Consider the following 53,407-nt stretch of genomic DNA (forward strand, 5'->3'; position numbering starts at 1 on the left):
ATCATTATTTGTTTGTTCTTCTGCGTTAGTCATCATTGATCCACTGCCGGTTGCTAACCACCCCGGGTCAACCATTAGGGTCTTCGCAATTTCAACTGTATGACGAGATCTACTAGCCTTACCAGATGTCAGCTTCCAAATGCTAGGTTGGGACATGCCAACAGCCTCAGCGAGTGAAGCCTGAGTAAACCCACGTTCTTTCATGGCTAGTTTTAGCCGTTCTGCAAATGTCATTTTGTTCATAATTGCACAATTTATAGCTTAGGCTATACATCGTCAAATAACCAAAGGTTTACTTTTAAAATATCTTTAGCTATTATTTTGCGTATTCCAAAAGCTGAGGTTATTTATGACAAATAAATTGATCGAAAAGGCTATTGGCATGGTTGGCAGCCAGAAAGCACTGGCTGACATATGTAACGTTAAACAACCTTCAGTTTGGGCTTGGTTACATGGACATAGAAAACCATCTGCCACAAATGCCATTCGCATTGAGCGTGCAACAAATGGAGTAATTCCAGCACATCAATTACGACCTGATTTATCTGAACTATTTGGCGAGTCTGCCGCCTGATTTATTGCTCTTTAACAATCTACCCTCACGACAAGCTATTGATGAACCCTAGCAAATCGAAATAGCGCCGAGTAGGAACTCAGGCAATCGGGAAATGCAGGAACAATATCACACCCCGTAAAGGCGTACTCATCAAGAAGCTCGGTCGTATTAATCATCATCTATCTCAGGATAGTTGATATTTTTGTTTATTTATTAAACGAAATTTCACTTTAGGAATTTTACGTATGAAAGAGACAATAGAAAAAGTGTCAATCAGTTATGACGGGGAAATGGAAATGTTGATTGTTTCCCCGATAAAGATGTCAACGGCTGCGGAGATACTCTCTCGCCCTAGTATTCGCGAAATGTATACGACCCTTGGCATCGAGTTCCTTCCCATGAATCCTGCAAAAATCGATGAAGATGATTGTACTCTCGGGATACACACGAATAGGAATCACGCCCTCGCTTTCCATCTCATGAATGCCTTTTTCATTGAAATGTTTCCATCGCTCGAAAGTCGCGGGTAATTTTTGTGAATCAGTGAAGATATTTAAGAACTCATTGTACTGCGATTCGTCTTTGTAGCAGAAAAAAGCAACAGCTTCTTTTTGATCGGACATGTCGAACCTCCTTCGGTTCTTAGTTGTGGAAAACCAAGAATAAATCGAATGATGGTTCGGCACCAGTGAGACGAGATAAAAAGAAAAACCCCGGTTGCGGTCACAATCAAGGAATAAGAAAAATGAGCATGATTTTAATGGCTAAGGCCATGCAGATAAAAGTCGGAAGTACTGCAAGAAAAATGGTACTTATCAAGTTAGCTGATAATGCCAATGACAAAGGCGAGTGCTTTCCTTCTTACCAACATATCGCTGATCAGTCTGAAATGTCTCGTACTACAGCGATTAATCAAATTAAAGCCCTTTGCAAAATGGGGCTTGTAACAAAAATATACAGAAGCGGGGAAAAAGGGAATTCATCCAATTTTTATAGGTTGAATTTAGATGGTGTAAAAATTACACCCCCTAGTGAAAATTCTGCACCAGAGGTGGTGAAAAAATTACACCACCCTAGTGTAACTGTTACACCACCCCCTAGTATAAAAATTACACCCAGAACCAGTCACTCTTTTGAACCAGTCAGTGAACCTATAAAAACAATAGCGAAAGTCGCTAAAGCTCCTCGTGGGGAAAATAAATATTCGTTCAGGGGTGAGGTAATAAAACTCAGTCAAAAAGACTATGACAACTGGAAAAAGATTTACCCTCACATCGATCTGGACACTCAACTGCAACGTCTGGATATTGAATTTCAGGCTGAGATGCCGAAGAACTGGTTTATCACAGCCAGCCAGAAACTGAATTACCAGAATAGCCAACAATCCAGTCGCCATAAGCTCCATGCAAGTAACCGTATTACTCAACCTGTTCGTACAGAACAGTTTATATCGGAGGACTTTTGATGAGCATGAAAACACTGGCCCGTTTTCACCGGATGGTGCCGAAGCATATCAAGCCCAAATTCACGAATCCTGAAGAACTGATGGCATGGCATCGTGAACAGGGTGAGATTGATTCAAAGCGTATTGCGGAGGAAAACCGAGTTAACCGATTGAACAGAATCATGGGGCGTTCTGGTATCAGCCCGTTACATCAAAATTGTACGTTTGATAACTACGTCGCAACCACGCCAGAGCAGCAAAAAGCATTGGCAAAAGCACATCACTATGCTGAGAGTTTTGGTAATTCATTTGGCGGGTTTATTTTCAGTGGCAACCCCGGTACAGGGAAAAACCATCTCGCCGCCGCTATTGGTAATTACATCATCCAGAACGGAAAAAGTATCCTGATCGCCACACTACCTGACCTAATGATGCGGGTACGTGAAACCTACCAGAAAGACGCAAAAACCAATGAGTCAGCATTGGTCGATGATCTGTGTGCCGTTGATTTACTGGTGCTTGATGATGTCGGTGTGCAGCGTAATAACCTGAATGAAGATTTAATTATATTTCAGGTGGTAGATCGCCGTCTGGCGAATAAAAAACCTGTTGGCGTGCTGACGAATTTAGATTTTGAGCAACTGGCTGTAGTTTTGGGTGAGCGAGTTATTGATCGCCTCAGAATGGGAACCCCAACTGTAATTAATTTCAACTGGCAAAGTTACCGTCGCCAAATTAAATAACCCCACCAGAAGGACTTTTGAGATGAAAAAAGCAAAAAAAGGAGCAAGGAACGCACTAATTCGAATATCAATAGCCACTTTCATTTTAGTTCCCCTCTCTTTAATTGCGTTTCTCACTTTACCTTTTAATCAATTAAACAAGATTTCAAATCAGTTATTCAATAGAGTTTATAGATTTGTGATAACTAATTATTTCGAAAGGGTAAGTAATGAAAATAAAAACAAGTAAATACTCATCAGTTGTTGCCTCCTGCATCACTTCCAGTGACTTAATGGATATTGAACTTAAAGCGTTCTACCCGAAAATTGATAGTACCCCAGATAAAGCGGTTGTAGTCAGGAGAATAAAAAAAACATCTAAAGGATATAGCGTTTATTACGAGCAATTAGGTAGATCTGATGGATTTTGGAGCTGCGCCCCACTTTATAAATTCATCAAAATGTACCCATACGAATCTGGGCTTAAATCATAAATTAATAAGGATTTTTGAAATGAAAATCAAAACAAGTGAACTGACGGGTAAGGCGTTGGACTGGGCGGTTGGAGTTGCTGATGGATTTGATATTAACTCTTTAATTGGGATGCCACAGCTTACCCCTGAATATTCTACTGATTGGAGTGAATGCGGGCCATTGATTGAGAAATTTAGCATTGAATTGGTTAATGAATTACTAGATTGCGTGCTCTTTTGGTCTGCTAACTGCAATTATGTATCTGATGATTATCTGGACGGTCAAACTCCACAAATCGCCATCTGCCGCGCTGTAGTGGCTGCTCAGTTGGGTGCCGAGGTTGAGGTTCCTGATGAGCTGGTGGAGGGGGTATGACAGACGAACTCAAGCCGTGTCCGTTTTGTGGCTCCGATGTTGAATTTTATGTAGAAAAAAACAGGGATCACCATCACGTATTCATTCTGTGTAAATCATGTCCGATTTTTTATTATCAAGACGCCGGCACTCTTGAAATCAATTTCGCAACGTGCGAAATGACTAAGGTCTGGAACCAGAGGGCAAATGACGATGACAGATAACATTATCACTCTTAAATTTGGCGATGATAGCAAACCCAGCATTAGCACCTCAGTTACTCCTAAAACACCTGAACAATCCCGTTGTAAACACCCATCAATAACAGTTGACGAACAATATCGTGTTATCACATGCAATCAGTGCGGCTGCAATGTCGATGCGTTCGATTACATGCTGGAACGTGCGCGTGGGGGTGAGCTAGTTGTACGGGAGATTGAGAAGCTATACCAACGGCGGGATGAACTGAGAGCAGCCTGTGACAATTTACTGAAAGAAGAAAAAAACACAAAAGTGAGGCTCAGAGGCGCAAAAACACAATTGCAATTCTTGGAAAACGATATCAAGAAAACTCAGGAGGCAAAATGAAATACCAAATCACAGCCACCATCACTAAAGCCGGTGGTTTACCTGTTAACTGGGTCAGGAACTCCAATAAGAAACTCACCAAGAAAGAATGTGTGAATATGGTCTCACCGAGGCGCAGGAATTTGAACGGAGATATCGGCGTGGAGAAAGTGGAGCTGAGTAATTTTGTTTGTCGGAGGGTGGAAGCATGAGCGTAGAAATAAAACCGTGTCCGTTTTGTGGCAGTGATAATTTAGGCGATGATCATCGTTTTGATTTTGATGATAAGAATTATATAGCGTGGGTTGATTGTTATAGTTGTGATGCCAGTGGTCCTAAGATTGGATGGTTCGATGATGTCGGCGAGGCTCATACGGAAGCAATCAAGCTATGGAATAAAAGAGAGGGGTAGATGGAAAAGCAGGTCTTTCTGCTTAGAAATGCGCACATACTCAAAAACCTGATAACCACTCTCAATAACTTACCCCTCAACGACGAATTCCCCATTCAAGTCACCCTATCAGACTCAGGCCGAACACTACCGCAGAACGACAAGTTCCATGCGTTATGTGGTGACGTCTCTCAACAGGGTATTGAGTGGGCTGGTAGTACGTGGAACACACCGGAATGGAAATGTATTTTCGTCTCTGGTCACGCCAAAGCCACCGGAAAAGAGGGGCAGTTAATCGCAGGGCTGGAAGGTGAACTGGTGCCGCTGGCAAGGGAAAGCACCGCCAGAATGAGTGTAAGACGCATGAGCAGCTTAATTGATTATTCACAGGCATGGGCTGTATATCAGGGCGTAAAACTCACAGAGAAACGCTACACGCTGAACTATTACGGTCACAGGGTTTAACTCAAGTGGAGGCAGGAGCAGTGAAATATCCAGAAATTAACGATTCCATTAGCTTCATGCGATTGCGGGTTTTTATTGGCGGTCTTGTGATTGCTTTCGCTGGATTAATAGGTAGTAAAAAATCCGTCAATTGGGCGCAAAAGGTCATTGTCTATGGTGAATGGTTTTGCCGCTTAGAAAAGGGTGATATGGCAGCTAAAAACTGGATGGGAAGAAGAAGGAAGCAGTGAAATACATCACATTCACACTCTTTTGGATAACAGTAACCATGATTATGGGACTGGCGTTAGGGGGATAGGGTGAAATTAACCAAAAAGCAGCGAGTTGTTATTAAGGAAAAATTCGGTGGTCGGTGTTCGTACTGTGGACATGAATTACCAGAGCGGGGCTGGCACGCTGATCATGCAGAACCCATTATGAGGTACGGCAATGATCAATGTCACTATCCAGAAAATGACACTATTGAAAATATGATGCCAGCCTGTCGCAGCTGCAATATTTATAAACACAGTGCAGATATCGAAACATTCAGACGAGTGATCACCAGACAATTACAAAATTCAATTAACAGAACGCAATGCCTGAGAACAGGCCAGCGGCTCGGCATATTGAAGCTGGATGCTGCGCCAATTGTATTCTGGTTTGAAAAATACACGGAGAATGTAGGTAATGAAAAAACAGGTACGGCGAAAATGTGAAATCTGTCGGGTGTGGTTCCATCCAAAATATGACCATGTATGGTGGTGCAGCCCGGAACATGGCGCAGAATTAGGAATGCGACTGCAAGATAAGAAATACGAAAAAGCCAGACAGAAACTAGAACGAGAACGACGACAAAAAGAAGTAGCAGCCCGCGATAAACTCAAAGCCAGACACCTAGTAGTAAAGCCCCGCAGTTACTGGATACAACAAGCCCAACGAGCCGTAAATACCTATATCAGAGAGCGAGACCGCGATTTACCGTGCGTCTCTTGTGGCACGTTTGTGTCTTCTCAATGGGATGCGGGCCATTACCGGACAACACCGGCAGCACCACAATTGAGATTTGATGAACGGAATATTCATCGTCAGTGCATTGTCTGTAATCAGCATAAATCCGGGAATATCGTTCCGTATCGGGTTGAGTTAATTCGGCGCATCGGTCAGGCAGCGGTGGATGCCATCGAATCCAGTCATGATCGGCACCGATGGACGATTGAGGAGTGCAAGGTCATCAAGGAGGAGTACAGACAGAAGCTCAAGGAACTGCGGGTGCGGGAGGTAGCATAATGCGTGATATTCAATTAGTCATGGAACGCTGGGGGGCGTGGGCCAGTGAAGGTAACAGTGCGGTTGATTGGGCGCCCATTGCCGCCGGATTCAAGGGACTGACCCCCAGTACCCGCAAGACCCGTGTACAATGCTGTGATGATGATGGGTTCGCTATTGATGCCGCCGTTCTGCGGTTGAAAAAGCATAATCCGTATTCCTACCAGTTGATCGTATTGCACTACATTAAGGCCTCACCATTAAGGGCAATGGGGACTAAATTAGGCATTTCCCACAACGAAGTGGCAAAACGGTTACAGGCTGCCGAGGGGTTTATTGAAGGAGTGCTGGCCGTTTCTGATGTGGTTCTGGAACTGGACAAATGTGTACAAAAAGAAATCGTTAATAGAGTTGCGTAATTACAAAAGTCGGTATATTGTGATAAGAGTGATAGCAATGTCACACAGCTTATCGAATTAAAAAAGCCTCGCACTCGCGGGGCTTTTTCATATCTGGAACTTTGGCGTAGAGGGTTCGCGCGGATGCCTGAAGAGCATCAGGACTCGGTTCGATTCCGAGAGGTTCCACCAAATTATATCGAAGGTCGCTCAGGTGGCCTTTTTTTTGTGATTACTAATAACAGATTATTTAACTCGGAGAGTATTCCCATGAGTAACCTCGTGAATAAGACGATTTTAAAAGAAGATGGAATTACACTTTGTAAGCCATCGATTTATGAACTGAATATCATATCTGACGGTAGTGGAGGTAAGGAAATACAGGTGTCACATATGGGAAATAAAATAGTGACATTTAAATTATCTACAGAGCAATGCTTATCTTTTTCCGAAATATTATCCAGATAAAACTATACGATATCATAACTAACTCAATAGGTTAGGGAATACCTAACAATTGATCCCAAGGCTGCGCATGGCGTGGCCTTTTTGTTTTCTGGCTGCACCAAGAGAGAGAGGGAGGCGGAACGGTGAAATACATGGGGAGTAAATCCCGTATCGCGAAACATATTGCCCCCTTCATTCTGGAGCACTTAACGACAGATGCTGTTTATGTTGAGCCATTTGCAGGCGGGATGAACATGGTGAGTTATATCAACACCAAACATGCTGGCCCGGTTATTGCTGCGGATAAACATGAATACCTGATGGAAATGTGGAGCGCCTTGTTATCTGGCTGGCAACCCCCGGAGCAAATATCACGAGAGCAGTATTACGCGATAAAGAATAACAAAACCGACATTCCTCACTTAACTGGATGGGCCGGGTTTAATTGTAGTTATTCGGGTAAGTGGTTCGACGGGTACGCGGGAGTCACGCAGATCAAATCCGGAGGTTTTCGTGATTATCAATCAGAGGCTGTCAGCAATATTCAGCGACAGATACGTGATCTGGCTGGCGTGCAATTATTATGCAGTGATTACAAAGCGCTGAATATACCCGATGGTGCAGTCGTCTATTGCGATCCGCCTTATGCGAATACTCGGCAATATCGCGACACCTTTAATACGGCTGAGTTCTGGGATTGGGTTCGTGAATTATCGAATCGCTGCACTGTGTTTGTGAGTGAATATACAGCACCCGATGATTTTAACTGCATGTGGTCGCGTGAGGTCGTTAGTGGTATCTCAGGAACAAAAACAACATCAATTGAATCGCTGTTTATGATAAGAACATGACAATTAAAAAAATCACCCTGGACTATCCTGAGTCCAAGAGCACGGATACCACTCAAAAAAATATAGACCCGCTCAAACAATTGTTCCCGGAAGTTTTCTCTGAGGGGAAGACTGACTTTGATACTTTGAAGGCGGTGCCTGGTGAGGCGATTGACGATAGCGACGAACGCTACAGCTTCACATGGCAGGGTAAGACTCGTGCACGTCAAATTGCGCAAACGCCTTCGACAGGAACCTTACGCCCTTGTAAAGCAGACAGTGTGAACTGGGATACCACAGAGAACCTGTTTATTGAGGGTGACAACCTTGAAGTGCTTAAGTTATTGCAAAAGTCCTATCATAAGAAAGTGAAGATGATTTATATCGATCCGCCCTATAACACAGGTAAGGATTTTATTTATAAAGATAGCTTCCATGACAATTGGCTAAATATGATGTACCCCAGATTGAAATTAGCCAGAAATTTATTATCCGATGATGGAATTATATTTATATCGATAGATGATCATGAAGTGGTTAACTTGTCTTATTTGTGCAATGAAATATTCGGTGAAGATAATTTCGTTGAAAGATTTATCTGGAAGAGTGGAAGAACCTCAGCATCAATTTTTACCCGAGAACACGAATATATCTTGGCCTATGCAAAAGACATATCTCAGTTACCCCATATTGTTTATAAGGGAGATGATAACTCAGTTTCTGATCGCGCAATAAAAAGGGTTAGCGTCAAAAATCCGGCGTCAGAAATAACCTTCCCTGCCGGGATTAAGTTCTTGGGTGAAAATAAAACGTTTCCCCCTGTCTTTGGAAACAAAGAAGTCGTTGAAGTGACTGCCGGTATATTTGAATGTAAGAACGGATTTTTAGCCCGCGAAGTCACGCTAAAAGCGGGTTGGACAATGAAGAGCCAAATCGAAAACTGGCTGTCAGGAAATGACACTTTTGACTCTAAAGGACAGCAGGTTATTGAGTTCTTCTTCAAGCCTAATGGTGTTCTTCAGTATGTTAAAAAGCGCGGCACCGAACATCCAAAAACAATAATAACCGGTTTTACCACGAAGCAAGGAAGTAAAGAGGTTGAAGCCCTTCTCGGTTCATCTGTTTTTGATTACCCAAAGCCGACAGGATTAATTGAACACTTAATGAAGGTCACGAATAGCGAAGATATCATTCTTGATTTTTTTGCGGGAAGTGGTTCTACAGGCCATGCGGTGTTAAAACAAAACAAGAAAGATGGCGGCAGAAGAAAGTTTATATTGGTTCAATTGCCTGAGCCTGTCTCAAAAAATGCGGGCGCAACAGCGTATTGTACCAAGGAGTCAATACCCGAACTGATTTCCAGAATTTCCCTAAAAAGAATAAAAAAAGCCATTGCAGAAGAAGATAAAACTCAAGGTGTTAGGTTTTTCAAATTAGACCAGACAAATACTCACTACAACTCACCGGGGTAACCCTCGTTCACCCCACGGACGCCCATTGTTCAATGGGGTGGATTATGAAGATGAAAGAAAATCCTGATTTGTGGGCCGAACTGCTGAACGGCCTTAAAAACTCGTGGCCGCAGATATCCGGCTCTGCTTTAGCCATCGTCATTTGCTATGGGCGTCTGGTGTATGACGGCGTAGACCGTAAAAACAAATGGATAGAAGGCATTCTGTGCGGGGCGTTGTCATGGGGGATTTCGAGCGGCTTAGAGCTGTTCGGTATACCCAGTAATGCCGCCCCTTTTGTCGGTGGGCTGGTGGGCTTTATTGGCGTTGAGAAGATACGCGAGTTTGCTATCCGCACCATCAATAAACGGTTGGGAGATAAACAGTGACCAGAGGTATTCGCAATAACAATCCCGGCAATATTGATCACAACCCAAAGAATAAGTGGCAGGGTCAGTTGCCTCATGATGAAAAGATTGAAAAGCGGTTCTGCCGGTTCGAATCACCAGAGTATGGCATTCGGGCACTGATGAAGCTGCTGTGCAATTACCACAAGAACGGCTACCAGAGTGTGTACCGGATGATAGACCGCTGGGCACCAAATGTGGAAAACAACACCTTAGCCTATATCAAGGGAGTTGCCGGGGCACTGAACGTCGATCCGCATCACGTTCTCGACATTGATAAACCGATGCTGATTGCGCTGGCTAAGTCGATCATTCAGCACGAGAACGGCAAGCAACCGTATACCGATGAAATATTCGAAAAAGCATTCAACTTACTCTGAGTTATGAGCCTCTGAAATCGGAGGCTCCTCCACATATGCGTACTGACGTGCGCGCAACCCAATCATGAGCTTATAGAAATAGAGCCTGAGAAATATCGCCAGGTGGCGACCTCTCATGGGCGATATTTCTACGTCAGCAGGCTCTTATTTCTATAGGAATACGCAATATGCATACAATTACAGTCCCTTTTTATAACGATGAACTTTATGTTGTGGAATACAACAATGAACCTTATGTGCCAATGAGACCTATTGTCGAAGGTATGGGTTTAACGTGGCAATCACAGTTAGAAAAGTTAAAACAACGATTTAAGTCAACTGTAACGGAAATCGTTATAGTTGCCGCAGATGGCAAAAAGAGAGAAATGCAGTGTCTCGCCCTCCGCAAACTGGCTGGCTGGTTAGCCACTATCAGTCCTAACAAGGTTAAGCCTGAAATTAGGGATAACGTGATCCGTTATCAGGAAGAGTGTGATGACGTTCTTTATGAATACTGGACAAAGGGGGCAGTGGTTAATCCTCGCAAGCGTAGTGTGATGGAAGAACTGAATCAAGCCTGTGCTGACTTAAAAAGAGACAAGCAAATAGCCAGTATGTTTGGTACTGGCCTTAACGCATGGAAGCACGTCAGGGTTGAACATGAAAGCAAGATAAGAGGATTGGTCGGACAGGCCGCTGACTTCGTTCTGGATCTTGTTCTGGCTGAAATAGGTAAGGGTAAAACAACACGAACCGAATAAGGTGAATGCTATGAAATTCACGCTAACCCACTACACGATCATTGTTCTGATTGGCGTTGCAGCCGTAGCTATAATCGAAAGTTTTTACTACCTTTCTGAGTACGAGAAACAAAAGAAAGTCAACGGCGATCAAGCAACCGAAATCCAGCAACTGACCGACGCCATCAACTACCAGAACACGCATATTGAAATGCTGCATGAACTGGACAAGACTCACACACAGGAACTCGCCCATGCCAAGACTGAAATTAACACTCTTCGGGCTGATGTTGCCGCTGGTCGTCGCAAGCTGCGCATCAAGGCCGCCTGTCCTGTGCCTGAAACCACTTCCTCCGGCAGCGTGGTCAATGGAACCCCCGTCGAACTCACTGGAGAAACTGGATCAACTGTTCTCGATATCCGAGAAGGCATCATCAACGACCGGGCAAAACTGAAATATTTGCAGGATTATGTGAATACTGAGTGTGGGAGAAAAGACTAATGACGAATCAACTTAAACCGTGTCCGTTTTGTAACAGTGGGAACACAGAAATGAACTCACATTCAGATGATATATGGTTTTTTGTGCAATGTACTGAATGTAATGCGGACGGGCCAGAGGAAGATACGGCAGCGAACGCAGAAATTGCGTGGAACCGGAGGGCAAACGATGAGGGATATTAATGTAGAAAAACTAAATGACCATGAGATTCAGGATTTAAAGCGTCAGATAGAGAAAGAATTATCATCCCGAGAAAAAGGCAAAAAAATACCCACATATTATGTGAACTCTGTAATTCACAGCACTGAATATTTTATTCGTATTGAAAATGCAATGAAGCGCGTTACTGAGTTTCAAACCGATATTGATGAATGGTTAAAAGAAGAACCGGAAAATATTGAGCGTGTTAACAGATGTGCAGGTGTTTGCATTATCAAGTTTGCAGTCAGCGAGATGACAGAGGCTCACTTTAATATCCTAAAAGGCCGATGTTATTTTGACGATGAAAGGTATGAATAACGGAGAGCAAATAATTCTGGGGTTGCAGGACTATATCAAAACACAACACAAATGATTGAGGTCATCATGAAATTTGAAGAATTAACACTAGAATCACAACAAGCAGCGCGGGAAGCTCTGTTGAATGTAATTAGTATAGAAATGGAATCTCGTGGCTATATTGACAACGACAGGGCGAAATACATCGCCCGAAATATTAGAGATAGCTTTATTGCTCTTGAAACAGAAGACCCAAAACGAGGAAATGGTGATGATGAAGATGAAGTTGAAGATTAGTCTTCATCCAAACCATACCATTTTCTGGTTCCATTTGATTTAGTGACAAGAATAGCTGGATTAGTTTTTACTTTTTTTGCTGTATCAAGAGCTAAATCACGAATTTCTTCTGTGGATTTATCACTATTGATTGAATACTCCGCATCTGGCAAATAATAGATCTTGCCGGTTTTGGTGGTAATCGTGCGTTCAAATCCAGCATTTCCCATTTTTTCATGTAATTTATCGTAATCCTTAGAGTTTGCATTATGTAACTCAACGCGAACTGTAAAATTTGGCATTCTTCTTATTCCTTATTTTGACTATGGAATAGCCAACTTATCACTTTCCCTTAATTACGGTAAGTGAGGAACCACCTCGCCTGATGTGGTTAAAAGCAGGCAATGATTTCAGTATTAGCAACCTATCAAAACACAGTGTCAGTGAGCCTCTGAGTGATCAGGGGCTTTTTTGTATCTAACGCGCACTCACCGCGCACATCAATAAAACGCAGCCTTACAGAAAGTCGAACCTGAGAAAACCGTTAATGGGTATTTCTGCGGGCGGCTTTTCTGTGTGAGCAGGTTCGATTTTCTATAAGGAAAATACCCGATGAGTACAGCATTAACTTTCAAAGAAAAAGAAGTGATCCCTTTTGATAATGGCGATGGGAAGATTTGGTTTACCGGAGAACACCTGGCTGAATTGCTGGGTTACAAGGATAGTAAGAAAGTTGCCAACCTTTATAGTAGACATAAAGATGAATTTACTGAGAGCATGAGTATCATTGCCAAAGTGAGGACCTCGGAAGAATCAATAGGTTACGAGCATCTCATGTCTGATATTAGACTGTACTCTCTTCGTGGCGCATATCTAATTGGTATGTTTTCTCGGACAAAAGTAGCAAAAGAACTACGTATCTGGTTGCTAGATCTTGCAGAGAAAGAATCAAACATTGATATCGGTACGCTTGATGTTACTGCTATGGCTCAGCTTACTGGACAAAAGATGCATGACTTAATAGCTGCTTTTGATAAAGCTTCTTTCCAACATCGAGGCCAAAAGGGTAGCGGTTTGATGGCTCAGCGCAAAAGGGATATTAAACGCATTAAGGATGCCACAAAATTAGCCTTGGAGCTTACCCAGTTTTCTATTCCTGATCTTGGTGACTTCCCCGACGAGGGGGAACCCGTATGAACCCTGAACAATTTATCGAAAAGAACGTACAGGCCGAGTTAATTAAGCTCGGCTTTTCTTCATCTATCGCAGGGATGGCAAGTGACCGGGCAGTTGAACATTATCGCCGTTCTGGATCAGCCAGCAGAAAGGGCAAGCTGTTTGATGATTGCTTGAATCTAGCCAAGGCATGGGCGAGCAAGTATTCGACTGAGAAGTCCAAAAAGAAATGATTATACAAAATTCTGCAAAGCATCCAGAAACGGGTGCTTGATAGAGGTTTGTGGAGGTTTTGGGCTGATGTAGTCTCGCCAAAATAAGGGGCTATATCAACCGAACCAGTTTTTTATGCTGAATAGAGAGGTAAATATGCTTGAGCACCAGATACCACCACATAAGCGCCCCCCTGGATTAATGTTAAGTGCAGCACTAAGGGAAGAAAGAAAAGCCAAGATGCTACTGGGTATTGTAAAACTAAAACGATACCACGGACTCAACAATGAAGAATGGGAGCAGGTTATGAAAATGGCTTGCGAATTATTGAAGTAAGGAATCATTGGGTTGGTCCGGGGAATGAATCTACGTATTTGATAGTAAAATCTGGGAATGCGTTGACGAACTGAATCTTGTAATCAGGGGATGCAGTCACCATTCGCCATTTGCCCGGAGAATTCGCAGAGTTGGTGACAACTTTGACTTTCAGATCGGGGAATGAGTTAACAACCTTCACCTTATAGTCTGCACCGGAATTGACCACTTTGATGTTTCCGTAAATTTTAGCAACATCAACTTTGGTTTTAGCGTAAGCGCCAAACGGAAGTAATAATGCGGCGACTAACAGGACTGCTAATTTTTTCATATGAACTCCTGTGCTTGGCAAATTCGTCATTTCGATAATAGGACTGTTTAATTCAGTTTATCCGATATGCTGGAGAGTACAAATGGCTACACTGAATGATCTTATCAACCAATTAGCAAAGATACGAAAGCAAATCCCCTTTGCAACGGCTCAGGCGCTTACCGAAGTCGCACGTAAGATAGAAAAAGCCCAGAAAGTGGCATTCGAACGCAAGCTGGAAAGCCCGACCCCTTTCACGGTTAAAGCGGTCAGAAGCAAAGGCGCACGTAAGAACGATCTAACCGCAAAAGTTTTCGTATTGCCAACGGCTGCTAGTTATCTGGAACCGTTTGAGGTTGGGGGTGTTCATAAACTGAATGGCGCTGCTTTACTCAACCCCAAGAACGTCAAACTGAACAAGTATGGCAACTTACCCCGCAACAAGCTGAAACAGCTGAAAGGCAAAGACGATACCTTCATTGGTGAAGTCTCAACGCGATACGGAAGTGATGTTAATGGCGTATGGCAGCGTAAGAAAGCCAAGAAGGTGAAAAAGAACAAGCAGCGGTTAAAACGCTCACCTAATGGAACACGCAGACCGAGAGAGAAACAAAGCCCCCCAGAATTGCTTATTCGGTTCGGTGATGCGCTACCTGTTGAGCCTGTACTCGGCTATCAGGAACGGGCGCAACAAATGGCTCAATCGCTGATGCCTGCTGCTATCAGTCAGGCACTGGATGAGGCGATACGGACAGCTAAATAAAAACTGGGATCGCGGTCCCGCCTGAACAAGAAGAGAGATCATGAAAAATGAACTAATCCCAACTGTAATACTGCCTACATCGGCAGAGGTTGGAAATATCATCAATCAATTGAAATCAGAATTCAGTAAATTTGATGCTGATACTCTTTCGGCATCGCTAATGGTTCAAACATTGCACAAGAGATTATGTACAGCAATCAAATGCAGTGTTGAGGTCAAAATCACAGCGGATATCATTGATAGCAAGGCTAATACAATTTCGGCTGGTCAGGACATTAGCACCGTTATGGAGAAGTTAATTCTGAAACGAGCACGCGGTTCTGAAAAATATCCGGTCACCTGGATTATCCAACTGGGTGAAAAGGATGTTTTATTCAGCCGAGTAGTAAACGGGTGCATTGATGAAGGTTATGCACCCGTTAACAGACAAAAGGCTAATGTTTATGCGTCAGCTATTCTGAATGATCTTGAACCACCAAGACATCTTCAGAAGTCCGATAAACCGACTGTGCAAACTCAATCTGAATAAGATTATCACCTCGCGGTTTTACCCTGTAGAAGTCCAGCCCACCAAATGAAACACGGGTGTCGCGAGGCAAATCTTTAATCTGGTCTAATAGTTCCCAAAGTTCGATTGTGTGGCTATAGATAACCTCTTTACTCGGCATTCATTCACTCCTGTTTATGTAATGGAAAAAGAGAATATACAGCCATTAGCGGGATAAAAAATCGACATGGGCGACAACCAGCACCTACAGTACCTAAAGGGGTGATATGAAAAAGACTCAAATGCAAATCATGCAAGAAGCTATCAATAAGCTGAACGCTATGAGCGATGATGACTTCTTGTCTGCTCTTATTAAAGCAGGAGTTGCCGACGCTGGCGATGCAGCGCCTTCTATCGACGAAAGTGAAGGAGGCAAAAGAGGGCGGTAACGCGAGGTAACAGAGAGGGTAACGCCGTGTAATTTTTTGGGTCCTTCCTAAGCCTTTGATATTTCAGGGGCATTGCGCGCCGCGTTTTTTCACTAGTTATGAACTTTTGAAATTTGGGTAACAGGTAACACTGAGGTAACAGATGAACCAGTCAGAATTTGCCAAATTGCATGGGGTCAGCCGCAAGACCGTTACCCAGTGGAAAGCCCGTGGCTGGCTGGTTATGGCGGGTGACGATATCAATGTTGAAGCATCAAATGCCAATATCGAACGTTACCGGAAAACTGTTACCCGGAGTGAAAAAAAGCCCAAAGGTAACAAGCAAGGTAACAGTCAGGGTAACAAACCGGGTAACACATTAGGTAACACGCCTAAACCCGATACTCCGGCCCAAGTTGTCGAGCGCATCCTCACCGAGCGCGGGGCAACAATGTCACTGGATGAAGCCAAGACTATGAAAGAAAACTATCTGGCGCTGCTAACCCAGCATGAATATGACCTGAAATCCGGTAAGGTGTTGCCGTGGCAGGACATGATCGATGCGGTCAGGCAGGAGTATTCGCGGATGCGCACTCGGTTAATTGCCATCGCTCCTGAACATGGTCCCCGATTACGGGCGATGGCTGGCACGGACACGGACACAGAATTTGTAGTGGCGCTGCAAGAAATCATCTACGAGGCAATGGAGGAATTGAGCCTTGATCACAGTGAACAAGGGGGATAATACGGCATGGCAAAACTTTACCCTTGCGCTGAATCAATGCCGGTCTGATATTCACCCCCCAGAACCTTTATCCTTAAGTGAGTGGGCCAATAAATACGCGGTACTGTCCAGAGAAAACAGCGCTCAAACGGGTAAATTCCGGTCGTTTAAATATCAGGATGGCATCATGGATGCGATTACCGATCCGTCAGTTACCCAAGTGTCCGTAATGAAATCCGCCCGCGTAGGTTACACTAAGATACTGGATCATGTGATTGGTTATTACCTGTCGCATGACCCGTCACCAATACTGGTCGTTCAACCCCGGGTGGAAGATGCAGAAGGCTACAGTAAAACCGAAATTGCGCCAATGTTGCGCGATACCCCGGTATTGAAAGATATAGCCGGCGAAGCCAAAGCGAAAGATTCCAGCCAGACTATCCTGAATAAGACCTTTTCCAACGGGGCGGGCCTGACACTGGTCGGGGCGAACTCGCCCGGCGGATTCCGTCGTATCACCTGTCGCATCATCCTGTTTGATGAAGTGGACGGTTACCCTTCGGGCGGCGCAGGGGCGGAAGGTGACCAGATAGCATTGGGTATCAAACGCTCTGAGACATTCTGGAACCGTAAGATCGTGTTGGGGTCAACTCCTACTGTCAAAGAGACCAGCCGGATAGAAAAAGCCTTTAAGGACAGTGACCAGCGTTACTACTACGTGCCCTGTCCGCACTGTAATGAATATCAGGTGCTGGAATGGGGCGGGCCTGATACCCCCTACGGCATTAAGTGGGAAAAAGACGAATACGGCAACGGATTACCAGAGACCGCCTATTACGTCTGCCGTCATCACGGCTGTGTGATTCAGGCCAGCGATAAGCCCGGCCTGATTAAGCGGGGCGAATGGCGGCCCAGTCAGCCGTTTCGGGGGCATGCCGGATTCCATCTCTGGGCCGGTTACAGCCTGTTTCCGAATGCGGCATGGAAATATCTGGTGGCGGAATGGCTCCGGGTGAAAGATGACCCCCTGATGCGCCAGACCTTTATTAACCTCGTCCTCGGTGAGCCTTATGAAGACCGGGGTGAAAAGGCACTCAGTGAACGTAAACTGCTGGAACGCTGCGAAGTCTGGGCGGCCGAAGTGCCGGACGGGGTTGCCGTTCTGACGGCGGGTATTGATACCCAAGATGATCGCTTTGAAATTGAGGTGGTCGGCTGGGGGCGAAGTGAAGAAAGCTGGTCGATTGCCCATGATGTGATTGAAGGGGATTTAGAAACGGATGAGCCGTGGCTGCGTCTGGATGCTTATCTTAAACAAATATGGCGTCGGGCTGATGGTCGTGGTTTTGCGATTACAGCAGCCTGTATGGATTCCGGCGGTCATCATACACAAAAAGTGTATCACTTTTGCCGTGCCCGTTTAGCTCGTCGTCTCTGGGCGATCAAAGGGGAATCCGCTCGCGGCGGTAAACGTTCACCTGTATGGCCAACCAAGCGTATTACTTCACGCTCTAAATCCAGTTTTAAACCGATTATTATCGGCGTGAATGCCGCTAAAGACACTATCCGTGGTCGGTTACACATTGAGCCGCCAGAGAATACAGATCCGGCCCCCTCTTACATGCATTTCCCCATTGATCGTGATTTGCATTATTTCAGCCAGTTATTGGCCGAGCGGTCGGTGATTAAAGACTCAGGGGGTCAGCGATATCGCGTTTGGGAGCAAATTCCCGGTCGCGCCAACGAAGCGCTGGACTGCCGCGTCTACAGCTACGCCGCGTTATGCGGCCTGATGTACATGGGACTGAAGCTTAATTTGCTGGCAGACAACATTGTCGGTAATCCTGATCGGTTAATCGCCCCCCCGGCCCAACCGGAAATAAAAACCAATCTGCGTTTCCCCGGAGCAATCATTCCTGAATCAACGGAGGATAAGCCCAAACGGAAGCGTATGTCACAGCTTCTGCCCTAAGGAGAACAAATGCGAAGAACCAGTCTGCTTACCGGCATGAGCCGTGAACAGCTCCACGCCGCACTCAATGCCGCTCAACTAGCCTATATCGAACTGTCAACCGGAACGAAAGGCGTCTCATTTTCGTATACACAAGGGGATGGGACCCGCACTGTGTCGTATCAACAAACCAGCCTGGGCGATTTATTGGCGCTTATTCAGGCAATACAGACCGAACTGGGGATCACGACAAGACGACCAATCAGGGTGAGGTACTAATGAGCGTTAAAATCTTGGGACCCAATGGCGAGCCGTTACCGCCCTCAAATGCGAAATTGAAATTTAACGCATTATCGGGAAGCGGGCGCATTCCTTATGATGCCGCAGACTCATCCAGCGACCAGCTGGCAAACTGGCAGCCGGCGCTGTGGTCACCGGATAATGAAATTAACATCTATCGTGACCGTATCGTGTCACGCATGCGCGATTTGGCGCGTAATGACGGCTGGGCGTCCGGCACCATCACCCGCGTATTGGATAGTGCCATCGGTGCGAACTACCGACCGATATTTAAACCGGATTACCGGATGCTGAAATTACTCACCGGTAACAATGCGTTTGATGCGACCTGGGCCAATGAATACGGCAAAGTGATTGAAGCCCACTGGCGTTCGTGGGCGAATGATCCGGGGCGTTACTGTGATGTCGAACGCAAACAGACAGTGTCCCAAATGCTGCGCCTTGGCTTTCGTCACAAGTTACTTGACGGCGATGCTTTGGCGGTACTGCAATACCGGACTGACCGGTTAGGCAAAGGCCGCGGACGTTATGCGACCACCATCCAGATAGTGGATCCCGACCGCCTCAGTAATCCACAGGAACGTTTCGATTTAGAATATGTTCGCGGTGGCGTCGAGATAGACAGTGATGGCACCCCGGTTGCTTACTATATCCGGGAAGCCCATATCGGCGATTGGTACAGCGGCAAAAAAACCATGACGTGGGATCGCATTCCCCGTGAAACCGCGTGGGGCCGTCCGCATGTGGTGCATGACTTTGACCATGAGCGCGGCGCACAACATCGCGGGATTGGCATCTTGGCGCCTGTAGTTCAGCGGCTGAAAATGCTGATTAAATATGACGAATCAGAACTTGAGGCGGCGATCCTGAATGCGATTTTCGGGGCGTATATTGAGTCACCCTATGATTCACAGATGGTGGCGTCAGCCCTCGGTGACAACGGCGATTTCAGTGGTGACGAACTCAGCGCGTATCAAACACAGCGTGCGGAATATTATGAAGACAAGCGCCTTAACTTACAAAATGGCGCCCGTATTCCTCATTTATTCCCGAATGAGAAAATTGTCACGATTTCGGCCACGCGCCCAACCAGTAATTTCGACGGATTTGAAAGCGCAGTACTGCGAAATATCGCCGCCGCGACCGGACTTTCCACGCAACAGGTCACGCAGGACTGGTCAGATGTGAACTATTCCTCTGCCCGTGCTGCGATGCTGGAAGCGTGGAAGACTCTGACGCGCCGTCGTGATGATTTTGCTATCGGATTTGCTCAACCTATTGCCTCTGCGTTTGTGGAAGAAATCCATAACATTGAGGATTTACCCTTACCCAGTAATGCCCCTGACTTTCTGGATGCGAAAGCGGCTTATTGCCGTGCGCGCTGGATGGGACCCGGTCGCGGCTGGTTAGACCCGGTGGCGGAGAAGAAAGGCGCTATTCTGGGGATGAATGCAGGTCTTTCAACCCTTGAGATGGAGGCGGCAGAAAATGCCGGTGAAGACTGGGAAGAAATGCTGGATGAGCGTGCGCGTGAAATTGAAGCCTTTAAAGAGCGCGGTATTCCACTGCCTGAATGGGCTGAACCGGCACCGCAACAGCAAACCAACAGAGGATCAGGGGAATGGGAATGATGAACTTGCCCCACTTAGCCCAGCGGTTGTTTAATGTGCCGCTGGCAATCCATCCGCGCAAAGCCGAAGTCGTGATGGCAGCACTAACCGACCGCTTCGGCATTACCCGGATTCATGCCGGGATGGACTGGGATGATGAGGATGACTCCTTTACCCGGCGCGGGCGTGATACAGGCTATGACGTTTTAGAGGGAACTGCTGTCATTCCGGTGCAGGGAACGCTGGTGCAAAAACTCGGTTCCTTGCGTCCTTACAGTGGCATGACCGGTTATGACGGCATTCGGCAGGTGTTTCTGAGGGCACTGAATGACCCGGAGGTCAAAGGCATTTGTCTTGATATCGATTCCCCCGGCGGTGAAGTGGCCGGTTGCTTTGATTTGGTGGACCTGATTTACCAGTCACGGGGGGAGAAACCCATTCACGCTATTCTGAGTGAGAATGCCTATTCTGCCGCCTATGCAATTGCCAGTGCCGCCGACAAAATCACTGTGCCGCGCACCGGTGGCGTCGGTTCAGTGGGCGTGATTGTTATTCACTGTGACTGGTCGCAGCGCATTAAAGAGGACGGTCTGAAAGTGACTATCATCACTTACGGGGATCGTAAGGCAGAAAGCAACCCTTGTGTGCCGCTGAGCAATGAAGCGAAAGCCACTGTCCAACACGATGTTGATGAAATGGGGCGTCTTTTTGTACGCACTGTTTCCCGTAACCGCGGACTCTCGGAAGAGAAAATCCGCAATACACAAGCTGCCTGTTATCTGGCAGATGAGGGCGTACAGATTGGGTTAGCGGATGAAGTCGCTTCCCCGGATGTCGCATTTCAAACACTGATGAAAGAGTCTGGAGTGATTTAACGATGTATAAATTTGCACATTTGTTAGGGATCAAAGCCCGTGCCACTGATGAGCATGAGGAAGACGAAAACGCCCGTGAAGCAAAAAGCCGTCGTGCCGAAGAAGAGGAGCACGACGAAAACGCGGAAGACGATAAAGATCGTGAAGACGCCGAAAAACAGGACGACGAAAAGGAAAACAAAAAAGCGAAAAAAGCCAAGAAGGCGAAGTCAGAAGACGATGACGACGATCCGGATGCGGAAGACGATAAAGATGATGCTGACGCTGATGAAAATGAGGACGTCAAAAAAGGCCGCCGTGCCGAACGTAAACGTTGTGCCAAAATCTTTGGCAGCAAACATGCTGCGGGTCGTTCTGATATAGCGGCGCATTTAGCCTTTAACACCCGCTTGTCCGCGCATGAAGCGATTAACACGTTGTCAGTCATGGGCGCAGTCACCCCGCCATCTGCCAAATCCAGGCCGTCATTGGATGAACGGATGCGCAACGAAAAACAGGTACGGTTAGGCCCGGATGCACAGGTTCCGGTGGCAGGCAGTGCCGAAGCTGCGGTAGCCACGGCGACCGCGTTGTATAACCGAGTAAAAGGTAAGCAATAATGGAAAATATAGGCCCTAACCCTTTCGCCCCCGGCATGACGTCGAGCATGTTTATTCCTGATCAGCTCATTGCCGGCCAGTTACAGTTAGTCACCGATAGCGTGACGATGGCCCAATTCGGCCTATTGAAGCGCGGTTCCGTACTCGGCATGAACAAGTCCGGGGAATATGTGTTGAGTGTGAAAACCGCGACAGACGGCAGTGAGAAACCCGCCGCTATTCTGGTCGATGCGGTGGATACCACCGTCAGCAGCCAGACCGCGGGCGTGTACCTGATGGGGGAATTTAACGCGCACCGGATTATCTTTGATAAAAGCTGGACGTTAGCCGAACTCAAAACTGCCCTGCGCCCCTTCAGTATTTTCCTGAAAGACAGTACGCCGGGATTTTAATTCCGACCACCTTTTTCTGATTACATCTGATGCCGTTATCTGGCAGGGCTGCGCTCGTTTTCATTTTCAGGCTGGCGGTAATGCTGCTGGCTTTACTATCTATAGAGAAACTGCATGAAAATTTATGATACTAACGTGCTGGTTGGTTTAGTGCCTAACCTGATCACCAGCCAAAACTGGTTGCTGGACCGCTTCTTCCCCAACGTTATCACCGAAGACAAGGAAGAAGTGTCCATTGACGTAGATATCGGCAAACGCCGTATGTCGCCGTTCGTCTCACCGTTGGTCGAAGGTCAACTGGTCGAAAGCCGTACCTACCAGACCAATACTTTTAAACCAGCTTATATCAAGGACAAGCGCGCGCCCGACTTACTTAAACCGGTCCGTCGTCAGATTGGGGAACGTATCGGTGGCGAATTCAGCGCGGGCGAGCGTGAAATGTTAAACCTGCAGTTTGAGATGACCGACCAAATTGATTTAATTAACCGTCGTCTGGAGTGGATGGCCGCTAACGCGATGGTTTTTGCCAAAATCACCGTTGCAGGCGTGGGTTATCAAACGAAAGTGATTGATTTTGGCCGCTCTTCCGATCTCACTGTCACACTCAGTGGCAGTGACAAATGGCCACTGAAGGTGGACGCGGGGAAAACCAACACCAAACCCTCCGAAGACATTGAGGATTGGGGGCTGCGTATCCTCAAAACCACCGGCTCTGCGCCCACGGATATCGTTTTCACTAGTAAATCGTGGCAGGCCTTTTGTCGTGACACCTCGATTGAGAAAGGGGCGATAGTACTTCCCTTACTGAATCCGGCAGATCGGCAGGTGGATATTGCCCCTCGCGTAGCAACCGGTGCGGTTCATAAGGGGCGCTGGGGGAATTACGACCTGTGGTTGTATAACGACTGGTTTATTGACCCTGTCGATAATGTTGAAAAACCGATGATACCGGACGGTGCTGTACTGATGTCAGGCGCGGACTTGATGGGAACGCGCGTCTTTGGTGCGATTATGGACCCTGCGTTCAGTTATGGCCCGATGGCCTACGCGCCGAAATCGTGGTTGCAGGAAGATCCGGCTCAGCGTTTCCTGATGATGCAATCCGCGCCGCTGGTTATTCCAAGCCGGGTGAACGCGGCATTGTGCGCGATGGTGGTGTGACATGACGAAAAAAACACAGGAACCGGGCGGATTACCGCCCGAATTGCAGGTCGGGCCAGCAGATGATGTTACCCCACAAGGCATTCAACCCACTTTACCCGGTAAGCGGCGTGCTGATGAGGAAGCCGCCCCTGAGCTGGTTGTTGTCAAAGGAAATACAGTGCGTCATAACGGTGTTGACTACCCTGAAAATACCGTGATTGAGGTCTTCGGTGACGATGCGGAACGCCTGATTCAGTTGGGCGTTATCCTGCGACTGGATGACCTGAGAGCGCAGTTATTATCCAGCAACCCAGTGACCGTTCAGCGGGGGGATCATGCCGATTGACTGGGATAAACATTTACTGGCCCCGCTGCATAAGCAGTTTGCAGAGCAGGTGAACTGGCGGCCTAAGTATGGTGAGCCTTACGACATCATGGGCGTGTTTGATCGCGCCTATACCCAGCAGGTGGGATCCCTTGACGGGGACAGCGACATTAATACCACTAAACCCCTGTTAGGCGTCCGTGATGCCGTATTCAAAGTGCCCCCCAAACAGGGCGACAAAGTCTTTGTGTATCGCGCCAATACCGAATTTATTGTGAGCGATGTGCAACCGGACAGTCACGGCGGCACGCACTTACAACTCAATAAGGTAAAATCATGAACGCATCAACCGTGCGTAACCTGGTGGTTCAGGCCCTGACAGGAAAGACGGATGCGCAATCCCGCGTCTATTCCCCGCGTGACTGGTCAACACGGGGTGATGATTATCCGTGCATACTGGTACAAACTACGTTTGATCATAAAAAGTCACATGGCCGTAATGCGCCGCAGTTTGACACCATTACAACGGTCAGAGTCACCGGACGCCTCGAGGCGTTTGACAGTGAGTGGGGAAATGGCGCAGAGCAGGCAGAACTCGCACTGGAGACCCTGCGGGCGCAAATCGAGCGTGCCGTGATAAACAGTTATGCGCTCACAAAGGAAATACAGCAATTTGCGGAGATCCGGTCACAGATTGATATTGATGCCAGCGGGGAAGGACATTTAGCTCAGCTTCTGATGGACATCGACATTGAATACTATCAGGGGCCGGAGGATTTTTACCCGATTGAAACAAACCCGCTGGAGGGCATTGATGTGACGATTGCGATGCCGGAATACACCCCCGAACCCCATATCCGTATTAATCTGGAGTAACCCTATGTTTGTCAAACCCGTTGCCGGGCGCAGTGTACGCGATCCGGCCAAAGGTACTCATCTGCCTGAAGGTTGCACAGAAGTCCCCAACACGCTGTTTTGGCACCGTCGTGTAAGGGATGGCGACGTTGAACTCTGTCAGCCAGTAGCTGAAACCAAACTTACTAAAAAGGCGCAGGAGACTGAATAATGGCTATCCCTTTTTCCCGCATTCCCAATAACCTCAGAACCCCGCTGTTTTTCGTGGAATTTGATAATTCAATGGCAAACAGTGCCACGGCAACCCAGCGCTCGCTGATCCTCGGTCAGATGCTGGATAAGGCTATTGCTGCCCCCGATATTCCGGTGCGCATTTCTTCCGCTGAACAGGCGGCTTCCCAGTTCGGTCACGGTTCCCTGCTGCATGGCATGACCGCGGCGTATCTGGCGAATGATCCCGCGGCGGAATTGTGGGCGCTGCCCCTGAAAGACAGTGATAACCTGCTGACCGCTAAAGGATCGGTGGAGATGGTATCCCTGCCGGCCCGCGCGGGCGTGATTTCCCTGTATATTGGCGGACAGCGTGTGCAGGTGACCGTCATGGCGACCGATAAATTGACGCAGGTTGCGGAGTCACTGGCGGCAGCCATTAACCGCAAGATTGCGCTGCCTGTCACGGCAACAGCGACCAATCACACCGTCACGTTGACCGCGAAAAACAAAGGCGCTCACGGCAATGGCATTGATATCAGCCTCAATTACCGGGGACAAGCCGGGGGCGAAGAAACCCCGGCAGGCATGGACTTACGTATCATTCAGATGACAGGGGGCGCAGGTGCACCCGAGCTGAAAAATGGCCTGGCTAATCTCAGTGACCGGGCATTTGATTTTATCGTCAATCCGTACACCGATACCGCTTCATTGGATGAACTCAAGGCCTTTTTATCCGATACCGGCGGGCGCTGGTCATGGGAACAGCAATTGTACGGTCATGCATTCAGTGTGGTCAGTGGCATTTACGGAGAGCTGGCAGATATTGGCGAGCGCCGGAACAATCAACATGAAACCCTGTTGGGGTTGACGAAATCCCCGACACCTGACTACATTTGGGCGGCGGCCATCACCGGGGCGGCGGCACCGAGTCTGAGAAATGATCCGGGCAGGCCGCTGCAAACCTTGCCTGTCGCGGGCGTTTTATCCCCGGATGCTGAGAACCAGCTCGGCCTGATTGATCGCAATAACCTGTTGCACAGTGGCATTTCCACGTTTACGGTGGCCGATGACGGCACGGTACAGATAGAGAACCTGATCAGTACCTACCAGAAAAACCCGTACGGTGATAATGACGACAGCTACCTTCAGATAGAAACGCTGTTTTTGCTGATGTACGTCTCGCGGTATATCCGCACCCAAATCACCTCAAAATTAGGGCGAATGAAACTGGCGAAAGACGGCACCCGCTTTGCGCCCGGCTCGGCCATTGTTACCCCTAATATTGTCCGGGCAGAACTGATCGCCCAATACCGGACACTGGAATTCAACGGTTATGTGCAGGATTCTAAGGCTTTTGCCGCAGGCTTAAGGGTCGAGGTTAACGCCCATAATCCTAACCGGCTGGATGTCCTCTGGACTGGCACGCTGATCAATCAGTTGCGTGTCTTTGCGCTCTTGAACCAGTTCCGTCTGCAACCGACGTCATAAGGAAACCTCATGGGAAATACAACTCGAAGGCTGGCGGGGACAGCCTATCTCACGGTGGATGGTGTATCCATTATGGTAGTGGGGGACTTTACCTACGGCCCCTCGGCCGTCACCCGCGAGACCTTAACCGGGATGGACTACGTGCACGGGTACAAAGAAAAACCCAGTCCGTGCTTCATTTCCTGCCGGGTACGTGACAGCGGCGGCACGACCGTGGCGGATTTTAACAATCAGACCAACGTCACCATTGTGGCCGAACTGGCGAACGGCAAGACCATTATTGGTGAAGGCATGTGGACCGTAAACACGCAGGAAGTGCGCAGCGAAGATGCGGAGTTCGAAGTCCGTTGGGAAGGCATTTCGGTAACAGAAAACTAAGAGGCAATCATGGAAAAAACAAAAGTTATCACACTGAGCAAGCCGATTGAAAGTAACGGCGGCAAAGAAATTTACCAAGAAATTCATTTGCGCGAACCCTGCCTGATTGAGGTTGAGCAGTTTTATGAGGCACAAGCGAAGAACCCTAACAGCTCTCTGCCTGCTATGCGACTGCTGATTGCGTTGGTATCAAACATACCCGAATCGATCTTAAAAAAGATGGCTATTACCGACTTTAACGTTTGCCGGGAATTTTTGACGAATTTTTTAGTTTATACCCCCTCCGGGGATGGCAGCAATTAGCGGCTGATGTCACTTATTTTTACCGCTGGGGGCCACAAGACGCGTGGCTCCTGAGTCGGTCGCGGCTAAATTGGTGGGGTGAGCAGGCAGAACGGATCAATCAAGCGAGGTCGGGTAATGGGTAATGCATTTGACTTTGAGTTACACGCGGATGATAACGCCACAAAAGCACTGGCAGAGATTGAAGCCAGAATTAAGCAACTGAACCCTTTGCTGGATTCGACACGTGAAGCATTGCGGTTCGGCGGCAATGAAACACAGGAAAATGTAGGGGGACTAAGTAATCAGCTACGTGATATGTCGAAGTTTGCCAAAGATAACGTTCAGCACATCGGCGCTATCATTCCTCCGTTGAAAAATGTCGGCGAACTCACCGCAAAATATGGCAGTCTTGCCAAAAAATACGGGGGGATCGTCGGTGGCGTGGGTGCCATCGGTTACGGTATCGCCAAAATGGGGCAAAAGCTGAACGAACAAAGCAAGGAAGCCTATGATCTGGATGTTATGGCAAAAAATAACAATATGACCGTCGAAGAGTTTTCCCGATTGTCGGGTGCGATGGTGATATTAGGCACAGATGCAGACAAAGCAAAAGAGTCTGTTGATGGGCTGTATAAAATCTTTAACGATCCGCTACAGGCAAGGAACAGTGCAACATTAGCACAGCTTAATAGCATGGGCGTGTCCATTGTTCGTAAGGAAGACGGTACAGCGGATATCTCGAAGACCATGGAAGAGCTGGCGAAAGTGTTTCCGACCTATTCTTCTGCAAAACAGAAAACCATTGCTGATTTTCTGGGATTAGATGCGAATACCTTATCGTTATTGCGTGAAGGGGCCAAATACAAGCAGTTATTAGCCAAGTCCGATAAATTAGGATTAACGGTCCCTAATGGATTAAACCAGCAACTCACCGATTTAAATGGCACAATAAATGAACTCAATGCCTCATGGGAAGGGCTTAAGCAACGTGTCAGTAATGCTACTACAAACTTTTTAACCTCAGATGGCTCTGTTGACGATGGTCTTAAAGGGGTCAGTGACATATTAACTTATGGTCCAGACAACTTTGCGATCATGCGCACCCTAGGGGCAACAAGAGGGAATGAATCAGACCAGTTGCGATGGGGTTATAACACGCCGGAATTTTATAAAACACTCAGTACGTATGAAAAAACGATGCTGGATTTTGGCCTGATGACCGATGGATACCGGAAAAAATACCAAAAATGGCATGAAAAAAAGGGGACTGAAAAAACGAAACCTCCCATTGTGCCTGAAAATCAAAAACATTATCAGGATATTTATCAAATACCGAATGATCCAAATCGGGTAAAAAACTCAGGCACCCCCCCGCGAGGCATTCGCAATAACAACCCCGGCAATTTAATTGCTGCACCAAATACCACAGGAGAAGATTTCGGTAATAATCACAAATATGTGAAGTTTGGTACAGCACATGATGGGTTATCCGCGATGGCGCGACAAATAATGCTGGATGCAGAGAGAGGGCGGAATGACATTACCTCTCTATTATATAAATATGCGGGACCAGAAGGTGGTAATGATACGCCTGCCTATATTGAATGGGTTTCTAAGGGAACAGGCTATGGGCGCAATCAGCCTTTGGATATGTATAACCCTGAAATCCTGAAAAATGTCATGAAAAAGATGATTGAATTTGAAAATGCATCAAATCCTTACAGTGACGAGCAAATCAAAGCGGCTATTAATGACGCTATTCACAGTGATCGCTGGAAAGGTAAGCGAAACCCTCAAATACTCAGAGAGCAGCGTCTGCAATACGGCTCTGGTGAGCAAGAGCAGCAATTCCCTTCACTCTACAGCAAGAAAAAGGATGTTGAATCTGAGGCAGAAATAGCAAAAGGTATGGCGAAAGCGTTTCAGGAGGCTATGGGGGATAAACCGTTTCAGGTTGAGATCGTCTTGGTAAATGATAAGACCGGAGAACGGCAAAAGTTCCAGTCGAATTCTGCCGGAAAAGTCACAACTTCTATGCAGTACCCTTGAAAATGACTTATATTTTATTCAGTAATGGTGGTTTTAGCATTCTATGAATGAGATATGAGGTAGGTGGGTAACGATGACTATATGGAATACTTTTTGGCTTCTTCTTGTGATCTTTGTTGTTTCACTAATGGTCGCTAAATCATCAAAACCAACTTGGTATAGAACAATAGCTACTGCTATAGCTTCATTAATTGGCGGAGGTATAGGTTTTGCTCTGATTGGCTCCGCATTTTTTTACTTTGTATTTAGTTCTGATTGTGACAGGAAGATTGGTGAATTCTATGAAAGTAAAGGCTCACTTTGTTATGGCGCAAGAGAAATCAATACTCTGACAGGGAAAGGCGACAAGGATGATGCAGTTATTATGAAATATGCCATTTTGGATAAAGATAAGGCGCTTGTCTATCCTCATAAAATGGAAACTCATATTATTTATGCCGAGGATGGAGAACTGAAATTTTCGCCATATGATAACTATAAACTCGTCCAGAAATTACATGAGGAATATGAAAAACCTGTCACGTCAAATGTAGATTATGAATGCCGTGGTAGTGCCTCTAAGCGATATTTCTATGTGTTAACCGCACCCCAAAAACAAAATAATGGTGGTGCTTACGCCCTTTGTTATAAAGGGGTGGATTATACTCAGACTTTGGCAGAGCAATCAGGTAAAAAAGGTTTAGCAGGGGATGGTCTTCGGATTACGTCCACATGGAAACTAAATGATTATGAAATTATGTATGTCGCGCTATACAACGAAAATACCGGTGCCGCAGTTATAGAGATGGTTGCCATAGATGCTGCCGGGAAAATACGATCGTCATCAAACCTGATTGATAAAGACAGGGATATGCCAAATTCAGATCCTGATGGCTCATTCAATATTGTTGGTATTGCCAAATCAAAAAATCAATTCAATAGGATATATTTTAATCTCATAGACGCGACTAACGTCACTCTCTATCAATTTGAAGCCCTTCCCAGCATCATATCTACAAGGGCGACAGCTAAATTCTTCGCTCATGGAGCTGGATTCTGGGTTGGGAACTCAGGGAACGTATCAGTAAGTCAATCGTATGTTTCCCCAGAAACAGGGCGTTATGAGGTAAATGTATTGTTGAACAAGAATGGAAAGGAAATTTGCAGACTGGATGATAGCAAAAATTACCTTCTTTCCGATCAGCAGTGCATAAAATAGCCCCTTATGGGGCTTATTTTTTTGACATTTTTTCTAATGTTTCCAGCAGAGCAGCCTTGAACTTATCAGCCTCAAGCTGAGCCATCTAAAAAATAACTAACCCGCCCCGTGAAGTGAACCCCAAATCCTAGCCGCCTCGTGCGGTTTTTTTATGTCCAAATTTAAGAGGAGCATGTATGGCCTTTATTAAAGATGCCATTTCCTCATTGCTGGGTGGCGGCAATGACTCATCATGGAAATGGTCAGAACATTTACACCCTGCCTCGTTTCGTGGTGTGCCGTTTGCGGTGGTATCCGGTGAAAGTGTCTTTGGCCGCCGTCAGGCTGTACATGAATACCCGTACCGTGATACTGCCTGGCTGGAAGATTTGGGCCGGGCGACCCGGAGGATAACGATCCGGGGGTTTATCATTCAGAACAGTGCGGTTTATGACGCCCCGGATGTCATCACACAGCGAAAGAATCTGGTGGCGGCCTGTGAAACCGGATCTGCGGGGACATTGGTGCATCCGACACTGGGTGAACTGACCGTCAGTGTGACAGAAAGTGGCCTGCGTATGACTGAGAGCGCGGAATCGGGCCGGGTGTTTGAGTTCACGTTAACGGTGATTGAGTCCGGCCTGAAAGTCTTTGCGGTCACCAACAGCACCAAATCCGCCACTGAGGTAAAGAAAAACTGGCTGAAAGTCTACACGACCACACTGGCGAAATATGTCTCAATGGTGAGGGGGGAAATCCGCTCGGTGGTACAGGGGATGCGGATCATCAAACAAACCGCCAATCAATGGGTGGGGATGGTGACCCGTTCGGTGGATGAGGTGACCAACCTCAGCGATATGCTGAAAACCACTTTCGGCAGTGAGCGTTATGGCCGTTATCAGCGCGGGACAATTGGCGGTACGGTATCAGGGGCAACCGGAATTCGGTCACGGGATGATAAATCGCGTAATGAGGCTGAGATAGTGAAGAAAACCACCGCTGAGGTGGTGATGGGCCGTAAAGCCATTGCCCGCAGCCTTGAAGCCCTGAATATTGCCCCGACCGTGGAAGTCTTTAGCGAGGCAGCCGGTGATGCGGTGATGGCGATTATCCAGTCGGCAGGCAGTACTGATGAGAAAGCCGCTATCTTTGAGCATCTTGCTGCCTTTCAGAATACCCGCTACCAGCAAGGCACGGTTGACCGGCATGTGACTGAAATGACCGTTCTGTTACTGGTGGTGTTGTCGGCGGGTGCAATGGCACAGGTCGCCAGTGAGTTTACCCCGGCAAACAATCAGGAAGCCCATGATTTACAGAAAAGGGTATGTCATGCGCTGGATACGGCCTTAGTGATGGCCGGTGATTTAAGTATGGATGAGATTTATCAGTCCCTGATGGCATTACGGGATGAGTTTATAACCAGTGCAGTACTGAAAGGCGCAGAAGCCGGACGGTTAGCCCAGTTCAGTCTGCCCGCGGTGTTACCGGCACTGACGGTAGCTAACCGGATTTATCAGGATGCCGGACGCAGTAATGAACTGATACAGGCGACTAATCCCCGTCATCCGGCGTTTATGCCTACCCGATTTAAGGCGCTGAGACAATGAAAAAAAACGATGAACTGTCATTAGTGATTGCCGGCAAGGCTATTTATGGCTGGGACAGTGTCCGTGTAACACGGGGCATTGAACGGTTGCCGTCTGATTTTGAACTGATGTTGATGGACTATTATCCCGGCAGCGATCAGAAGCAACAGGTGGAAGTGGGTCAGTCCTGTCAGGTATTACTGGGGAATGATCCAGTGATGACGGGATATATTGATATCTGGAATTCGTCCATTAACAAAAGCACTCACCAGATACGGGTGACCGGACGCGGTAAATGTCAGGATTTGGTTGATTGTTCGGCAAAATGGCCGAACAACGTGATTACCTCGGCGACGGCATTACAAATTGCTCAAAAACTGGCGCAATGGTACGGCATTGAAGTGAAATCGGATGTGACTGATATGAAAGCCGTACCGCAATTCACCCTGAACTGGGGGGAGTCTTCACAGGAAATCATTGACCGCATTACTCGCTGGTCTGCCCTGCTGTATTACGACACACCAGACGGCAATTTATTTCTGACCCGTGTCAGTGACAAAGTGGCTGCCAGTGGTGTAGCGCAGGGGAAAAACATTGAGCAGGCAGATTACCAGTCCGCCATGAATGAGCGGTTCTCAGAGTACATCGGCCTGTCGATGAATGTCAGCGGGTTAAGTGAACTGTCGGCAGGAAAAGGTTATGACGTGGTGACGATTGCGACAGCCAAAGATCCGGAAGCGGAAAAGATGCGCTACCGCAATTACGTCACTATTATCGAAAGTACTTTGCATACCTGGGGAAAACAGCAAGACGCGATTAACTGGGAAATGAACCGACGTTATGGCCGCTCTAAAGTACTCAAAGTCTTGGTTGATAGCTGGCGGGATGTCAGCGGGACACTGTGGACGCCCAATACCCTGATCCCGATCCATTTACCGGTATTCGGGCTGGAATCCGAACAATGGCTGTTATCTGAAGTGTCTTATGTTCGTAATAAAGATGACGGCACACGGGCAGAACTGACCCTGATGCCGCCGGCAGCGTTTGCCGTACAACCGTATGAATTTTACGATGCAATCATGGAAATGCGTGACGGAGGTTATTCACATGATGGAAGCCATTAGAAATTTAAATCGCCGCGCAATGATGATGCTCGGTTTAGGCAGGGTAACTACCTGTAATGATAAAGGGGTTATCCAGCAAGTACAGTATCAAACCGCGATGGAAGTTCGGGACAACACGCACCGGATCGCCGAGTTTGGTTTTTCATCCGGGTTACCTGCCGACACCGATGTCGTACTGGCGTTCTTAGGTGGTGACCGCTCTAATGCCGTGGTGATTGGCAGCAATCACCAACAATACCGGCATAAAGGGTTAAATCCCGGTGAAGTGGTGGTGTACAACCAGTGGGGGCTGCATATCCTGCTGACGGCATCGGGGATCACCATTGAAGCGAAAGGGCAGCCGGTCACCGTCAATAATGCGTCAAAAGTCACTGTCAATGCCTCCACCGAAGTATTGCTGAATACTCCGGTACTGAAAGTGACCGGCGATGTCATTGATAACTGCAACAGTAACACCACGACCATGAAACAGTTACGTGATGCCTATAACCGTCATACGCATCCCGTGTCTGGTGTGAAATCCGGCGATGCGACGGTCACCAGTCAGATAACCGGAGAAACCGTCAAATGAGTGATATCACTTCCTGGTGGGATATCAAAAATATTCATGCTGACTGGCTGGCAGGACGCGGGGATTTGGTGACCGGGAATGATCTGCAAACGGCCATCATTATCAGTTTATTTACGGATCGGCAGGCACGGCCTGACGATGATATAGAGAGTACTGACCGTCGCGGCTGGTGGGGTGACAATGGGGCTGATTATCAGATAGGTTCCCGGCTGTGGTTGTTACATCGGCAGAAACTAACCCCCCCTGTCGCGTTGGCGGCTGAGGATTATGCCCGTGAGGCGCTGCAATGGATGCTGGATGATGGCGTGGCCGCGGCGATTGATATCCGTACACAAATTGTCTGGCCCAATCGGCTGAATATGATAATCCGTTATCAGCGTCCGGGGCGGGATAACGAGGATCTACGCTTTTTTTGGGTCTGGGAGCAAGAAAATGCCCTTTAAACGAAAAACACTCACTGAACTCCGGGCACAGAACCGCAGTTATTTACAATCAGAATTACAGGAAACCGGCCCGTTATTGCGCTTTTCCAACATGGGCGTACTGGCAGATATGGATGCAGGTATGGCGCACTTGCATTACGGTTACCTTGACTATATCGCCAGGCAGACTACCCCGTTTACGGCCACGGATGAATGGTTGTCTGGATGGGCGGCGTTAAAGAAGATTTTTCGCAAACCGGCAACAGCGGCTCACTGTGAGCACTATCAGTTTACAGGGATGACAGGAACTATCATCCCTGCCGGGACAAGACTTAACCGGGGGGATGGGTATCAGTATCAAACTCTGACTGAGATCCGCATTGCTGCCAATGGACAGGGAAATGCCAGCCTGATTGCGTTATTACCGGAAAGTACCGAGGATGATTCGGGTGGCGGTGCGGCAGGGAATGCACCAGCGGGTGCGGTATTAACGCTGGATCAGAGTCTGGCAGGGGTTGATGTTGAAGGGACGGCGATTATGCCCATTACGGGCGGGGCAGACATTGAGAATGAAGCGGATTTTCGTTCCCGTATGTTACTCGCCTATCAGGGCACACCACAGGGCGGTTCTGATGACGATTATAAACAGTGGGCGCTGTCCGTGCCGGGCATTACCCGGGTCTGGGTCAGACCAAGAGCAGCCGGGGCCGGAACAGTCGGTGTCTATATTATGTGTGATAACAATACGCATGGCGGTTTTCCTATCGGCACAGATGGCGTGTCATCCCATGAACCGTATGCAGTGCATGCCACCGGAGATCAGATGAGGGTGGCTGATGCTCTTTTTACCTTACAACCGGTCACTGCCTTAGTCTGGGTGTTATCGCCGATAAAATTCCGGCTTGATTTTACCCTCCACGGCCTTTCTCATATCAGTACCGATGTGACGGAGCGTATTAATGAGGCGATTGATAACGTACTGTTTGAAAACGGTAACCCGGATGGCTCCGGGCGCATATTGATATCTGAACTGCAATATGCCATTGCGGGCGTACCGGGCACAGCAGGATTTGTGATCACATCACCGGCAGACAATATTGCCTTACCGGTTGGTCACTTACCCGTACGGGGCGAGGTGAAATACACATGAAACAGTATAGCGTGGCGGATTATACCGCGGCACTAAATGGCCTGTTACCTGCCGGGATGGCGTGGACGCGGCGCCCGGAGTCGGCTATCAGTAAGGTCATCCGGGCGCTTGCCCGGAGCTGTCACCGCAGTGACCAGGATGCGCATTCATTACTGGAAGGCAGCTTCCCGGCAACCGCAACAATCATGTTACCGGAGTGGGAAAAATCGCTAGGGTTGCCGGATGACTGCGCCATTGGGGAAATTGACAGTATCTCATTGCGGCAAAAATCGGTAGTCTCAAAGTTATTACGCACAGGCGGTCAGTCCAAATCCTATTTTATCGGACTGGCGGCAGAACTGGGATTTCACATTACCATTACGGAATTTCGGCAGGCCAGAGTAGGCATGTCTGCGTGTGGGGACGCATTAAATGGCGGTGACTGGCCGTTTGTCTGGCGCATTAATGCCCCGGCGACCACGATAAATTACGCTGTGGCAGGCGGCAGCTATTGTGGTGATCCGTTGCGTTCATGGGGCAATAAAAAGCTCGAATGCCAGTTTCAACGGATAAGCCCGTCTCACACAATCCTTCAGTTCGGTTACGTCCAGTAACCCTCATAAATTTCAATTTCATTTCATTTTTATCACTTTTATTGAGTGAGGATTAGCGATGCAAAAAATCGGTGATATTACGAACACCGCGGACAGTAACGGTGAATACACCAACGGGAATGTTGCAGCGGGTATACCGCCGACTATTTTAGAGTCAGGGTGGTTTAATACCGTGCAACGGGAAATGATTAACGTGTTGCTGAAAGCCGGAATGAAGCCGGATAAGACCAATGACGCCCAGTTGTCTGAGGCAATAGGAAAATTGGTATCTGATTCTCAGGTGGCATTGACTGACAGTTTCGGCCAATCCGGTTCACTGGCCGCCAGTCAGAAATTAGTGACCCATGCCAACGACAACGCCAACAGTCGGCTCGACAAAGCGCAGAACGGGGCAGATATCGAGGATAAAGCAGCGTTCATTAACAATCTTGGGCTGCGGGATACGGTGGACAGGGCGCATCATTCACTGGATCGCCGTACCGGAGGAGAAGTGAATGGTGATATTTCATCTCAGGGAAATCTTTCAGTTCAGAAGGATATTTCAGCAAAGGGGAAAATGAGTGCTGATGACGGTTTTTTGGCAGGGACTGCGACACTGACTCCGTGGGGAGATATTCGTGGAACCCAGTGGGGGAATGGGTGGCTGAGTCACTGGTTGAATGACAGGCTTGCCGAAAAACCGTCAGCTAAATTTATGGAGGACAGTCAGGGTTGGTGGCTGGACCCTACAACAGGCATCATTCTTCAATGGGGAAAGCTTGCTTCGAGTGGCGGGAATTTTAATTTTCCACGGGCGTTTCCTGTTGAATGTTTTCACGTATTCGTAACAAATAATACCTCGCAGGGGTCTAATATAGATAACGCATTTGGGTATCCAGTGAATAATCATCAATTTTATGCATCAACAAAAACTGTAGATGGGAATAACAGCGGACATCCAGTGGCATGGTGGGCAATTGGGAGGTAATAATGGGTATTGAAAAAATAAAACCCGAATTCAACAGAGATTATGATTATTTTTACAGCGCCTCAGCATCGGGCTTTGTTTACCGGCCGTATTCAGAACCCGGTGACTATCCTGATGACCTCAAACCTGTCAGTGATGAGTTGCACAACCAGATGTTTAAAGGACAGGCAAACGGGAAGCAGATTGTGGCTGATGAGAATGGTTTACCCATGTTGGCAGACCCGCCTCCACCGACACCGGAGGAACTACAGCAACAGGCCGAATCAGAGAAGCGTTATCGTATGTCACAGGCTACCAATGCGATAGCCCCGTTACAGGACGCTGTTGAACTTGACATGGCCACAAGCGAAGAGAAAGCTGCCTTAACCGAATGGCGCAAATACCGTGTGTTGCTCAACCGGGTCGACTGTTCCACTGCCCCCGATATCGCATGGCCGGAACCGCCGAAGTGAGGAGGGGGTGACAGGTACAAAAAAGCCCTCGTGGGGAGGGCTAAGAGGAGGTTAGCAAGCTAGCTTTAGTTTTGGGTAAATAATGCCGCGAAGTTCAGCTGGAATTTGGTCTTTTATTAAATTTATCGTTTGCTGTTCTGACTCAAAAAGCTCCAGTAACTCTTTTAGGATTAAATCTAAAGTGGATTCTCTATCCCATTGAACTTGATAATTACCGGAGTTTATTTTTTGCTCTACCCTTAATAGCTGTCTATCTGTATTATAAATGTATTTCATTTTTATGATGCTTTCATCATGCTCATCACAATCTTTGTACGTGACAATCACATTAATATAATTTTTCTTTTTCAGAGTCTCGATACTATCATATTCGTTCTCGAAAATAGCGGTCACTAACTCATCAGGCTGAACGCCTTTAGTAAGGCAAAAGGCAAGCATTTTGTCTATAACCTTATTTATTTTCATAGGATTACCTTATTGATGATTTATCATATTACCATTGTGGACTAACTGTGGAATATTTCTCTGGAAACCTTCCTATTTCCCTCACTTTGAACTACGAGAAGATTTCTCATAGTTGAGCTTCTGTCTAACTCACCGTCATCATAAATATTTGTTATATGAAGCGCGTTCGCAATATTCTGCATCAAACTTTTCAATCCCAATTAGCAGGGAATCAGCAAACAATAAACCTTGTTTAACGTTTTGAAGATACATCAAAGCTGTAACAGAGTTCATGCTATCAGCCTTAGTACGGAAAATAAACAATGGAATTATATTTACCCAAAAAACCAGTATTCCGTTAAACCATTCGTCTTCTTACCTTGCAGGTTATGTATATTGTTTTCGTTTGTACATATATTAGTACATTTTTAATTAATACAGGAAAATAACAAACATAATTATTTGTTTTTTATTATTATTTTAAATTTAATTGCATTCATGCTGGAAATAATAAATTCTTTATCCTGTTCCACATCTCTCAATCGGTCTGGCTGCAATGCAGCCATTTCACTGAATAATATATTGTAGAGTGATGAAATAGCATCAAGATCCTGCATAGAGGCTGTTCTTATTATCATGCCTGTGCTCCTAATATCAGTATTAATTGTAAGTTTTTATTGAAGGCACTACATAATGTTCAAAACGGTCAAGTAATACGGTAGGATTTTTCTCAATAATCGCCATATTACGATATTTTTCCTGCAAAAACCGCTCGTCCGCCATTTTATTAATCATAGAGATCAGAGGTTCATAGAAGTTATTAATATTCAGGATGCCACATGGTTTGCTGTTAAGGCCAATCATACTCCATGTAAAGACTTCACTAAATTCTTCCAATGTGCCAAAACCACCGGGCAATGCAACAAAACCATCAGCAAGTTCAATCATTTTATTTTTACGCTGATGCATGGTTTCCACAATATGAAGTTCAGATAAATTCTTATGAGAAATTTCGCGTTCTTCCAGCAATGCCGGAATTACACCGATAACTTTACCTCCTTCGTGTAATACTGTATCTGCAACTGTTCCCATAATTCCTACACTGGCACCACCATACACTAAAGTAATACCACGTTTAACAAGCTCTTTTGCAAAAATAATGGCATTCTTTTTGTAAATTTCAGATGCTCCCAAGCTTGAACCACAATAAACCGCAATGCTCTTTATTGCCTCATTTTTTTCTGATGAACTCATCACAACAGTCTCTTTCATGTCTAAACTCCACATTATTATTTTTTTAATTTCTGATTATACGTTAGCTTAATGATCATACAACATATAATACAGTTGAGTTCTGATTATTTCGCTGCGAAGATGACACTCCTAAATAACATGTTGTAATTGAGGTTTTCTGCAAATGTCTCTTTCCAAACATCGGGCGGCATCTTTTCCTCTACTTCCTATCGTTTTATTATTACTTTCAATGATATCAATTCAAGCTGGTGCATCATTAGCCAAAACAGTATTTCATGTCATTGGTGCTCCTGGTGTAACAGCTCTGAGACTTGCACTGGGGACAATGATTTTATTCCTGATTTTTAAGCCCTGGCGTCTGAAATTTCAGCGGTCATCAATCATCCCTCTCCTTGCCTACGGCATTTCACTCGGTGGAATGAATTATCTGTTTTACATGGCACTTTCCAAAATTCCTCTTGGCATCGCCGTTGCACTTGAATTTACCGGCCCTCTTGCTGTTGCGATGTTTTCCTCACGTCGTCCACAGGATTTTCTCTGGATCGCTTTGGTCATTGCCGGATTAGGTTTTCTGTTACCTATCGGGGATGACGTCAGCACACTTGATCCTATCGGTATTTTGTATGCATTAGGAGCAGGTTTTTTTTGGGCGCTCTATATTATCTTCGGTCAACGTGCCGGTGCAGGCTATGGTGCTGCAACGGTTTCGATCGGTTCATTAATTGCTGCTTTGATTTTCTTTCCAGTGGGGTTAATCCAAACCGGCCCGGAACTCCTGTCTGATGTCTCATTGTTGCCCGTTGCTTTGGGGATTGCCATTTTGTCGACTGCATTTCCCTATACACTGGAAATGATTGCGCTTACCCGCTTACCTGCCAAAACATTTGGTACTTTAATGAGTCTGGAACCTGCATTAGGTGCCTTGTCAGGTATCATTTTCCTGAATGAGCACTTAACTACGACGCAATGGCTCGCCCTTTTCTGCATTATCTGTGCCTCAATTGGTTCTACTTCCACCGTGAAACAGAAGACCAAAATCGAAAAGGTTGAATAAACTATTTTAATAATATTGCATAATTCCTCAAGGCCGGGCGAACTTAGTATTATCCGGTTTTGATTAATGATATTTTTATCAACTATCAATTTGATAGAATAAAGCAATATGACTTCTGATAAATGATCAGCTACTTTTAATGTATCCAATAAGATAATTCGTTATACCTTTTGGATTTCAAGATACAGCTAGAGGAGCTGAGACCTGAAAGACTATGGGTATAATTTAAATTAAGGGAGCATTACGATGAGTACAGCAAAATTTATCAGAAAAAATCCCTCTAAGTTGATTTACACCCGTAATAATATTGATGAGGGTATTAAGCAAAGTTCTATTTCCACCCTGAACCATATGGTGATCCAATTTATTGATTTGTCTTTGATGACCAAACAAGCCCACTGGAATATACGCGGCAGAAACTTTATTGCCATTCATCAAATGCTGGATGATTTCCGTACCACACTTGTTGAGCATCTCGATACTTTTGCAGAACGTGTAGTGCAATTAGGGGGAATTGCACTGGGGACGACTCAGGATGTTCATAAAGGGACTCGGCTAGAAAGTTATCCAACAGATATTCATGATGTGCAAGATCACTTAAAAGCACTGGCAGATCGCTATGCTATCGTTGCCAATGATATCCATCAGGCTATTGTTGATGCAAAGGATGAAGACACAGCAGATATGTTCACTGCTGCTTCCCGTGATCTCGACAAATTTTTATGGTTTATTGAAGCCAATATTGAGCAATGAGATAGAGAGTATCCTTTCATAATGTTAAGGCCGTTAGCACGGCCTTTTTTGTTATTAAAAATATCTAAAAATAGAAGTTATAGCGTAAAAAATCATACTAACCTTTAAAAAATTACTTTTCTCTTTATAATACTGTCTGTTCTAAAAATAAACATGAGGATTATATACGATGGATATCGAAGTCAAAGATACTAACGGTGCACTGCTGAATGATGGTGATTCAGTCCAGGTCATCAAAGATCTGAAGGTCAAAGGAACCTCTAACACATTGAAACGCGGTACATTAATTAAGAATATTCGTCTTACCAATCGGGAAGATGAAATTGAATGTAATGCCGATAAGATCAAAGGATTAGTATTAAAAACCTGCTTCCTGAAAAAAGTAGGATAAATAGCGGTTATCCATAAAATTCTGTTTAAAGGATAAATAATATTAACTCTTTTATTATTTATCCTTTTTTATCCGCACCAATTCTTCTTCCGAGGGTATTTTGGGCTGTTCAATCGGAAATACAGGTAACGCATTCAACAATCGGGAACCATAACGCTTGGTTAATAACCGTTTGTCATAAATCACTACATCCCCATAACATTCATGGCTGCGTATCAATCTCCCCACTTGTTGGATCAGACTGAAAGAAGCACTCGGCAGACTTTGCACTTCAAACGGATAACGCTTCAAAGATTTCAGCCATTCACTTTCAGTGATAATGACGGGATTTGTAACGGGTGGAAAAGCAATTTTATGGATATGCACTTGTGAAAGGTAATCGCCTTTCAGATCCAACCCTTCTGCAAAGGATTGTAACCCAACCAGAACACTCGCCTGCCCTTCATCAATACGCCTGCAATGGGTTTCCACCAGTCGATATCGCGGCTGATCTCCTTGTACCAATAACATTAGTCGTAAATCTTTTACGAAAGTGAGAAAACCGTCCATTGCTCGTTGGCTGCTAAATAACACCAACATCCCCTGATGTTTGCCCAGCAAAACTTGTGCACGAAAATAACGAGCCATCTCCTCAAGATGTTTCACTTCATTATGAATTGTGGGTTCTTCTGTCATCTTAGGAATAATCAGATGCCCTTGCCGCACATGCTCAAAAGGAGATGATAACGTAATAAAACGATCATCATGATTTTCATGTAACCCCGTCAGCTCCTGAATACGGGAAAAACTATTCAGGGAGCATAATGTTGCCGATGTCACCACAACATGAGGAATATTTCGCCATAATAATTGAGTTAATTGTTCACTTACCCGAATGCCTGCGCAATGAAAGTAGAGATGAGACTGATTCTTCTCATAACGGCGTGTTAACCATTTTGATATCGGGGCGTGGGAAGATTCCTCCTGTGCAGCCAATCGCCACAGTTTCGTCATATTTTCGAAATAACCTAATGTCCGGCTAGTCTGCAAGATAGCACGGTGCAATCTGACAATATCCTGTTTGGCTGTTTGCTCGGTAAGATCACTTAAAATCGCTTCAGATAAGCTGCGTAATCCATCAGTAAGTTTGAATAGTTGCTGGCAACACAACAGCAAGTTATCCGGCAGTTTTCCCAATTCAAACAGATATTCTTCCACTTCACTGTTTTCAGGCAACAACACCTGTGTGATATCCGACAGTTCTTTAAAACATTCACAGATTTTTTCACAGTGTGCCTGCAAACGGGTAATATTGGCTAAAGTGGGTGGTTTTGCCGGGCGAAACTGAAGCAAATACTGTTCTACATGACGAACAAACGAATCCAGTTGCCCATTTAACTGAAATAGTGTGATTTCCCCTTCAACTTCCAGTGAGTCCCTTGCAACATCGGGAACATGATGTCCTTCATCCAAAACCAGCAGCAGATTCTTAGCTTCCGGTAAGACAGATTCACTTTCCAGTGCTGCCATAACCAAAGCATGATTGGCAACCACGACATCGGCATCTTCGATCTCCCTTCTGGCAAGAAAGAATGGGCAGCGATGGTAAAACTGACAATTTCTCGCCAGACAGTTCATTTTATCCGTGCTGATCTTTGACCACAGCGAATCCGACAATGCCAGTTTATGGTGATCACGTAAACCATCCCAGACAGAAGTTGTGTAATCATTACGTAAACTGCGGCACAGCTCCCGTTCCTCACTATTGGCAATCGTTGTCTGATCTTCCACCAGAAACATCAAATCAATTTGCTCTCCATCAGCAGCACAAATAGCTTCCAGATTACGAGGACAAACATAACGCGCACGACCAAAAGCCCCGGTAAATTTCAAATCGGGAATAATATTTCGCAATAACGGTAGGTCTTTACTGTAAATCTGATCTTGTAAAGCGACATTGGCTGTACTCACCACTAATGGCTTTTGTTCCGCCCTACTGACAGCAATACCAGGGATAAGATAAGACAGCGTTTTTCCTACACCGGTTGGTGCTTCTATCACTAAATGCCGCCCTTCTTCATCTGCCAATGTTTTTGCTACTTCTGCAATCATCTGGCGCTGTGGAGCTCTTGGAACGAAGCCATTGATATGGATGGATAGTGCCTTATACCATTGGCTGATTTGAGTTTTTATTGAATTGGAAAGTGCCATGAGTTTTGCTGCATAAAAATTGGAACGCTATTCTCCCACAGAGTTGCTATCAGATCAGCCTGATATCGTAATTATTGGAAACGGCTTTCCAGCTTTTCCATTATAAAAACAAGAAAACTGCTTATATCCAATAGATTTCCTGTTGCATCTTGAAAAGTGAAGGGTATATCGCTTGTCTGGAATGCAGAAGCCTATATACTGCTGGCTTTCTATGTGACAAAAACCTTATAACTAAGAACGTTATTGAGAACAAAGATGAAAAAAATCCTGCTTATTATTATCGTATTATCCACTCTTGGCTCCATTGGCGGCATTATTTTAGCAGGAATGAATATGTATAACCGTTCAACAGCGTCAACAGAAGAACCTCAACAAGCACAGCAAGAGCAAATACAGCAGGAAGCAGTACAACAGCACACTACACCAACGGAACAACAATAGTAATCAATACATCTTCAAGTTTATTACAACCCCAAACTTATCAGTATCTGAACTGAACAACATAATGCATACAATATCCGACATTGCACATCAGATGAGGAAGCTTATGAACAATGAATATTTTGTGACTCCACAGTGGTTAAGTGAACATCTCAATGATGAGAATGTCGTTATTATTGATGCCAGTGCTCCCATGCCAACCCAAACTATCGATTATTATCAGAAGTGGTTGGAGAACCATATCCCAGGCGCCCAGTTTTTTGATCTTGATAAAATAGCTAATCTCCAGACCGAATTACCACATATGCTACCGGAGCCAGAAACTTTCCGACAGGCTGTCAGTGCAATGGGGATCAGTGAAAATCATTTGGTAGTAATTTACGATCAGGGGAATATGTTTTCTGCCCCTCGAGCATGGTGGACGTTTAAAATTTTTGGTGCTCAGCATATCCGTATTCTGGAAGGTGGCTTACAAGGCTGGCAACAGGCGGATTATCCAACGGAATCAGGAGAGGTCAGCCATCAGCCTCAGAAATTCAATATTCAATTTACGCCTGAATATGTTTTTTCCCAACAACAGATCCTGGATGCCCTGCAAAGCAATACGCCGACACAATTTATTGATGCCAGAGCAGAAGATCGTTTTCAGGCCAAAGTACCAGAGCCGCGTCCCGGTTTAAGAATGGGTCATATTCCTGGCTCTAAAAATGTCCCGTGGACAGCATTAATTGAGGATGGTCGCTATAAATCACCAGATGAAATCGAGCAAATATTTAAACATCAAAGCGTCGATTTAAATCGACCAATTATTACCAGTTGTGGCTCTGGTATGACAGCAGCCGTTTTAGTCTTAGGGCTTGATATAATCGGCTATAAAACAGCAGGACTATATGATGGTTCCTGGGCTGAATGGGGAGCAGATAATAGTCTTCCATTAGAAAGGTAGAGAGCTGTTTAATAAATTATAAGCACACCGAAATAAGAAAGGGCATTAAAGTATCATGCCTTTTTTTAACCCCTTTTTTCTATCGAACATATGATATCAACCATATGAAACCTATTACTTTTGCCAATCGATTAGTTAGAAACTTTATGGTATATAAATAGAACGATTAATGCGCCAATAACTGCAATAGAGAAACTTCCCAGGTTAAAACCATCTACTTTTCCCATACCAAAGAAAGTGCTGATATAGCCGCCAATAACCGCACCAACGATCCCAAGAATCACTGTCATAATGATACCACTGCTATTATCTCCCGGCATGATCCACTTCGCTATAATTCCGGCAATTAAACCAAAGATAATCCATGACAAGATACCCATATTCAACCTCCTGAATTTATTAGTTAATTAAGAGTTAATATTAGTTAAGAGCTAAAAATAGCTATGGGGTGATCTTACTGAAAGTTTCTTAATTCTACGTCCTAATTTAAGACACTAATTAAAAGAATTTCAAATAGTAAAAGATAAGATAATTGTAAGTAATTAGTGATATTTATAGAATTGACTGACATTAAAAATCGGCACTAATTAATTTAATATCAGTATTAATTTTGCCAGATTAAACATTATTATAAATTAGTCAATCCTAATTTTTGCAAATAATAAGACTTGTAGATCGACAAAAATCATCATAAATAACATTCATAAAAAACCAGAATAAGATAAAAAATCAAAAAATGGATTAATTAATATAAATAATCTTATTTATCATCAAAATCTACATATTTTCATAGCAGTATAAAAGCCTATCCAATTTAGGCTTTTATTCAAATAATATTGAAAATTATTTTGCTGTATCCAGTGCTTGTGCAAGATCAGCAATAATGTCATCGATATGTTCGATTCCGATAGATAAGCGGATCAGATCACGTGACACTCCAGCTTTTACCAATTCTTCATCATTCAGTTGGCGGTGAGTTGTGGATGCCGGATGACAAGCCAATGATTTTGCATCACCAATATTGACCAAACGTATAACCAATTGCAGAGCATCGATAAAGTGTATCGCTGCTTTTTCCCCTCCTTTGATACCAAAAGATAGAATAGCAGAAGACTTACCATCCATATAATGAACAGCCAAATCATATTCAGGGTGTGTCGGCAATCCTGCGTATTTAACCCAGGAAACCTGAGGATGTTGTTCCAGATACTGAGCAACTTTCAGAGCATTTTCAGTATGGCGTTCCATACGAAGAGCCAATGTTTCAAGACCTTGTAAGATCAAGAAGGCATTAAAAGGGGAAAGTGCCGCACCAGTGCTACGCAGTTGCCCGACACGGCAGCGAGCGATAAATGCCGCGGAACCAAAATGTTCTATATAGTTTATTCCGTGATAGGAAGGATCCGGCGTATTTAAAACCGCAAAACGATCTTGATGCTCTGCCCAAGAAAATTTGCCTGAATCAACAATTATTCCACCAATAGAAGTTCCATGACCGCCGATATATTTGGTCAGGGAATGAATGATAATATCTGCGCCATGTTCAAATGGGCGGCACAAATAAGGTGTTGCGACAGTATTATCGACAATAAGAGGAATGCCGTGTCGATGGGCAATATCAGCTAATGCCTGAATATCAATAATATTCCCGCTTGGATTGGTGATGGTTTCGCAAAAGACGGCTTTGGTTTTTTCGTCAATCATCGCTTCAAGGGTAGTAAGATCGTTATGATCAACGAAACGAACTTCAATCCCAATATTCGGGAAATTGTGTGCCAGTAAGTTATAAGTTCCGCCATACAATTTTGCTACGGAGACAATATTATCTCCCAAGCCAGTAATCGTCTGGATGGCGTAAGTGATTGCCGCCATACCAGAAGCAACTGCAAGCGCCCCAATTCCTCCTTCTAAAGCGGCGATACGTTTTTCCAATACATCATTGGTTGGGTTCATGATGCGGGTGTAAATGTTGCCTTCAACTTTTAAATCAAATAAATCAGCACCATGCTGAGAATCATCAAAAGAGTAGGACGTTGTTTGATAGATCGGGACTGCAACGGCTTTGGTTGTAGGGTCAGGTGAGTAACCGGCATGGATGGACAGTGTTTCTAATTTCATTATCATTTCCTTCAGTGAATTATAGAGTAAGGTCATGTATTCAACATACAGATTGACCTTACACATAAGGTACTCTTTCGATAAAAATACCAATGACTTTATCATGTATTTTCGGTGATTCTGAATAACCTCGGTATATTAAAATTCAACCGATTAATTCGTTTACCATAGAGTCAGATTTTCACGTCCAATACACAGAGTGAAGAAAGATGTATAACAAAAATATACTGTCACTTTATTATTTATGCGTACACATTACTCTCTACGGCTAAAGAAATAACTTCAGATATAGCAGATGAAGTTTTTAATGCTCTGATTTGCATAAATAATTCATCAGCTTCACCATATTCTTTACGTAAATAACCAAGCCATTGCTTGATACGTGTGACATGATATGAACCTGTATCTCCCTGCTTTTCCAACCAGATATATTTTTGCAGGAGCTGGAGCACCCCATGCCATGCCATTTTCGTTGCATTATATTTAATAACACAGCTTAGATTTGGCACATGCAGCGCACCACGTCCAATCATTACCGAATCACATCCGGTAACTTTGATACACTCCTGTGAACTCTGCCAATCCCATATTTCACCATTAGCGATCACCGGAATAGTAAGGCGTCGGCGGATCTCTCCAATCGCCTGCCAATTTATGCATTCTGCTTTATAGCCATCTTCCTTAGTACGCCCATGCACAACCAATTCCGTTGCACCAGCCTGCTGGACAGCATCCGCAATTTCAAACTGACGGGCATCAGAATCCCACCCCAGACGTATTTTGACTGTAACCGGCAATTCTGCCGGTACAGCTTCCCGCATGGCTTTAGCACCACGGTAGAGATGTTCAGGATCTTTCAGTAATGTGGCCCCTCCTCCACTACCATTAACTGTTTTGGAAGGACAACCACAATTTAAATCAACTCCCCACGATCCCAATTCCACCGCCCTGACCGCATTTTCAGCCAACCATTCAGGATATTGCCCCAAAAGCTGTATCCTGACCGGCGTACCCGATGGAGTCCTGCTCTGATGATGCAATTCAGGACATAAACGGTAAAAAGATTTCACTGGCAGCAAGCTGTCCACTACACGCAAAAATTCGGTAATGCAAAGGTCATACTCATTGACCTCACTCAACAACTCCCTAACCAATGAATCCAAAACCCCTTCCATCGGAGCCAGCAAAACACGCATGGAATTTACTCTCCTGCTGCCGCTTTGACCGACCTGCGATAACGGCGCTGCTGTGATGGTGAACCTTTGCCACGTGGGCTGCGACTATGATGTTGCTGGTCATCCTGTTTGTTACTGCTTCGCTGATCCTGACCACGGGATTGATTACTGCGCCCGTTGCGTCCATTCTGGATAGGCTCCGCTTTGATGGAAGGATCGGGTTCATAGCCAGGGAGCGCGATACGTGGAATTTCCCGTTTCAGCAAGCGTTCAATATCTTTTAATAGTTTATGCTCATCAACACACACCAGTGATATTGCCTGCCCTGTTGCTTCTGCACGACCAGTGCGGCCAATACGATGTACGTAATCCTCTGCAACATTAGGTAATTCATAGTTAACAACGTGAGGTAATTGGTCGATATCCAATCCACGAGCAGCAATATCCGTTGCGACCAACGCACGTATCTGGCCTGTTTTAAAATCGGCCAATGCACGAGTTCTGGCCCCTTGACTCTTATTACCATGAATCGCCGCCGCAGTAACACCATCCTTATTAAGTTGTTCTGCCAGACGGTTCGCACCATGTTTAGTGCGGGTAAACACCAATACCTGCTGCCAGTTTTGGCTGCCAATCATGTAAGAAAGCAATTCTCCCTTGCGTTTCTTATCCACAAAATGGACAGACTGGTCGATCTGTTCAGAAGCCGAGTTACGGCGAGCGACTTCAACACTAACCGGATCACGCAGCAATTTATTAGCAAGATTTTTGATTTCATCAGAGAATGTAGCTGAAAACAGTAAGTTCTGACGTTTAGCGGGTAGTTTATTCAGTACCCGACGGATATCATGAATAAATCCCATATCTAACATGCGATCAGCTTCATCCAAAATCAAAATTTCCACACGGGATAAGTCCACGGCATTCTGATGTTCCAGATCCAGCAAACGACCCGGTGTGGCGACCAAAATATCTATTCCACCACGTAATTTCATCATTTGTGGATTGATGCTAACACCACCAAATACTACAAATGAACGCAATCGGAGGTATTTGCTGTAATTACGCACATTTTCACCGACTTGTGCGGCCAATTCACGGGTTGGTGTCAGGATTAATGCCCTGACCGGGCGGCGGCTCTTGGATTGAATGGGAGATTCGCTCAATAACTGCAAGACAGGTAAAGTAAAGCCCGCCGTTTTCCCCGTTCCTGTCTGGGCACTGGCCAGGAGATCTTTACCAGATAGCACAACAGGAATTGCCTGTTGCTGAATAGGGGTAGGTTCTGCATAGCCTTGTTCTTGAACGGCACGCAAAATATCAGCCTTCAAGCCGAGTGACTCAAAATTCATAAATAAGAAATACTCCAGACTTCACCATTCCTGATATCAATTCAGGGGCAGTTTTATGGGAAGAAAAAATAGACGCGATAAATCGCAAAAGAAATTACACAAACTGCAATGCACCATAAGCGTGGCATTATAACAGATATGTTTTTTCAAACAGCATGAGCACACAAGTAAATTTACATCAGCCTGTTTTATACTCTTTGTCGTGCAAATTAAGCTTTGTTGACTGCATCTTGAAATCCAGTGGTTATAGCTTTAAAGTTAATCATACGATTGATATATTTATAACCATTTCAGCAATTTTTATCACAGGATATTTCTTAACATGGCAGCAAAAACGGCTCAGACTTCACGAGGTGAACATGCTAAACAGCAACTTCTTGAATCTGCATTAGAAATTTTCGGTAAATCAGGCCTGGAAGGTGCGACCACTCGTAATATTGCCCAACACGCAAAACAGAATATCGCTGCTATCGCTTATTATTTTGGTTCCAAAGAAGGGTTATACCTTGCTGTCGCACACCATATTGCAGATAGACTAAAAACCGAATTCTCTCTGCTGATTAAAACCATTGACCAATTTTTTATCACCACCCCCCAACCTTACTCACAAGACCAAATACTGGCATTTATTCATCAAGGCTTGATTAGCTATAACCGTCTTATTTTCGATAAAAGCAGTCTGAATCTCAGTCGCATTATGTCACATGAGCAATTGACACCGACAGAAGCTTATAGCGTCATCCATGAACAAGGGCTTGCCCCAATTTACTCTCGCCTGAATAAGTTGATCGCCTATTATATCGGTGCTGATGAAGGAAAAATTTCAACACAAATCCATACTCATGCCTTACTAGGCGAGATCCTTTCTTTCCGGTTGGCACGAGAAGCACTATTGCGCCAAACCGGTTGGGATAATATTGGCAGCAAAGAATACGAATTAATTAACCAAGTTTTGACTCAACACATTAATGTTTTGCTTAATGGGTTGCGAAAAAAATAACCAACAAACAGCGTAACTTTAAAATTTAATAACGCATAAGGGATAGTAGTATGAACACTAAAAAGTTTGCTCTTGTCCTATTGGCGATCGTCATGATTATCGGTGTTATTAGCATTTATTATTATCAGGAGAAAAATGACAAAGAGTTAACCCTATATGGCAATGTTGATGTCAGAACTGTCAACCTTGGCTTTCGGGTCAGTGGTAAATTAGAAAACCTGCTGGTGGATGAAGGAGAGACCATCACCGCAGGGCAACTCCTTGGTCAACTCGATAACTCCCCTTTTAATAATGCATTGAATCAAGCCAAAGCAAATCGCGATACAGCCAGGGCAAATCTTACCAAAGCGGAAACTGGTTATCGCTCTGAAGAAATCGCTCAGGTACGCGCCGAAGTTGCTCAAAAAGAGTCAGCATTCCGCTTTGCCGATAGTTTTCTGAAACGTCAACAGGAATTATGGCAACGTAAAATGATCTCAGCCAATGATCTGGAAAATGCCAGAACAGGGCAACGCCAGGCATTGGCCGCTTATCAAGCCGCAAAAGATAAATTACTTCAGTTTGAAACGGGATATCGCAAAGAAGAAATCGCCGCCACTAAAGCACAACTCGCACAGGCCGAAGCAACTGTCGCACAAGCTGAACTCAATTTACAAGATACCCACCTCATTTCACCATCCGCCGGAATTATTCTTACCAGAGCCATTGAGCCAGGGACAATTCTGGCTGCCGGAAATACAGTATTTACGCTATCACTGACTAATCCGGTCTGGATCAGAGCATACATTAATGAGCCTAATCTCAATCAGGCAGTGGCAGGACGCGATATCCTGATTTATACCGATGGACGGAAAAACCAACCCTATCACGGCAGAATTGGCTTTGTTTCTCCGACCGCTGAATTTACCCCGAAAAATGTTGAAACCCCGGATTTAAGAACCGATCTGGTCTATCGATTGCGCATTATTGTCAGCGATCCCGATGAGGGATTGAAACAAGGAATGCCTGTCACCTTACGTTTTACTGAGCCACACAAGTAAGGCTGAATATGACCAGTTCAGCATATACGATAAAACTGAACGGTGTGGAGAAAACTTTTTCAGGGTTAGAAAAACCCGCTGTATCCCATCTGAATGCAGAAATCTTCGGGGGTTCTGTCACAGGACTTGTCGGCCCGGATGGTGCAGGAAAAACCACACTGATAAGAATGTTAGCAGGGTTATTGAAACCTGATAATGGCAATATTGAAATCATGGGGCTTGATCCCATTAAGGACAGTGTTGAAGTACGTTCTGAACTTGGTTATATGCCGCAAAAGTTCGGTCTATATGAAGATTTAACCGTATTAGAAAATCTCAATTTGTATGCTGATCTACGTGGTGTACTCGGAGAAGAACGAAAAGCCATCTTCCAAAAGTTACTGACCTTCACTGACTTAACACGTTTTACTGGCAGGCTGGCAGGTAAACTCTCCGGCGGAATGAAACAAAAGTTGGGGCTTGCCTGTACATTGGTCGGCAGCCCAAAAGTGTTATTGCTTGATGAGCCCGGTGTCGGCGTAGATCCCATTGCCCGGCGGGAATTATGGCAGATGGTGCATGAACTCGCTTCCGATGGAATGTTGATTTTATGGAGCACCTCTTATTTGGATGAGGCTGAGTTATGCCCTGATGTTTTGTTATTGAATCAGGGGGAATTACTCTATCGCGGCCAACCACAGAAATTAACCCAAAGTATTGTCGGACGCTCTTTTCTGCTTGATATCAAACCAGACTCCCGCCGAAAAACGCTGCAACACGCACTCACCTTGCCACAAGTGACTGATGGAGTGATCCAGGGCAGATATCTCCGCTTAATTTTAAAAGCTGATGCAGATAAAGATGAGTTACTTCAGCAAATAGGTTTACCCGATGTAGAGATTCTGGATGCCGAGCCACGTTTTGAAGATGCCTTTATCGACCTCTTAGGTGGTGGTCCTTCCCACCGCTCAGAGCTGGCAGAAATCATGCCTCAAATCCCACCGAATCCGACAGAAATCGTAATAGAAGCCCGTAACCTGACGAAAAAATTCGGGGATTTTGCTGCAACAGATCATGTGAATTTTCAGGTGAAACGTGGGGAGATTTTCGGCTTACTGGGGCCAAACGGAGCCGGAAAATCGACGACATTCAAAATGATGTGCGGATTAATGCTCCCTACTCACGGCAATGCGCTGGTACTGAATATGGATTTAAAAACCAGTTCAGGTAAAGCTCGCCAGCGTCTTGGTTATATGGCACAAAAATTTTCACTCTATGGTGACTTAACAGTAGAACAAAACCTGAAATTCTTTTCCGGTGTTTATGGCTTGAGTGGCCGCCATCAACAGAAAAAAATGACAGATATGATCAGTGCTTTTAGTCTGAGACCAATTCTGCACCAAACTACCGACAGTCTGCCACTCGGCTTTAAACAGCGCCTCGCCCTCGCCTGCGCTCTGATGCATGAACCGGATATTCTGTTTTTGGATGAACCAACTTCGGGTGTTGATCCATTGACTCGTCGTGAATTCTGGCTACATATCAACGGTATGGTGGATAAAGGTGTGACTGTGATGGTAACGACACATTTCATGGATGAAGCAGAGTATTGTGACCGTATCGGGTTAGTTTTTCGGGGAAAATTAATTGCAGCAGGTACGCCCGATGAGCTGAAGCAGCAAATATCGACCACTGACCGCTCTAACCCTTCAATGGAAGATGTTTTTATCGATCTCGTGGTGAATTATGATAAGGAGCCGCAATGAGTGGCATTGAACAGAATCATCCTGCCCCTACTCCCTCTACTCAAAAAGCCGTCAGTTTTTCATGGCGGCGATTAAAAGCACTTTGTATTAAAGAGAGCAAACAGATTATCCGCGATCCCAGCAGTACCTTAATTGCTGTGGTTATTCCACTCATATTGCTGTTTATTTTTGGTTATGGAATTAACCTTGATTCCAGCAAACTTCGCCTCGGAATTTTGATGGAGCAACAAAGCGAAGATGCCCGCGAGTTGGTGCACGCATTTATAGGGTCGCCTTATATTGATGCTACAATCAGCAATGATCGTCAACTTTTAATCAATAAAATACAGGCGAATGAGATCCGCGGCATTATTGTTATTCCAGTTAATTTCGATGCCCGACTTGCCCGTGTTGGCGATCATGCTCCGATTCAGGTAATCACAGATGGTAGTGAACCGAATACAGCCAATTTTGT

Annotated in this window: 75 protein-coding genes and 1 tRNA gene (2 of these 76 running past the window's edge); 64 read left to right on the top strand and 12 right to left on the bottom strand. The window is 45.4% G+C overall.

All coding sequences use genetic code 11. The annotated features are described in order from the left end of the window. Positions 1-243 carry the 5' end (the start) of an XRE family transcriptional regulator gene (locus tag HGO23_RS12830; protein WP_342355486.1) on the bottom strand. Its footprint begins 495 nt before the window's first position, so 243 of the gene's 738 nt are visible here — the first part of the coding sequence; it begins with the start codon at positions 241-243; its stop codon lies off the left edge, out of view. Between the two features lie 106 nt (positions 244-349). On the opposite strand from HGO23_RS12830, the gene HGO23_RS12835 reads away from it, so the two are divergent. Further along, positions 350-574 (top strand): transcriptional regulator, encoded by a 225-nt coding sequence (locus HGO23_RS12835; RefSeq protein ID WP_209026888.1) that lies wholly within the window; start codon positions 350-352, stop codon positions 572-574. 305 nt (positions 575-879) lie between these two features. Here HGO23_RS12835 and HGO23_RS12840 read toward each other — a convergent pair whose 3' ends face one another. Continuing rightward, the gene (locus HGO23_RS12840) at positions 880-1,179 is read right to left on the bottom strand and encodes a hypothetical protein (RefSeq protein WP_209026889.1); all 300 of its coding nucleotides are present in this window, start codon (positions 1,177-1,179) and stop codon (positions 880-882) included. A 65-nt stretch (positions 1,180-1,244) separates the two neighbouring features. Here HGO23_RS12840 and HGO23_RS12845 point away from each other — a divergent pair, with 65 nt between their 5' ends. From HGO23_RS12845 to HGO23_RS12955, 23 genes are all read left to right on the top strand, one after another. Further along, a complete protein-coding gene (locus tag HGO23_RS12845) occupies positions 1,245-2,021 on the top strand; it encodes a helix-turn-helix domain-containing protein (protein ID WP_244967805.1) in 777 nt (258 codons plus the stop codon). Further along, the gene (locus tag HGO23_RS12850) at positions 2,021-2,743 is read left to right on the top strand and encodes an ATP-binding protein (protein WP_342355487.1); all 723 of its coding nucleotides are present in this window, start codon (positions 2,021-2,023) and stop codon (positions 2,741-2,743) included. The genes HGO23_RS12845 and HGO23_RS12850 overlap by 1 nt, the downstream gene beginning before the upstream one ends. 209 nt (positions 2,744-2,952) lie before the next feature. After that, on the top strand, positions 2,953-3,216 hold the full coding sequence (locus HGO23_RS12855; RefSeq protein ID WP_209026890.1) for a hypothetical protein: 264 nt from the start codon (positions 2,953-2,955) through the stop codon (positions 3,214-3,216). Between the two features lie 19 nt (positions 3,217-3,235). Then, positions 3,236-3,571: a phage protein NinX family protein gene (locus tag HGO23_RS12860; protein WP_209026891.1), complete on the top strand. Its 336-nt coding sequence runs from the start codon at positions 3,236-3,238 to the stop codon at positions 3,569-3,571. Next, positions 3,568-3,774 carry a Lar family restriction alleviation protein gene (locus tag HGO23_RS20070; protein ID WP_209026892.1) on the top strand — a complete coding sequence of 69 codons (207 nt, stop codon included), beginning with the start codon at positions 3,568-3,570 and terminating at the stop codon, positions 3,772-3,774. Before HGO23_RS12860 ends, HGO23_RS20070 begins: the two co-directional genes overlap by 4 nt. After that, complete coding sequence (locus HGO23_RS12870; protein ID WP_244967806.1) at positions 3,764-4,138, top strand: hypothetical protein; 375 nt, start codon at positions 3,764-3,766, stop codon at positions 4,136-4,138. The genes HGO23_RS20070 and HGO23_RS12870 overlap by 11 nt, the downstream gene beginning before the upstream one ends. After that, positions 4,135-4,329 (top strand): DUF1187 family protein, encoded by a 195-nt coding sequence (locus tag HGO23_RS12875; RefSeq protein WP_209026896.1) that lies wholly within the window; start codon positions 4,135-4,137, stop codon positions 4,327-4,329. Before HGO23_RS12870 ends, HGO23_RS12875 begins: the two co-directional genes overlap by 4 nt. Then, on the top strand, positions 4,326-4,529 hold the full coding sequence (locus HGO23_RS12880; protein WP_209026898.1) for a Lar family restriction alleviation protein: 204 nt from the start codon (positions 4,326-4,328) through the stop codon (positions 4,527-4,529). The genes HGO23_RS12875 and HGO23_RS12880 overlap by 4 nt, the downstream gene beginning before the upstream one ends. Beyond that, positions 4,530-4,973: a recombination protein NinB gene (locus tag HGO23_RS12885; protein WP_209026901.1), complete on the top strand. Its 444-nt coding sequence runs from the start codon at positions 4,530-4,532 to the stop codon at positions 4,971-4,973. A gap of 20 nt (positions 4,974-4,993) precedes the next feature. Beyond that, a complete protein-coding gene (locus HGO23_RS12890; protein WP_209026902.1) occupies positions 4,994-5,203 on the top strand; it encodes a hypothetical protein in 210 nt (69 codons plus the stop codon). Between the two features lie 69 nt (positions 5,204-5,272). After that, complete coding sequence (locus HGO23_RS12895; protein WP_209026903.1) at positions 5,273-5,671, top strand: HNH endonuclease; 399 nt, start codon at positions 5,273-5,275, stop codon at positions 5,669-5,671. After that, complete coding sequence (locus HGO23_RS12900; RefSeq protein WP_209026904.1) at positions 5,643-6,242, top strand: recombination protein NinG; 600 nt, start codon at positions 5,643-5,645, stop codon at positions 6,240-6,242. Before HGO23_RS12895 ends, HGO23_RS12900 begins: the two co-directional genes overlap by 29 nt. Continuing rightward, positions 6,242-6,640: an antiterminator Q family protein gene (locus HGO23_RS12905; protein ID WP_209026905.1), complete on the top strand. Its 399-nt coding sequence runs from the start codon at positions 6,242-6,244 to the stop codon at positions 6,638-6,640. Before HGO23_RS12900 ends, HGO23_RS12905 begins: the two co-directional genes overlap by 1 nt. A gap of 95 nt (positions 6,641-6,735) precedes the next feature. Continuing rightward, a tRNA-Phe gene (locus HGO23_RS12910) sits at positions 6,736-6,811 on the top strand. A 407-nt stretch (positions 6,812-7,218) separates the two neighbouring features. After that, positions 7,219-7,917: a DNA adenine methylase gene (locus HGO23_RS12915; protein WP_244967962.1), complete on the top strand. Its 699-nt coding sequence runs from the start codon at positions 7,219-7,221 to the stop codon at positions 7,915-7,917. After that, positions 7,914-9,368, top strand: coding sequence for a site-specific DNA-methyltransferase (locus HGO23_RS12920; protein WP_209026907.1), 1,455 nt, complete (start codon positions 7,914-7,916; stop codon positions 9,366-9,368). The genes HGO23_RS12915 and HGO23_RS12920 overlap by 4 nt, the downstream gene beginning before the upstream one ends. 44 nt (positions 9,369-9,412) lie before the next feature. Beyond that, positions 9,413-9,736 carry a phage holin, lambda family gene (locus tag HGO23_RS12925; RefSeq protein ID WP_244590026.1) on the top strand — a complete coding sequence of 108 codons (324 nt, stop codon included), beginning with the start codon at positions 9,413-9,415 and terminating at the stop codon, positions 9,734-9,736. Beyond that, complete coding sequence (locus HGO23_RS12930) at positions 9,733-10,134, top strand: structural protein (RefSeq protein WP_209026908.1); 402 nt, start codon at positions 9,733-9,735, stop codon at positions 10,132-10,134. Before HGO23_RS12925 ends, HGO23_RS12930 begins: the two co-directional genes overlap by 4 nt. Before the next feature lie 167 nt (positions 10,135-10,301). Then, entirely contained in the window at positions 10,302-10,874 is a 573-nt protein-coding gene (locus HGO23_RS12935) for a phage antirepressor N-terminal domain-containing protein (protein ID WP_209026909.1), read from the top strand. Between the two features lie 10 nt (positions 10,875-10,884). Next, positions 10,885-11,355 carry a lysis protein gene (locus HGO23_RS12940; protein WP_209026910.1) on the top strand — a complete coding sequence of 157 codons (471 nt, stop codon included), beginning with the start codon at positions 10,885-10,887 and terminating at the stop codon, positions 11,353-11,355. Continuing rightward, on the top strand, positions 11,355-11,537 hold the full coding sequence (locus HGO23_RS20075) for a Lar family restriction alleviation protein (RefSeq protein WP_209026911.1): 183 nt from the start codon (positions 11,355-11,357) through the stop codon (positions 11,535-11,537). Before HGO23_RS12940 ends, HGO23_RS20075 begins: the two co-directional genes overlap by 1 nt. Continuing rightward, positions 11,524-11,874 carry a DUF5448 family protein gene (locus HGO23_RS12950; RefSeq protein WP_209026912.1) on the top strand — a complete coding sequence of 117 codons (351 nt, stop codon included), beginning with the start codon at positions 11,524-11,526 and terminating at the stop codon, positions 11,872-11,874. The genes HGO23_RS20075 and HGO23_RS12950 overlap by 14 nt, the downstream gene beginning before the upstream one ends. 66 nt (positions 11,875-11,940) lie before the next feature. Continuing rightward, on the top strand, positions 11,941-12,150 hold the full coding sequence (locus HGO23_RS12955; RefSeq protein WP_209026913.1) for a thioredoxin domain-containing protein: 210 nt from the start codon (positions 11,941-11,943) through the stop codon (positions 12,148-12,150). On the opposite strand, the gene ghoS is transcribed toward HGO23_RS12955, so the two are convergent. Further along, a complete protein-coding gene (gene ghoS / locus HGO23_RS12960) occupies positions 12,147-12,431 on the bottom strand; it encodes a type V toxin-antitoxin system endoribonuclease antitoxin GhoS (protein WP_209026914.1) in 285 nt (94 codons plus the stop codon). The two genes, HGO23_RS12955 and ghoS, sit on opposite strands and share 4 nt — an antisense overlap. A 310-nt stretch (positions 12,432-12,741) precedes the next feature. Between ghoS and HGO23_RS12965 the strand changes: the two genes are divergently transcribed. From HGO23_RS12965 to HGO23_RS12975, 3 genes are all read left to right on the top strand, one after another. After that, on the top strand, positions 12,742-13,326 hold the full coding sequence (locus tag HGO23_RS12965; protein ID WP_209026915.1) for a BRO-N domain-containing protein: 585 nt from the start codon (positions 12,742-12,744) through the stop codon (positions 13,324-13,326). Beyond that, positions 13,323-13,538, top strand: a complete 216-nt coding sequence (locus HGO23_RS12970) for a hypothetical protein (protein ID WP_209026916.1) — start codon at positions 13,323-13,325, stop codon at positions 13,536-13,538. Before HGO23_RS12965 ends, HGO23_RS12970 begins: the two co-directional genes overlap by 4 nt. Positions 13,539-13,674: 136 nt before the next feature. Further along, entirely contained in the window at positions 13,675-13,854 is a 180-nt protein-coding gene (locus HGO23_RS12975; RefSeq protein WP_209026917.1) for a hypothetical protein, read from the top strand. A 4-nt stretch (positions 13,855-13,858) separates the two neighbouring features. On the opposite strand, the gene HGO23_RS12980 is transcribed toward HGO23_RS12975, so the two are convergent. Further along, the gene (locus HGO23_RS12980) at positions 13,859-14,164 is read right to left on the bottom strand and encodes a 7(1) septoil knot domain-containing protein (protein WP_209026918.1); all 306 of its coding nucleotides are present in this window, start codon (positions 14,162-14,164) and stop codon (positions 13,859-13,861) included. Positions 14,165-14,246: 82 nt separating this feature from the next. Between HGO23_RS12980 and HGO23_RS12985 the strand changes: the two genes are divergently transcribed. The 28 genes from HGO23_RS12985 to HGO23_RS19720 all read left to right on the top strand — a co-directional run bounded on the left by HGO23_RS12985 (position 14,247) and on the right by HGO23_RS19720 (position 37,050). Beyond that, positions 14,247-14,906 carry a hypothetical protein gene (locus tag HGO23_RS12985; protein WP_209026919.1) on the top strand — a complete coding sequence of 220 codons (660 nt, stop codon included), beginning with the start codon at positions 14,247-14,249 and terminating at the stop codon, positions 14,904-14,906. Between the two features lie 40 nt (positions 14,907-14,946). Further along, positions 14,947-15,435 carry a hypothetical protein gene (locus HGO23_RS12990; RefSeq protein ID WP_209026920.1) on the top strand — a complete coding sequence of 163 codons (489 nt, stop codon included), beginning with the start codon at positions 14,947-14,949 and terminating at the stop codon, positions 15,433-15,435. A gap of 245 nt (positions 15,436-15,680) precedes the next feature. Continuing rightward, positions 15,681-15,842, top strand: coding sequence for a hypothetical protein (locus HGO23_RS12995; RefSeq protein WP_209026921.1), 162 nt, complete (start codon positions 15,681-15,683; stop codon positions 15,840-15,842). A 142-nt stretch (positions 15,843-15,984) separates the two neighbouring features. Beyond that, a complete protein-coding gene (locus tag HGO23_RS13000; protein ID WP_209026922.1) occupies positions 15,985-16,566 on the top strand; it encodes an RNA polymerase subunit sigma-70 in 582 nt (193 codons plus the stop codon). Further along, positions 16,541-18,517 (top strand): phage terminase large subunit family protein, encoded by a 1,977-nt coding sequence (locus HGO23_RS13005; protein WP_209026923.1) that lies wholly within the window; start codon positions 16,541-16,543, stop codon positions 18,515-18,517. Before HGO23_RS13000 ends, HGO23_RS13005 begins: the two co-directional genes overlap by 26 nt. Positions 18,518-18,526: 9 nt before the next feature. Continuing rightward, positions 18,527-18,775 carry a gpW family head-tail joining protein gene (gene gpW / locus HGO23_RS13010; protein WP_209026924.1) on the top strand — a complete coding sequence of 83 codons (249 nt, stop codon included), beginning with the start codon at positions 18,527-18,529 and terminating at the stop codon, positions 18,773-18,775. Then, positions 18,775-20,427, top strand: coding sequence for a phage portal protein (locus HGO23_RS13015; RefSeq protein ID WP_209026925.1), 1,653 nt, complete (start codon positions 18,775-18,777; stop codon positions 20,425-20,427). The genes gpW and HGO23_RS13015 overlap by 1 nt, the downstream gene beginning before the upstream one ends. Beyond that, positions 20,427-21,281: a S49 family peptidase gene (locus HGO23_RS13020; RefSeq protein WP_209028786.1), complete on the top strand. Its 855-nt coding sequence runs from the start codon at positions 20,427-20,429 to the stop codon at positions 21,279-21,281. Before HGO23_RS13015 ends, HGO23_RS13020 begins: the two co-directional genes overlap by 1 nt. Before the next feature lie 2 nt (positions 21,282-21,283). After that, entirely contained in the window at positions 21,284-21,880 is a 597-nt protein-coding gene (locus HGO23_RS13025; protein WP_209026926.1) for a hypothetical protein, read from the top strand. Continuing rightward, positions 21,880-22,272 (top strand): head decoration protein, encoded by a 393-nt coding sequence (locus HGO23_RS13030; RefSeq protein WP_099137477.1) that lies wholly within the window; start codon positions 21,880-21,882, stop codon positions 22,270-22,272. Before HGO23_RS13025 ends, HGO23_RS13030 begins: the two co-directional genes overlap by 1 nt. A gap of 114 nt (positions 22,273-22,386) precedes the next feature. Beyond that, on the top strand, positions 22,387-23,433 hold the full coding sequence (locus HGO23_RS13035) for a major capsid protein (RefSeq protein WP_209026927.1): 1,047 nt from the start codon (positions 22,387-22,389) through the stop codon (positions 23,431-23,433). A gap of 1 nt (position 23,434) precedes the next feature. Then, entirely contained in the window at positions 23,435-23,761 is a 327-nt protein-coding gene (locus tag HGO23_RS13040) for a DUF7210 family protein (RefSeq protein ID WP_209026928.1), read from the top strand. Then, positions 23,751-24,080 (top strand): head-tail joining protein, encoded by a 330-nt coding sequence (locus HGO23_RS13045; RefSeq protein WP_099137475.1) that lies wholly within the window; start codon positions 23,751-23,753, stop codon positions 24,078-24,080. Before HGO23_RS13040 ends, HGO23_RS13045 begins: the two co-directional genes overlap by 11 nt. Beyond that, positions 24,077-24,616 (top strand): ATP-binding protein, encoded by a 540-nt coding sequence (locus tag HGO23_RS13050; RefSeq protein WP_209026929.1) that lies wholly within the window; start codon positions 24,077-24,079, stop codon positions 24,614-24,616. Before HGO23_RS13045 ends, HGO23_RS13050 begins: the two co-directional genes overlap by 4 nt. Before the next feature lie 4 nt (positions 24,617-24,620). Further along, positions 24,621-24,806, top strand: a complete 186-nt coding sequence (locus HGO23_RS13055) for a DUF2635 domain-containing protein (protein ID WP_099137473.1) — start codon at positions 24,621-24,623, stop codon at positions 24,804-24,806. Then, on the top strand, positions 24,806-26,296 hold the full coding sequence (locus HGO23_RS13060; protein WP_099137472.1) for a phage tail sheath subtilisin-like domain-containing protein: 1,491 nt from the start codon (positions 24,806-24,808) through the stop codon (positions 26,294-26,296). Before HGO23_RS13055 ends, HGO23_RS13060 begins: the two co-directional genes overlap by 1 nt. 9 nt (positions 26,297-26,305) lie before the next feature. Next, complete coding sequence (locus HGO23_RS13065) at positions 26,306-26,674, top strand: phage tail tube protein (protein ID WP_209026930.1); 369 nt, start codon at positions 26,306-26,308, stop codon at positions 26,672-26,674. A gap of 9 nt (positions 26,675-26,683) precedes the next feature. Continuing rightward, the gene (locus tag HGO23_RS13070) at positions 26,684-26,977 is read left to right on the top strand and encodes a phage tail assembly protein (protein ID WP_209026931.1); all 294 of its coding nucleotides are present in this window, start codon (positions 26,684-26,686) and stop codon (positions 26,975-26,977) included. Positions 26,978-27,094: 117 nt separating this feature from the next. Further along, positions 27,095-29,008: a hypothetical protein gene (locus HGO23_RS13075; protein WP_099137429.1), complete on the top strand. Its 1,914-nt coding sequence runs from the start codon at positions 27,095-27,097 to the stop codon at positions 29,006-29,008. 73 nt (positions 29,009-29,081) lie between these two features. Further along, positions 29,082-30,206, top strand: a complete 1,125-nt coding sequence (locus HGO23_RS13080) for a hypothetical protein (protein ID WP_099137430.1) — start codon at positions 29,082-29,084, stop codon at positions 30,204-30,206. Positions 30,207-30,382: 176 nt separating this feature from the next. After that, complete coding sequence (locus HGO23_RS13085; protein ID WP_209026932.1) at positions 30,383-31,792, top strand: DNA circularization protein; 1,410 nt, start codon at positions 30,383-30,385, stop codon at positions 31,790-31,792. Continuing rightward, complete coding sequence (locus tag HGO23_RS13090; RefSeq protein WP_209026933.1) at positions 31,789-32,895, top strand: phage baseplate assembly protein; 1,107 nt, start codon at positions 31,789-31,791, stop codon at positions 32,893-32,895. The genes HGO23_RS13085 and HGO23_RS13090 overlap by 4 nt, the downstream gene beginning before the upstream one ends. Beyond that, positions 32,879-33,466, top strand: a complete 588-nt coding sequence (locus HGO23_RS13095) for a phage baseplate assembly protein domain-containing protein (RefSeq protein WP_209026934.1) — start codon at positions 32,879-32,881, stop codon at positions 33,464-33,466. The genes HGO23_RS13090 and HGO23_RS13095 overlap by 17 nt, the downstream gene beginning before the upstream one ends. Then, positions 33,463-33,909: a phage GP46 family protein gene (locus tag HGO23_RS13100; protein WP_099137534.1), complete on the top strand. Its 447-nt coding sequence runs from the start codon at positions 33,463-33,465 to the stop codon at positions 33,907-33,909. Before HGO23_RS13095 ends, HGO23_RS13100 begins: the two co-directional genes overlap by 4 nt. After that, positions 33,899-35,038 (top strand): baseplate J/gp47 family protein, encoded by a 1,140-nt coding sequence (locus HGO23_RS13105; protein WP_209026935.1) that lies wholly within the window; start codon positions 33,899-33,901, stop codon positions 35,036-35,038. The genes HGO23_RS13100 and HGO23_RS13105 overlap by 11 nt, the downstream gene beginning before the upstream one ends. After that, the gene (locus HGO23_RS13110) at positions 35,035-35,631 is read left to right on the top strand and encodes a YmfQ family protein (protein ID WP_209026936.1); all 597 of its coding nucleotides are present in this window, start codon (positions 35,035-35,037) and stop codon (positions 35,629-35,631) included. The genes HGO23_RS13105 and HGO23_RS13110 overlap by 4 nt, the downstream gene beginning before the upstream one ends. Before the next feature lie 58 nt (positions 35,632-35,689). Next, positions 35,690-36,598, top strand: a complete 909-nt coding sequence (locus HGO23_RS13115; protein ID WP_209026937.1) for a gp53-like domain-containing protein — start codon at positions 35,690-35,692, stop codon at positions 36,596-36,598. A 2-nt stretch (positions 36,599-36,600) separates the two neighbouring features. Further along, positions 36,601-37,050: a tail fiber assembly protein gene (locus HGO23_RS19720; RefSeq protein WP_280529521.1), complete on the top strand. Its 450-nt coding sequence runs from the start codon at positions 36,601-36,603 to the stop codon at positions 37,048-37,050. A gap of 51 nt (positions 37,051-37,101) precedes the next feature. On the opposite strand, the gene HGO23_RS13125 is transcribed toward HGO23_RS19720, so the two are convergent. From HGO23_RS13125 to HGO23_RS13135, 3 genes are all read right to left on the bottom strand, one after another. Beyond that, entirely contained in the window at positions 37,102-37,515 is a 414-nt protein-coding gene (locus tag HGO23_RS13125) for a hypothetical protein (protein ID WP_209026939.1), read from the bottom strand. A 437-nt stretch (positions 37,516-37,952) separates the two neighbouring features. Then, entirely contained in the window at positions 37,953-38,132 is a 180-nt protein-coding gene (locus HGO23_RS13130; protein WP_209026940.1) for a hypothetical protein, read from the bottom strand. Positions 38,133-38,154: 22 nt separating this feature from the next. Next, the gene (locus HGO23_RS13135; protein WP_099134576.1) at positions 38,155-38,766 is read right to left on the bottom strand and encodes an LOG family protein; all 612 of its coding nucleotides are present in this window, start codon (positions 38,764-38,766) and stop codon (positions 38,155-38,157) included. 145 nt (positions 38,767-38,911) lie between these two features. Between HGO23_RS13135 and rhtA the strand changes: the two genes are divergently transcribed. The 3 genes from rhtA (at position 38,912) to HGO23_RS13150 (ending at position 40,946) form a co-directional block, all read left to right on the top strand. Continuing rightward, complete coding sequence (gene rhtA, locus HGO23_RS13140) at positions 38,912-39,802, top strand: threonine/homoserine exporter RhtA (protein WP_209026941.1); 891 nt, start codon at positions 38,912-38,914, stop codon at positions 39,800-39,802. 246 nt (positions 39,803-40,048) lie between these two features. Further along, entirely contained in the window at positions 40,049-40,555 is a 507-nt protein-coding gene (dps, locus tag HGO23_RS13145; RefSeq protein ID WP_099134574.1) for a DNA starvation/stationary phase protection protein Dps, read from the top strand. Positions 40,556-40,724: 169 nt separating this feature from the next. Then, the gene (locus HGO23_RS13150) at positions 40,725-40,946 is read left to right on the top strand and encodes an alkylphosphonate utilization protein (RefSeq protein WP_099134573.1); all 222 of its coding nucleotides are present in this window, start codon (positions 40,725-40,727) and stop codon (positions 40,944-40,946) included. Between the two features lie 54 nt (positions 40,947-41,000). Here the strand turns inward: HGO23_RS13150 and dinG are convergent, their stop codons facing one another. After that, positions 41,001-43,136, bottom strand: coding sequence for an ATP-dependent DNA helicase DinG (dinG, locus tag HGO23_RS13155; protein ID WP_209026942.1), 2,136 nt, complete (start codon positions 43,134-43,136; stop codon positions 41,001-41,003). A gap of 255 nt (positions 43,137-43,391) precedes the next feature. Here dinG and HGO23_RS13160 point away from each other — a divergent pair, with 255 nt between their 5' ends. Beyond that, the gene (locus HGO23_RS13160) at positions 43,392-43,577 is read left to right on the top strand and encodes a hypothetical protein (RefSeq protein ID WP_209026943.1); all 186 of its coding nucleotides are present in this window, start codon (positions 43,392-43,394) and stop codon (positions 43,575-43,577) included. 106 nt (positions 43,578-43,683) lie between these two features. Next, positions 43,684-44,523, top strand: a complete 840-nt coding sequence (gene sseA, locus HGO23_RS13165) for a 3-mercaptopyruvate sulfurtransferase (protein ID WP_209026944.1) — start codon at positions 43,684-43,686, stop codon at positions 44,521-44,523. 131 nt (positions 44,524-44,654) lie between these two features. On the opposite strand, the gene HGO23_RS13170 is transcribed toward sseA, so the two are convergent. From HGO23_RS13170 to rhlE, 4 genes are all read right to left on the bottom strand, one after another. Further along, positions 44,655-44,903, bottom strand: coding sequence for a GlsB/YeaQ/YmgE family stress response membrane protein (locus HGO23_RS13170; RefSeq protein ID WP_099134569.1), 249 nt, complete (start codon positions 44,901-44,903; stop codon positions 44,655-44,657). A gap of 463 nt (positions 44,904-45,366) precedes the next feature. Further along, positions 45,367-46,641, bottom strand: coding sequence for a bifunctional O-acetylhomoserine aminocarboxypropyltransferase/cysteine synthase (locus HGO23_RS13175; protein ID WP_099134568.1), 1,275 nt, complete (start codon positions 46,639-46,641; stop codon positions 45,367-45,369). A gap of 242 nt (positions 46,642-46,883) precedes the next feature. After that, a complete protein-coding gene (dusC, locus tag HGO23_RS13180) occupies positions 46,884-47,837 on the bottom strand; it encodes a tRNA dihydrouridine(16) synthase DusC (protein WP_099134567.1) in 954 nt (317 codons plus the stop codon). Positions 47,838-47,842: 5 nt separating this feature from the next. After that, positions 47,843-49,168 (bottom strand): ATP-dependent RNA helicase RhlE, encoded by a 1,326-nt coding sequence (rhlE, locus tag HGO23_RS13185; RefSeq protein ID WP_209026945.1) that lies wholly within the window; start codon positions 49,166-49,168, stop codon positions 47,843-47,845. Between the two features lie 322 nt (positions 49,169-49,490). Here rhlE and HGO23_RS13190 point away from each other — a divergent pair, with 322 nt between their 5' ends. The 4 genes in view from HGO23_RS13190 to HGO23_RS13205 are tightly spaced (at most 50 nt apart) and all read left to right on the top strand, a layout consistent with a single transcriptional unit that may run on beyond the window. Beyond that, the gene (locus tag HGO23_RS13190) at positions 49,491-50,168 is read left to right on the top strand and encodes a transcriptional regulator (RefSeq protein ID WP_209026946.1); all 678 of its coding nucleotides are present in this window, start codon (positions 49,491-49,493) and stop codon (positions 50,166-50,168) included. A 50-nt stretch (positions 50,169-50,218) separates the two neighbouring features. Next, positions 50,219-51,208, top strand: a complete 990-nt coding sequence (gene hlyD, locus HGO23_RS13195; RefSeq protein ID WP_209026947.1) for a secretion protein HlyD — start codon at positions 50,219-50,221, stop codon at positions 51,206-51,208. An 8-nt stretch (positions 51,209-51,216) separates the two neighbouring features. Further along, positions 51,217-52,953 (top strand): ATP-binding cassette domain-containing protein, encoded by a 1,737-nt coding sequence (locus HGO23_RS13200; protein WP_209026948.1) that lies wholly within the window; start codon positions 51,217-51,219, stop codon positions 52,951-52,953. Next, a protein-coding gene (locus HGO23_RS13205; RefSeq protein ID WP_099134562.1) for an ABC transporter permease crosses the window boundary here: on the top strand, positions 52,950-53,407 show its beginning. 721 nt of this gene lie beyond the right edge of the window; the window shows 458 of its 1,179 coding nt (coding positions 1-458); the start codon lies at positions 52,950-52,952; the stop codon falls past the right edge of the window. Before HGO23_RS13200 ends, HGO23_RS13205 begins: the two co-directional genes overlap by 4 nt.

Origin of the sequence: Xenorhabdus budapestensis, assembly GCF_017743015.1 — a bacterium.
Classification (GTDB): Bacteria; Pseudomonadota; Gammaproteobacteria; order Enterobacterales; family Enterobacteriaceae; genus Xenorhabdus; species Xenorhabdus budapestensis.

Excerpts from the sequence above, each read along its gene's own strand:
- HGO23_RS13100 (WP_099137534.1), top strand. The coding sequence starts at position 33,463 with ATGAGTGATATCACTTCCTGGTGGGATATCAAAAATATTCATGCTGAC.
- HGO23_RS13175 (WP_099134568.1), bottom strand. The coding sequence starts at position 46,641 with ATGAAATTAGAAACACTGTCCATCCATGCCGGTTACTCACCTGACCCT.
- hlyD (WP_209026947.1), top strand. The coding sequence starts at position 50,219 with ATGAACACTAAAAAGTTTGCTCTTGTCCTATTGGCGATCGTCATGATT.
- HGO23_RS13050 (WP_209026929.1), top strand. The coding sequence starts at position 24,077 with ATGAACGCATCAACCGTGCGTAACCTGGTGGTTCAGGCCCTGACAGGA.
- HGO23_RS12860 (WP_209026891.1), top strand. The coding sequence starts at position 3,236 with ATGAAAATCAAAACAAGTGAACTGACGGGTAAGGCGTTGGACTGGGCG.
- HGO23_RS13045 (WP_099137475.1), top strand. The coding sequence starts at position 23,751 with ATGCCGATTGACTGGGATAAACATTTACTGGCCCCGCTGCATAAGCAG.
- HGO23_RS12905 (WP_209026905.1), top strand. The coding sequence starts at position 6,242 with ATGCGTGATATTCAATTAGTCATGGAACGCTGGGGGGCGTGGGCCAGT.
- HGO23_RS13060 (WP_099137472.1), top strand. The coding sequence starts at position 24,806 with ATGGCTATCCCTTTTTCCCGCATTCCCAATAACCTCAGAACCCCGCTG.
- HGO23_RS12835 (WP_209026888.1), top strand. The coding sequence starts at position 350 with ATGACAAATAAATTGATCGAAAAGGCTATTGGCATGGTTGGCAGCCAG.
- dinG (WP_209026942.1), bottom strand. The coding sequence starts at position 43,136 with ATGGCACTTTCCAATTCAATAAAAACTCAAATCAGCCAATGGTATAAG.
- dusC (WP_099134567.1), bottom strand. The coding sequence starts at position 47,837 with ATGCGTGTTTTGCTGGCTCCGATGGAAGGGGTTTTGGATTCATTGGTT.
- HGO23_RS13055 (WP_099137473.1), top strand. The coding sequence starts at position 24,621 with ATGTTTGTCAAACCCGTTGCCGGGCGCAGTGTACGCGATCCGGCCAAA.
- HGO23_RS12950 (WP_209026912.1), top strand. The coding sequence starts at position 11,524 with ATGAGGGATATTAATGTAGAAAAACTAAATGACCATGAGATTCAGGAT.
- HGO23_RS12875 (WP_209026896.1), top strand. The coding sequence starts at position 4,135 with ATGAAATACCAAATCACAGCCACCATCACTAAAGCCGGTGGTTTACCT.
- HGO23_RS13110 (WP_209026936.1), top strand. The coding sequence starts at position 35,035 with ATGAAACAGTATAGCGTGGCGGATTATACCGCGGCACTAAATGGCCTG.
- HGO23_RS13130 (WP_209026940.1), bottom strand. The coding sequence starts at position 38,132 with ATGATAATAAGAACAGCCTCTATGCAGGATCTTGATGCTATTTCATCA.
- HGO23_RS12915 (WP_244967962.1), top strand. The coding sequence starts at position 7,219 with ATGGGGAGTAAATCCCGTATCGCGAAACATATTGCCCCCTTCATTCTG.
- sseA (WP_209026944.1), top strand. The coding sequence starts at position 43,684 with ATGAACAATGAATATTTTGTGACTCCACAGTGGTTAAGTGAACATCTC.
- HGO23_RS13035 (WP_209026927.1), top strand. The coding sequence starts at position 22,387 with ATGAAAATTTATGATACTAACGTGCTGGTTGGTTTAGTGCCTAACCTG.
- HGO23_RS12955 (WP_209026913.1), top strand. The coding sequence starts at position 11,941 with ATGAAATTTGAAGAATTAACACTAGAATCACAACAAGCAGCGCGGGAA.
- dps (WP_099134574.1), top strand. The coding sequence starts at position 40,049 with ATGAGTACAGCAAAATTTATCAGAAAAAATCCCTCTAAGTTGATTTAC.
- HGO23_RS12980 (WP_209026918.1), bottom strand. The coding sequence starts at position 14,164 with ATGAAAAAATTAGCAGTCCTGTTAGTCGCCGCATTATTACTTCCGTTT.
- HGO23_RS12975 (WP_209026917.1), top strand. The coding sequence starts at position 13,675 with ATGCTTGAGCACCAGATACCACCACATAAGCGCCCCCCTGGATTAATG.
- HGO23_RS13025 (WP_209026926.1), top strand. The coding sequence starts at position 21,284 with ATGTATAAATTTGCACATTTGTTAGGGATCAAAGCCCGTGCCACTGAT.
- HGO23_RS12880 (WP_209026898.1), top strand. The coding sequence starts at position 4,326 with ATGAGCGTAGAAATAAAACCGTGTCCGTTTTGTGGCAGTGATAATTTA.
- rhtA (WP_209026941.1), top strand. The coding sequence starts at position 38,912 with ATGTCTCTTTCCAAACATCGGGCGGCATCTTTTCCTCTACTTCCTATC.
- HGO23_RS13040 (WP_209026928.1), top strand. The coding sequence starts at position 23,435 with ATGACGAAAAAAACACAGGAACCGGGCGGATTACCGCCCGAATTGCAG.
- HGO23_RS13015 (WP_209026925.1), top strand. The coding sequence starts at position 18,775 with ATGAGCGTTAAAATCTTGGGACCCAATGGCGAGCCGTTACCGCCCTCA.
- HGO23_RS12970 (WP_209026916.1), top strand. The coding sequence starts at position 13,323 with ATGAACCCTGAACAATTTATCGAAAAGAACGTACAGGCCGAGTTAATT.
- HGO23_RS13135 (WP_099134576.1), bottom strand. The coding sequence starts at position 38,766 with ATGAAAGAGACTGTTGTGATGAGTTCATCAGAAAAAAATGAGGCAATA.
- HGO23_RS13190 (WP_209026946.1), top strand. The coding sequence starts at position 49,491 with ATGGCAGCAAAAACGGCTCAGACTTCACGAGGTGAACATGCTAAACAG.
- HGO23_RS12990 (WP_209026920.1), top strand. The coding sequence starts at position 14,947 with ATGAAAAATGAACTAATCCCAACTGTAATACTGCCTACATCGGCAGAG.
- HGO23_RS19720 (WP_280529521.1), top strand. The coding sequence starts at position 36,601 with ATGGGTATTGAAAAAATAAAACCCGAATTCAACAGAGATTATGATTAT.
- HGO23_RS13160 (WP_209026943.1), top strand. The coding sequence starts at position 43,392 with ATGAAAAAAATCCTGCTTATTATTATCGTATTATCCACTCTTGGCTCC.
- HGO23_RS13170 (WP_099134569.1), bottom strand. The coding sequence starts at position 44,903 with ATGGGTATCTTGTCATGGATTATCTTTGGTTTAATTGCCGGAATTATA.
- HGO23_RS12850 (WP_342355487.1), top strand. The coding sequence starts at position 2,021 with ATGAGCATGAAAACACTGGCCCGTTTTCACCGGATGGTGCCGAAGCAT.
- HGO23_RS12985 (WP_209026919.1), top strand. The coding sequence starts at position 14,247 with ATGGCTACACTGAATGATCTTATCAACCAATTAGCAAAGATACGAAAG.
- HGO23_RS12965 (WP_209026915.1), top strand. The coding sequence starts at position 12,742 with ATGAGTACAGCATTAACTTTCAAAGAAAAAGAAGTGATCCCTTTTGAT.
- HGO23_RS13105 (WP_209026935.1), top strand. The coding sequence starts at position 33,899 with ATGCCCTTTAAACGAAAAACACTCACTGAACTCCGGGCACAGAACCGC.
- HGO23_RS13080 (WP_099137430.1), top strand. The coding sequence starts at position 29,082 with ATGACTATATGGAATACTTTTTGGCTTCTTCTTGTGATCTTTGTTGTT.
- HGO23_RS12885 (WP_209026901.1), top strand. The coding sequence starts at position 4,530 with ATGGAAAAGCAGGTCTTTCTGCTTAGAAATGCGCACATACTCAAAAAC.
- HGO23_RS13000 (WP_209026922.1), top strand. The coding sequence starts at position 15,985 with ATGAACCAGTCAGAATTTGCCAAATTGCATGGGGTCAGCCGCAAGACC.
- HGO23_RS20070 (WP_209026892.1), top strand. The coding sequence starts at position 3,568 with ATGACAGACGAACTCAAGCCGTGTCCGTTTTGTGGCTCCGATGTTGAA.
- HGO23_RS12995 (WP_209026921.1), top strand. The coding sequence starts at position 15,681 with ATGAAAAAGACTCAAATGCAAATCATGCAAGAAGCTATCAATAAGCTG.
- gpW (WP_209026924.1), top strand. The coding sequence starts at position 18,527 with ATGCGAAGAACCAGTCTGCTTACCGGCATGAGCCGTGAACAGCTCCAC.
- HGO23_RS20075 (WP_209026911.1), top strand. The coding sequence starts at position 11,355 with ATGACGAATCAACTTAAACCGTGTCCGTTTTGTAACAGTGGGAACACA.
- HGO23_RS13085 (WP_209026932.1), top strand. The coding sequence starts at position 30,383 with ATGGCCTTTATTAAAGATGCCATTTCCTCATTGCTGGGTGGCGGCAAT.
- HGO23_RS12935 (WP_209026909.1), top strand. The coding sequence starts at position 10,302 with ATGCATACAATTACAGTCCCTTTTTATAACGATGAACTTTATGTTGTG.
- HGO23_RS12920 (WP_209026907.1), top strand. The coding sequence starts at position 7,914 with ATGACAATTAAAAAAATCACCCTGGACTATCCTGAGTCCAAGAGCACG.
- rhlE (WP_209026945.1), bottom strand. The coding sequence starts at position 49,168 with ATGAATTTTGAGTCACTCGGCTTGAAGGCTGATATTTTGCGTGCCGTT.
- HGO23_RS13095 (WP_209026934.1), top strand. The coding sequence starts at position 32,879 with ATGATGGAAGCCATTAGAAATTTAAATCGCCGCGCAATGATGATGCTC.
- HGO23_RS13020 (WP_209028786.1), top strand. The coding sequence starts at position 20,427 with ATGAACTTGCCCCACTTAGCCCAGCGGTTGTTTAATGTGCCGCTGGCA.
- HGO23_RS13115 (WP_209026937.1), top strand. The coding sequence starts at position 35,690 with ATGCAAAAAATCGGTGATATTACGAACACCGCGGACAGTAACGGTGAA.
- HGO23_RS12870 (WP_244967806.1), top strand. The coding sequence starts at position 3,764 with ATGACAGATAACATTATCACTCTTAAATTTGGCGATGATAGCAAACCC.
- ghoS (WP_209026914.1), bottom strand. The coding sequence starts at position 12,431 with ATGCCAAATTTTACAGTTCGCGTTGAGTTACATAATGCAAACTCTAAG.
- HGO23_RS13075 (WP_099137429.1), top strand. The coding sequence starts at position 27,095 with ATGGGTAATGCATTTGACTTTGAGTTACACGCGGATGATAACGCCACA.
- HGO23_RS12925 (WP_244590026.1), top strand. The coding sequence starts at position 9,413 with ATGAAGATGAAAGAAAATCCTGATTTGTGGGCCGAACTGCTGAACGGC.
- HGO23_RS13150 (WP_099134573.1), top strand. The coding sequence starts at position 40,725 with ATGGATATCGAAGTCAAAGATACTAACGGTGCACTGCTGAATGATGGT.
- HGO23_RS12840 (WP_209026889.1), bottom strand. The coding sequence starts at position 1,179 with ATGTCCGATCAAAAAGAAGCTGTTGCTTTTTTCTGCTACAAAGACGAA.
- HGO23_RS13030 (WP_099137477.1), top strand. The coding sequence starts at position 21,880 with ATGGAAAATATAGGCCCTAACCCTTTCGCCCCCGGCATGACGTCGAGC.
- HGO23_RS13125 (WP_209026939.1), bottom strand. The coding sequence starts at position 37,515 with ATGAAAATAAATAAGGTTATAGACAAAATGCTTGCCTTTTGCCTTACT.
- HGO23_RS13090 (WP_209026933.1), top strand. The coding sequence starts at position 31,789 with ATGAAAAAAAACGATGAACTGTCATTAGTGATTGCCGGCAAGGCTATT.
- HGO23_RS12855 (WP_209026890.1), top strand. The coding sequence starts at position 2,953 with ATGAAAATAAAAACAAGTAAATACTCATCAGTTGTTGCCTCCTGCATC.
- HGO23_RS13065 (WP_209026930.1), top strand. The coding sequence starts at position 26,306 with ATGGGAAATACAACTCGAAGGCTGGCGGGGACAGCCTATCTCACGGTG.
- HGO23_RS12900 (WP_209026904.1), top strand. The coding sequence starts at position 5,643 with ATGAAAAAACAGGTACGGCGAAAATGTGAAATCTGTCGGGTGTGGTTC.
- HGO23_RS13070 (WP_209026931.1), top strand. The coding sequence starts at position 26,684 with ATGGAAAAAACAAAAGTTATCACACTGAGCAAGCCGATTGAAAGTAAC.
- HGO23_RS13200 (WP_209026948.1), top strand. The coding sequence starts at position 51,217 with ATGACCAGTTCAGCATATACGATAAAACTGAACGGTGTGGAGAAAACT.
- HGO23_RS12940 (WP_209026910.1), top strand. The coding sequence starts at position 10,885 with ATGAAATTCACGCTAACCCACTACACGATCATTGTTCTGATTGGCGTT.